At 45.0% G+C, this 57,671-nt stretch carries 55 protein-coding genes and 5 pseudogenes (2 of these 60 only partly in view); 22 read left to right on the top strand and 38 right to left on the bottom strand.

All coding sequences use genetic code 11. The annotated features are described in order from the left end of the window. A protein-coding gene (locus WDV74_RS00425; RefSeq protein WP_338883987.1) for a GNAT family N-acetyltransferase crosses the window boundary here: on the top strand, positions 1-194 show its 3' portion. The gene continues 256 nt to the left of window position 1, outside the view; only the last 194 of its 450 coding nucleotides appear in the window; its start codon lies off the left edge, out of view; its stop codon occupies positions 192-194. Between the two features lie 274 nt (positions 195-468). On the opposite strand, the gene thrS is transcribed toward WDV74_RS00425, so the two are convergent. The 19 genes from thrS to paaA all read right to left on the bottom strand — a co-directional run bounded on the left by thrS (position 469) and on the right by paaA (position 19,006). Beyond that, positions 469-1,653, bottom strand: a complete 1,185-nt coding sequence (thrS, locus tag WDV74_RS00430) for a threonine--tRNA ligase (RefSeq protein WP_338883988.1) — start codon at positions 1,651-1,653, stop codon at positions 469-471. 262 nt (positions 1,654-1,915) lie between these two features. Beyond that, positions 1,916-2,242, bottom strand: coding sequence for a hypothetical protein (locus WDV74_RS00435; protein WP_338883989.1), 327 nt, complete (start codon positions 2,240-2,242; stop codon positions 1,916-1,918). After that, the gene (locus tag WDV74_RS00440; protein WP_338883990.1) at positions 2,243-2,674 is read right to left on the bottom strand and encodes a hypothetical protein; all 432 of its coding nucleotides are present in this window, start codon (positions 2,672-2,674) and stop codon (positions 2,243-2,245) included. A gap of 253 nt (positions 2,675-2,927) precedes the next feature. After that, on the bottom strand, positions 2,928-4,589 hold the full coding sequence (gene treC, locus WDV74_RS00445; protein ID WP_338883992.1) for an alpha,alpha-phosphotrehalase: 1,662 nt from the start codon (positions 4,587-4,589) through the stop codon (positions 2,928-2,930). Positions 4,590-4,607: 18 nt separating this feature from the next. Then, on the bottom strand, positions 4,608-6,041 hold the full coding sequence (gene treB, locus WDV74_RS00450; RefSeq protein ID WP_338883993.1) for a PTS trehalose transporter subunit IIBC: 1,434 nt from the start codon (positions 6,039-6,041) through the stop codon (positions 4,608-4,610). A 390-nt stretch (positions 6,042-6,431) separates the two neighbouring features. After that, positions 6,432-6,992 carry a dihydrofolate reductase family protein gene (locus WDV74_RS00455; RefSeq protein ID WP_338883994.1) on the bottom strand — a complete coding sequence of 187 codons (561 nt, stop codon included), beginning with the start codon at positions 6,990-6,992 and terminating at the stop codon, positions 6,432-6,434. A gap of 232 nt (positions 6,993-7,224) precedes the next feature. Continuing rightward, positions 7,225-7,854, bottom strand: a complete 630-nt coding sequence (gene catB / locus WDV74_RS00460) for a type B chloramphenicol O-acetyltransferase (protein ID WP_338883995.1) — start codon at positions 7,852-7,854, stop codon at positions 7,225-7,227. Further along, positions 7,851-8,792 carry a phenylacetic acid degradation operon negative regulatory protein PaaX gene (gene paaX, locus WDV74_RS00465; protein ID WP_338883996.1) on the bottom strand — a complete coding sequence of 314 codons (942 nt, stop codon included), beginning with the start codon at positions 8,790-8,792 and terminating at the stop codon, positions 7,851-7,853. The genes catB and paaX overlap by 4 nt, the downstream gene beginning before the upstream one ends. Positions 8,793-8,963: 171 nt before the next feature. Then, positions 8,964-10,295, bottom strand: a complete 1,332-nt coding sequence (gene paaK / locus WDV74_RS00470) for a phenylacetate--CoA ligase PaaK (RefSeq protein ID WP_273559333.1) — start codon at positions 10,293-10,295, stop codon at positions 8,964-8,966. Between the two features lie 125 nt (positions 10,296-10,420). After that, positions 10,421-11,635 (bottom strand): 3-oxoadipyl-CoA thiolase, encoded by a 1,215-nt coding sequence (pcaF, locus tag WDV74_RS00475; RefSeq protein ID WP_338883997.1) that lies wholly within the window; start codon positions 11,633-11,635, stop codon positions 10,421-10,423. After that, positions 11,632-12,102 (bottom strand): hydroxyphenylacetyl-CoA thioesterase PaaI, encoded by a 471-nt coding sequence (paaI, locus tag WDV74_RS00480; RefSeq protein WP_273559329.1) that lies wholly within the window; start codon positions 12,100-12,102, stop codon positions 11,632-11,634. Before paaI ends, pcaF begins: the two co-directional genes overlap by 4 nt. After that, on the bottom strand, positions 12,092-13,690 hold the full coding sequence (locus tag WDV74_RS00485; protein WP_338883998.1) for a 3-hydroxyacyl-CoA dehydrogenase: 1,599 nt from the start codon (positions 13,688-13,690) through the stop codon (positions 12,092-12,094). Before WDV74_RS00485 ends, paaI begins: the two co-directional genes overlap by 11 nt. Before the next feature lie 2 nt (positions 13,691-13,692). Further along, positions 13,693-14,490 carry a 2-(1,2-epoxy-1,2-dihydrophenyl)acetyl-CoA isomerase PaaG gene (paaG, locus tag WDV74_RS00490; protein WP_338883999.1) on the bottom strand — a complete coding sequence of 266 codons (798 nt, stop codon included), beginning with the start codon at positions 14,488-14,490 and terminating at the stop codon, positions 13,693-13,695. Positions 14,491-14,493: 3 nt separating this feature from the next. Then, a complete protein-coding gene (gene paaF, locus WDV74_RS00495) occupies positions 14,494-15,267 on the bottom strand; it encodes a 2,3-dehydroadipyl-CoA hydratase PaaF (RefSeq protein ID WP_338884000.1) in 774 nt (257 codons plus the stop codon). A 9-nt stretch (positions 15,268-15,276) separates the two neighbouring features. Further along, positions 15,277-16,365 carry a 1,2-phenylacetyl-CoA epoxidase subunit PaaE gene (gene paaE / locus WDV74_RS00500; protein WP_338884001.1) on the bottom strand — a complete coding sequence of 363 codons (1,089 nt, stop codon included), beginning with the start codon at positions 16,363-16,365 and terminating at the stop codon, positions 15,277-15,279. Positions 16,366-16,378: 13 nt separating this feature from the next. Next, the gene (gene paaD, locus WDV74_RS00505; RefSeq protein WP_338884003.1) at positions 16,379-16,897 is read right to left on the bottom strand and encodes a 1,2-phenylacetyl-CoA epoxidase subunit PaaD; all 519 of its coding nucleotides are present in this window, start codon (positions 16,895-16,897) and stop codon (positions 16,379-16,381) included. Positions 16,898-16,934: 37 nt separating this feature from the next. Continuing rightward, the gene (gene paaC / locus WDV74_RS00510) at positions 16,935-17,726 is read right to left on the bottom strand and encodes a 1,2-phenylacetyl-CoA epoxidase subunit PaaC (RefSeq protein WP_338884004.1); all 792 of its coding nucleotides are present in this window, start codon (positions 17,724-17,726) and stop codon (positions 16,935-16,937) included. Between the two features lie 11 nt (positions 17,727-17,737). Beyond that, a complete protein-coding gene (gene paaB / locus WDV74_RS00515) occupies positions 17,738-18,025 on the bottom strand; it encodes a 1,2-phenylacetyl-CoA epoxidase subunit PaaB (protein ID WP_273559315.1) in 288 nt (95 codons plus the stop codon). A 39-nt stretch (positions 18,026-18,064) separates the two neighbouring features. Then, entirely contained in the window at positions 18,065-19,006 is a 942-nt protein-coding gene (paaA, locus tag WDV74_RS00520) for a 1,2-phenylacetyl-CoA epoxidase subunit PaaA (protein WP_338884005.1), read from the bottom strand. Between the two features lie 328 nt (positions 19,007-19,334). Between paaA and paaZ the strand changes: the two genes are divergently transcribed. Beyond that, positions 19,335-21,401, top strand: a complete 2,067-nt coding sequence (paaZ, locus tag WDV74_RS00525) for a phenylacetic acid degradation bifunctional protein PaaZ (RefSeq protein ID WP_338884007.1) — start codon at positions 19,335-19,337, stop codon at positions 21,399-21,401. 208 nt (positions 21,402-21,609) lie between these two features. Here paaZ and soxR read toward each other — a convergent pair whose 3' ends face one another. Further along, the gene (gene soxR / locus WDV74_RS00530) at positions 21,610-22,071 is read right to left on the bottom strand and encodes a redox-sensitive transcriptional activator SoxR (RefSeq protein WP_338884009.1); all 462 of its coding nucleotides are present in this window, start codon (positions 22,069-22,071) and stop codon (positions 21,610-21,612) included. Between the two features lie 88 nt (positions 22,072-22,159). On the opposite strand from soxR, the pseudogene WDV74_RS00535 reads away from it, so the two are divergent. The 4 genes and pseudogenes from WDV74_RS00535 to WDV74_RS00550 form a co-directional block, all read left to right on the top strand. Continuing rightward, positions 22,160-22,387 (top strand): annotated as a pseudogene (locus WDV74_RS00535) (IS630 family transposase); the annotation flags it as partial. A gap of 4 nt (positions 22,388-22,391) precedes the next feature. Further along, positions 22,392-22,490, top strand: a pseudogene (locus WDV74_RS00540) (transposase); the annotation flags it as partial. A 60-nt stretch (positions 22,491-22,550) separates the two neighbouring features. Next, positions 22,551-22,834 (top strand): annotated as a pseudogene (locus tag WDV74_RS00545) (transposase); the annotation flags it as partial. 307 nt (positions 22,835-23,141) lie between these two features. Beyond that, positions 23,142-24,641: a hypothetical protein gene (locus WDV74_RS00550; protein ID WP_338884011.1), complete on the top strand. Its 1,500-nt coding sequence runs from the start codon at positions 23,142-23,144 to the stop codon at positions 24,639-24,641. A gap of 204 nt (positions 24,642-24,845) precedes the next feature. Here WDV74_RS00550 and glpD read toward each other — a convergent pair whose 3' ends face one another. The 6 genes from glpD to gntX form a co-directional block, all read right to left on the bottom strand. Then, positions 24,846-26,339 carry a glycerol-3-phosphate dehydrogenase gene (gene glpD / locus WDV74_RS00555; protein ID WP_338804203.1) on the bottom strand — a complete coding sequence of 498 codons (1,494 nt, stop codon included), beginning with the start codon at positions 26,337-26,339 and terminating at the stop codon, positions 24,846-24,848. Between the two features lie 257 nt (positions 26,340-26,596). After that, positions 26,597-27,355 (bottom strand): DeoR/GlpR family transcriptional regulator, encoded by a 759-nt coding sequence (locus tag WDV74_RS00560; protein ID WP_338884013.1) that lies wholly within the window; start codon positions 27,353-27,355, stop codon positions 26,597-26,599. A gap of 79 nt (positions 27,356-27,434) precedes the next feature. Then, a complete protein-coding gene (glpG, locus tag WDV74_RS00565; RefSeq protein WP_338884015.1) occupies positions 27,435-28,295 on the bottom strand; it encodes a rhomboid family intramembrane serine protease GlpG in 861 nt (286 codons plus the stop codon). A gap of 61 nt (positions 28,296-28,356) precedes the next feature. Continuing rightward, a complete protein-coding gene (glpE, locus tag WDV74_RS00570; RefSeq protein ID WP_338884016.1) occupies positions 28,357-28,680 on the bottom strand; it encodes a thiosulfate sulfurtransferase GlpE in 324 nt (107 codons plus the stop codon). 175 nt (positions 28,681-28,855) lie between these two features. After that, positions 28,856-29,431 (bottom strand): Fe-S biogenesis protein NfuA, encoded by a 576-nt coding sequence (nfuA, locus tag WDV74_RS00575; RefSeq protein WP_338884017.1) that lies wholly within the window; start codon positions 29,429-29,431, stop codon positions 28,856-28,858. Between the two features lie 59 nt (positions 29,432-29,490). After that, positions 29,491-30,174: a DNA utilization protein GntX gene (gntX, locus tag WDV74_RS00580; protein WP_338884018.1), complete on the bottom strand. Its 684-nt coding sequence runs from the start codon at positions 30,172-30,174 to the stop codon at positions 29,491-29,493. Between the two features lie 38 nt (positions 30,175-30,212). On the opposite strand from gntX, the gene bioH reads away from it, so the two are divergent. The 3 genes from bioH to WDV74_RS00595 all read left to right on the top strand — a co-directional run bounded on the left by bioH (position 30,213) and on the right by WDV74_RS00595 (position 31,579). After that, positions 30,213-30,989, top strand: coding sequence for a pimeloyl-ACP methyl ester esterase BioH (gene bioH, locus WDV74_RS00585; protein ID WP_338884019.1), 777 nt, complete (start codon positions 30,213-30,215; stop codon positions 30,987-30,989). A gap of 152 nt (positions 30,990-31,141) precedes the next feature. Further along, a complete protein-coding gene (locus WDV74_RS00590; protein WP_338884021.1) occupies positions 31,142-31,414 on the top strand; it encodes a CopG family ribbon-helix-helix protein in 273 nt (90 codons plus the stop codon). A gap of 39 nt (positions 31,415-31,453) precedes the next feature. Continuing rightward, complete coding sequence (locus WDV74_RS00595) at positions 31,454-31,579, top strand: hypothetical protein (RefSeq protein WP_338884023.1); 126 nt, start codon at positions 31,454-31,456, stop codon at positions 31,577-31,579. A 225-nt stretch (positions 31,580-31,804) separates the two neighbouring features. On the opposite strand, the gene WDV74_RS00600 is transcribed toward WDV74_RS00595, so the two are convergent. The 10 genes and pseudogenes from WDV74_RS00600 to WDV74_RS00645 form a co-directional block, all read right to left on the bottom strand. Next, a complete protein-coding gene (locus WDV74_RS00600; RefSeq protein ID WP_338884024.1) occupies positions 31,805-32,248 on the bottom strand; it encodes an OsmC family protein in 444 nt (147 codons plus the stop codon). A 170-nt stretch (positions 32,249-32,418) separates the two neighbouring features. Continuing rightward, a complete protein-coding gene (locus tag WDV74_RS00605; protein WP_074020763.1) occupies positions 32,419-32,658 on the bottom strand; it encodes a FeoC-like transcriptional regulator in 240 nt (79 codons plus the stop codon). Between the two features lie 22 nt (positions 32,659-32,680). After that, on the bottom strand, positions 32,681-34,993 hold the full coding sequence (feoB, locus tag WDV74_RS00610) for a Fe(2+) transporter permease subunit FeoB (protein ID WP_338885498.1): 2,313 nt from the start codon (positions 34,991-34,993) through the stop codon (positions 32,681-32,683). A gap of 125 nt (positions 34,994-35,118) precedes the next feature. Continuing rightward, positions 35,119-35,346 (bottom strand): ferrous iron transporter A, encoded by a 228-nt coding sequence (gene feoA / locus WDV74_RS00615; RefSeq protein WP_074020765.1) that lies wholly within the window; start codon positions 35,344-35,346, stop codon positions 35,119-35,121. Positions 35,347-36,076: 730 nt separating this feature from the next. Then, a pseudogene (locus WDV74_RS00620) lies at positions 36,077-36,194 on the bottom strand (type II toxin-antitoxin system RelE/ParE family toxin); the annotation flags it as partial. A gap of 485 nt (positions 36,195-36,679) precedes the next feature. Continuing rightward, complete coding sequence (locus tag WDV74_RS00625) at positions 36,680-37,438, bottom strand: MW1434 family type I TA system toxin (RefSeq protein WP_338884025.1); 759 nt, start codon at positions 37,436-37,438, stop codon at positions 36,680-36,682. A 79-nt stretch (positions 37,439-37,517) separates the two neighbouring features. Continuing rightward, entirely contained in the window at positions 37,518-37,925 is a 408-nt protein-coding gene (locus tag WDV74_RS00630) for a hypothetical protein (RefSeq protein WP_338884026.1), read from the bottom strand. A 635-nt stretch (positions 37,926-38,560) separates the two neighbouring features. After that, positions 38,561-38,965 carry a hypothetical protein gene (locus WDV74_RS00635; RefSeq protein WP_338884028.1) on the bottom strand — a complete coding sequence of 135 codons (405 nt, stop codon included), beginning with the start codon at positions 38,963-38,965 and terminating at the stop codon, positions 38,561-38,563. A 349-nt stretch (positions 38,966-39,314) separates the two neighbouring features. Further along, the gene (locus WDV74_RS00640; RefSeq protein ID WP_338884030.1) at positions 39,315-42,122 is read right to left on the bottom strand and encodes an inverse autotransporter beta domain-containing protein; all 2,808 of its coding nucleotides are present in this window, start codon (positions 42,120-42,122) and stop codon (positions 39,315-39,317) included. 200 nt (positions 42,123-42,322) lie between these two features. Then, complete coding sequence (locus WDV74_RS00645) at positions 42,323-44,659, bottom strand: Tex family protein (RefSeq protein ID WP_338884031.1); 2,337 nt, start codon at positions 44,657-44,659, stop codon at positions 42,323-42,325. 275 nt (positions 44,660-44,934) lie between these two features. On the opposite strand from WDV74_RS00645, the gene greB reads away from it, so the two are divergent. The 4 genes from greB (at position 44,935) to alaE (ending at position 48,081) form a co-directional block, all read left to right on the top strand. Continuing rightward, the gene (greB, locus tag WDV74_RS00650) at positions 44,935-45,417 is read left to right on the top strand and encodes a transcription elongation factor GreB (RefSeq protein WP_338884032.1); all 483 of its coding nucleotides are present in this window, start codon (positions 44,935-44,937) and stop codon (positions 45,415-45,417) included. A 100-nt stretch (positions 45,418-45,517) separates the two neighbouring features. Beyond that, positions 45,518-46,237: a two-component system response regulator OmpR gene (ompR, locus tag WDV74_RS00655; protein WP_338884033.1), complete on the top strand. Its 720-nt coding sequence runs from the start codon at positions 45,518-45,520 to the stop codon at positions 46,235-46,237. Beyond that, positions 46,234-47,247 carry an ATP-binding protein gene (locus WDV74_RS00660; protein ID WP_338884035.1) on the top strand — a complete coding sequence of 338 codons (1,014 nt, stop codon included), beginning with the start codon at positions 46,234-46,236 and terminating at the stop codon, positions 47,245-47,247. The genes ompR and WDV74_RS00660 overlap by 4 nt, the downstream gene beginning before the upstream one ends. 375 nt (positions 47,248-47,622) lie before the next feature. After that, positions 47,623-48,081 (top strand): L-alanine exporter AlaE, encoded by a 459-nt coding sequence (gene alaE / locus WDV74_RS00665; protein ID WP_338884037.1) that lies wholly within the window; start codon positions 47,623-47,625, stop codon positions 48,079-48,081. 56 nt (positions 48,082-48,137) lie between these two features. Here alaE and WDV74_RS00670 read toward each other — a convergent pair. Further along, positions 48,138-48,278 (bottom strand): annotated as a pseudogene (locus WDV74_RS00670) (IS1 family transposase); the annotation flags it as partial. Positions 48,279-48,643: 365 nt separating this feature from the next. Here WDV74_RS00670 and pstS point away from each other — a divergent pair. Genes pstS through phoU form a run of 5 tightly spaced genes read left to right on the top strand, consistent with a single transcriptional unit; the run spans position 48,644 to position 53,147 of the window. Next, positions 48,644-49,666: a phosphate ABC transporter substrate-binding protein PstS gene (pstS, locus tag WDV74_RS00675; RefSeq protein WP_338884040.1), complete on the top strand. Its 1,023-nt coding sequence runs from the start codon at positions 48,644-48,646 to the stop codon at positions 49,664-49,666. Between the two features lie 31 nt (positions 49,667-49,697). Beyond that, complete coding sequence (pstC, locus tag WDV74_RS00680; protein WP_338885499.1) at positions 49,698-50,657, top strand: phosphate ABC transporter permease PstC; 960 nt, start codon at positions 49,698-49,700, stop codon at positions 50,655-50,657. Position 50,658: 1 nt separating this feature from the next. Then, on the top strand, positions 50,659-51,567 hold the full coding sequence (gene pstA / locus WDV74_RS00685; RefSeq protein WP_338884041.1) for a phosphate ABC transporter permease PstA: 909 nt from the start codon (positions 50,659-50,661) through the stop codon (positions 51,565-51,567). Between the two features lie 49 nt (positions 51,568-51,616). Beyond that, positions 51,617-52,411 (top strand): phosphate ABC transporter ATP-binding protein PstB, encoded by a 795-nt coding sequence (gene pstB / locus WDV74_RS00690; RefSeq protein ID WP_338884042.1) that lies wholly within the window; start codon positions 51,617-51,619, stop codon positions 52,409-52,411. A gap of 19 nt (positions 52,412-52,430) precedes the next feature. Continuing rightward, positions 52,431-53,147, top strand: coding sequence for a phosphate signaling complex protein PhoU (gene phoU, locus WDV74_RS00695; protein ID WP_338884043.1), 717 nt, complete (start codon positions 52,431-52,433; stop codon positions 53,145-53,147). A gap of 105 nt (positions 53,148-53,252) precedes the next feature. Here the strand turns inward: phoU and WDV74_RS00700 are convergent, their stop codons facing one another. After that, a complete protein-coding gene (locus tag WDV74_RS00700) occupies positions 53,253-54,152 on the bottom strand; it encodes an IS982 family transposase (protein ID WP_338882223.1) in 900 nt (299 codons plus the stop codon). A 122-nt stretch (positions 54,153-54,274) separates the two neighbouring features. On the opposite strand from WDV74_RS00700, the gene WDV74_RS00705 reads away from it, so the two are divergent. The 4 genes from WDV74_RS00705 to WDV74_RS00720 form a co-directional block, all read left to right on the top strand. After that, positions 54,275-55,123 (top strand): ABC transporter substrate-binding protein, encoded by an 849-nt coding sequence (locus WDV74_RS00705; RefSeq protein WP_273557450.1) that lies wholly within the window; start codon positions 54,275-54,277, stop codon positions 55,121-55,123. A gap of 86 nt (positions 55,124-55,209) precedes the next feature. After that, on the top strand, positions 55,210-55,947 hold the full coding sequence (locus WDV74_RS00710; RefSeq protein ID WP_273557451.1) for an amino acid ABC transporter permease: 738 nt from the start codon (positions 55,210-55,212) through the stop codon (positions 55,945-55,947). A 1-nt stretch (position 55,948) separates the two neighbouring features. Next, positions 55,949-56,656, top strand: a complete 708-nt coding sequence (locus WDV74_RS00715; protein ID WP_338884044.1) for an amino acid ABC transporter permease — start codon at positions 55,949-55,951, stop codon at positions 56,654-56,656. A 493-nt stretch (positions 56,657-57,149) separates the two neighbouring features. Further along, a protein-coding gene (locus tag WDV74_RS00720) for a zinc-binding alcohol dehydrogenase family protein (protein WP_338884045.1) crosses the window boundary here: on the top strand, positions 57,150-57,671 show its 5' portion. The gene runs 483 nt beyond the window's last position; only the first 522 of its 1,005 coding nucleotides appear in the window; its start codon is at positions 57,150-57,152; its stop codon lies off the right edge, out of view.

Genomic DNA, 57,671 nt, shown 5'->3' on the forward strand with positions numbered 1-57,671 from the left:
AATATCAAAAACAACAATTAGGCCGCTGGTTGATAACATGTTGTCAATCTCATCCCGTTATGCAACGGCTACGTAGAATTATGCTTGTGACGTCAACGGCACCTTGGTTATATGAAAAATTTGGCTACTCTCCCGTTAGTTATGAAAATGGTGTTTGGCAAATAGTTCGCCCAAATATTTATAAGAAAAAGTAACACTCATTATTTATTTTTAATAGTATTAAATTTATAGGATTAATATATTTGCTATATTGTAAGATCTATCCCAATATTCTGGGATTGTTTTTAATCAAATGCTATTCATAGAAACATGTATATCTGTTTAAGTTTTAATATGTTTTTATAGTTGTTTTGATATTAGCTAATTTACCGAGAATAGTTAAGTTTATTCACTCAAGGAATTGATTCAGTATTAACTTAAATTTTCGGTCACTGATTGACTCAGTGACCAAACGGGTTCCTCCGGTCATCACAATTTCCTGTAACTGATTAACTGATCAACCAGTTTAGTTTTCTCTATGGGAATGACCACGTTACCTCGACGGAGTGCCACTTGATGCATATTCATTTCTTGTTCTCCAATAATCAAAATATTGGGGATTTTCATCTGATGGAACCGTTTGATTTTACGGGCAACGGAACTATCACCGTCATCTATCAGCACATGTAGTCCTGCATATTTGAGTAATTCCACTAATGTGTTGGCATAGTCGAGAACGTTTTCATTGACCGTTGCAATTGCAACCGGTAATGGATGGATCCACTCCGGTAAAGCTCCTTGAGTGACCTCCAACAACATACCGAGCCACCGCTCTATTGAACCATATATTACTTGATGTAAGATCACCGGACGTTCTTTCTCTTCGGAAGTATTTGTATAAGAAATATTGAAGCGTTCTGGAAGATTAAAATCCAATTGGATTGTACCGCATTGCCATTCGCGTCCCATATTGTCCTGAAGAGTTAGTTCAATTTTAGGTCCATAAAATGCACCTTCTCCGGCCTGTAATTCGAAATCAATCGATTCACTTTGGCAAACTTCAATAAGGATTTGTTCAGCTTTTTGCCATAAAGATTGGTTTCCCAGAGCCGATTCTGGACGTGTAGATATTTTAACTGAAAGCTGCTGATAACCGTATTGGTTGTAAACGAGCCTGGCCCTGTTCAGAAAGTGTCGGATTTCATCCCAAGTTTGTGACCATGCACAAAAAATATGGGCATCATCTTGAGTGAAGTGGCGCAAGCGTAAACAGCCATTCAAAGAACCAGAGGGTTCGTTGCGATGAACAAGACCAAATTCAAATAACTTGACCGGGAGTTCTCTGTAACTATGCACATGTCGTTTGAACAGCAGAATGTGTGCCGGACAAGACATCGGTTTTAGTGCATAAGCGTGCATATTCTCCTGATCACCACCAAAGAACATATCCTCTCCGTACATCATAAGATGGCCGGAAATTTGCCAGAGATCCTTTTTCAAAAACTGAGGGGTACGAACTTCCTGAAAACCGTATTGTTGATAAAGTTGGCGGATATGTTGCTGAATATCCTGAAATAAACGCCATCCGTTTGGATGCCAGAAGATCATACCAGGCCCTTGAGGCTCTGAGTGGAACAAATCGAGTTGTTGTGCGATTTCGCGATGAGTTTTCATCCTATCTCCTTAGTAAAACTCTGGGCGAAACGCATGGAATGGGTATAAAAAAACCCTCTGGCGAATCGCTCAGAGGGTTTTAAAAATTCAGTTGTAACTACCCCCCGAACAACCTGATGGTTTCGGTGGTGGTGGTTTGTTGGACTGGCTTAGCCAGAATATCGATCAATTTATTTTTCATAATGTTAACATTATTAACATCAGTATAAGGAAAAGGCAAGTGAAAGTTATATAACGTTCCTTGCGTCCCAATGACTTATTATCAAATCGGTTTCTCTATTGAATTATACAGCGTATCAAGCTGATTAATGCGTTGGTGGTAACTTTGCAGCAAACAGGTTGTATCACCCTTGCATTTGTGGCGCTGTTTCAGCCATGCAGTTTGGTTATCATACATTTCGCCAGATACGCCCATGGCAAATAACCCACGCAGAAAATGATATTTCACACTTAATTCCACATCCAGCTCATTGAGCTTTGGGTTTGAACAAATTGCTTTCTCATCCGGTGCCTTGGCTTTGGCACAGTCAAAACTGGCCGCAAAACTGAGTGGGGAGAAAATAAGTAACATAAACCAGAGATATTTCATTTACTTCTCCTTTATGGGAAAGAATCTGAATGACCGAGCTTTGCCAGTTGCATCTAATTTGCAGGAGAATCGAATGTCATGCCAACCATCATTCGTCCTATACATACCGATGCCGACTAATTCAGAAGGCTGTTTGAGTCTGATACTCTCTTTTGAATCTACACCGAGGAAAATTTTATCTGCGTCTTTATAATATTTCTTAATGATGGGTAAGGCAAAAGGGCGACAAATAAACTCTGCCACTTTTTTGGCATCTGACCAACTTTCTACCATTGGTAGTGCAGATTTATCTGTAACTTGTTCATTAATTTGCTGTTGTAGGTATTTTGTCTGGTCTGGCGATAATTGTTGAGATGGTACTTGTGCTTGTGCAAAGGCAGATAATAGTAGACTGATGACTCCCAAATAAGTTAAGTATCTTGAGTAAAACATAATGGTATACTCCTTGTTTGAGATTCAAAAAGTATGGCATAGATTTTTTCATCGCGCCAATAATAGACAGCTGTTGCTGAGTCTTGGGTTATTTATCGATAAGAATAATATTAGGATATTCATTTTTTGGGGTACTGGAGCGGTTTGAGTTAGTGTCCACTCTCACTACAACACGATATGAAACCTGATTTCTCCCCACGAAGCGGGGAGAAATCACATGTATCTTGAAATTAGATTGGTATAAATAATATTATCATTTGGATATTAAATATATTGATTCATAAGGTTTAATTTTAATTTCATGATTTACTGTTGCCGGTGATGGGTAATTGCTCATCAATACCTGCCATTCTTTGCTTAAAAGTGCCGGTTCTGGAGACCAATGTTGGGTTTCAGCACTTAGGTTTGCAATGACCAGCAAGGTTTGATCTTGCCAACGACGCAGATAGCACCACAACGAAGGATGTTCTGGCAGCAGATCCAGGTAATCACCGTATGTCAGAATGGGTTGTTGCTTTCTCAATTTAATCAAGTTGTGGTAGCAATAGAAGACGGAATCTTCATCCTGTAATACGGTTTCGGCGTTGATCTCTGGGTAATTACTGCAAGGTGCAATCCACGGTGTTCCGGTGGTAAAACCCGCGTTTGCTGAATCATTCCACTGCATGGGGGTTCGGCTGTTATCACGGGATTTCTGCGCCAAAATTGCCAGTATATCCTCTACTTGCATGCCTTTCTCAATACGCTCTTGATACATATTCAGGCTTTCGATATCCCGATAATCCTCAATACGCGTAAAGTTAGGGTTTGTCATACCCAGTTCTTCGCCCTGATAAATATAAGGCGTACCCTGCATACCATGCAGCACCATTGCCAGCATTTTGGCGGATATTTTGTGGTGCTGATGTTCATCACCAAACCGAGAAACAATGCGCGGCTGATCATGGTTACACCAAAAAAGTGCATTCCAGGCTTTTTGGTGCATACCCTGCTGCCATGTTGAGAAAATCTTTTTCAGTTCAACGTAATCTGGTTTTGCCTGAGTCCATTTTTCTCCATTTGGGTAGTCAACTTTTAGATGGTGAAAATTAAACGTCATGGACAGCGTCGTTCCGTCCAGGGCTGCATAGCGTTGGCAGTTTTCAAGGCTGGTGGATGACATTTCACCAACAGTCATCAATCCTTTCGGCTGGAAAACATCACGGCTCATTTCTTGCAAAAACTCGTGTATCCGCGGGCCATCGGTGTAGAATCGGCGGCCATCGCCGTGATCATCGTTAGGATAATCTTGCTGTTTTGAGACAAGGTTAATGACATCCAGACGCAAGCCATCAACGCCACGATCAGCCCAGAATTTACAGATTTTCTTCAGTTCAGCGCGAACCGGTGCGTGCTCCCAATTTAAATCGGCTTGTTCAACCGCAAACAGGTGGAGGTAATATTGTTGACTCTCTGTATGCCATTGCCACGCATTACCACCGAATTTGGATTTCCAGTTATTGGGTAGGGAACCTTCAGAACCCTCCCGCCAGATATAAAACTGGCGATAGGGGCTATTAATGTCCTGCGCCGCCTGGAACCATGGATGTTGGGTTGAGGTGTGATTGAAAACCATATCCAAAATAATGCGAATGCCACGGCGATGGGCATTTTGCACCAAATTATCAAAGTCTTCCATGCAGCCATAATCTGGATTGATGGCACAGTAATCAGCGACATCATAGCCATTATCAACCTGCGGAGAGGGATAGATTGGGGTGATCCAAATGGCCTCAACACCGAGACGCTGTAGATAATCCAGCCGTTGGGTGATCCCGTTGATATCTCCTGTGCCGCTACCGGTACTATCTTGAAAACTTTTTGGATAAATTTGGTAGATAACGCTATCCATCCACCATGGTTTTTGTTCCGTCATAAATAGATACCTACAAAATTAATTGGCCTGTTCATTGGGTAAAAGCGCTTTGCGTTCATTTCTACGATAAGCCAGAACAGTCAGCAGGAATGGCACAGCAATCGCGATGAGCATGGCAATCAGATAAACCATCCAGAACTGTGGTTTGATAGAAAGAATGCCTGGTATTCCGCCAACGCCGATACCATTGGCAGTGACATGGTTGAGTCCACAAACCAGTCCAGCCAGAGCTGCGCCAATCATCGCGCAGAACATGGGGTAACGGTATTTAAGGTTGATACCATACATGGCAGGTTCGGTGACCCCGAGATAAGCTGAAATTGCCGCAGGAACAGAAATTTCGCGTTCTTTTTGTTTTTTGCTTGCCCAGACAATGCCGACAACGGCAGAACCTTGAGCGATATTAGATAGCGCAATAATCGGCCAGATTGGGGTACCTCCGGTACTTTGGATCATTTGCAGGTCGATAGCCAGTGTTGTTTGGTGTACACCTGTAATGACTAACGGGGCGTAGAAGAAACCAAACAAGGTGGCTCCAATAGGCGCAAAACTACCCGTCATTAGACTTTTAACAACCCAGGCAACACCATCACCGATAGCACGTCCGGCAGGGCCTATCAGGGCGTGGGCGAGGAGGACGGCCAGTACCAGAGAAGTCACAGGGACAATAACAAGATAGAGATAGTCTGGCACCCATTTTTTCAGCCGCGTTTCAATCCATCCCAACGTCAGGCCAGCTAATAGGGAAGGGATAACCTGTGCCTGATAACCGACTTTAGAAATTGTAAACCAGCCGAAATTCCAGACTTCGGGCGTTTGTTGCCCAAGCAGGTAAGCATTCATCAATTGTGGGGAAACCAGGGTAATGCCGAGAATAATCCCCAGAATGGGTGTTCCCCCCATCTTTCTGACGGCAGACCAACAGATACCCACAGGGAGGTAGAAGAAGACTGCTTCACCGATTAGCCAGAGAAAATCATAGATACTCTGCCAGACAGGGTAGAGTTGCACGAGCGATTTGCCATCACTAAACGGGAGATCACCTATCAGGTTACGAAAACCGAGGATTAAACCACCGCTGATTAGGGCTGGCAGTAATGGGAAGAAGATCTCGGCAAAATGTGAAATTGCATTTTCATACCATTTCATATTTTGGCGAGCAGCTTGTTTAACTTCTTCTTTATTAACGGATTGTTTCCCTGTGGTTTCAAGCAGAGCTTTATAATAGACATCCACATTCGTGCCAATCACGACCTGAAATTGTCCGGCATTAGTAAAGCATCCCTTGACCATTGGTAATTCTTCAATGGCTTTAGCATCGGCATTTTCTGGTGTATTAAGAACAAATCTGAGGCGGGTGATACAATGACTGACGGAAGCGATATTCTCTTTACCACCAATCAAGGTAATAAGATTATCAATATCCTTTTGGTTTATTTGTTTTTTTTTCATGCCTTTTCTCCTTGGTGTGGCAGGAGTTATAAATGATGGAATTTTGCGATTAACAGAATGATTACACTCGTGATGAGATAATGAATAGACTGAAATAATAGCAGCTCAATCCTAGACAGATTTTTACATTTTGAATATGAAAAGTTGCTTCGTTTGAGTTTTAGATCACATTTTAGGCCATTGATTTGAAATTAAAGGGTTTTTTATATTCGTGATACTTATTATTATAGAATTTTTAGTTTTTTTGGTAATTAATAGATGTCGGTTATGGGTTCATGCCATCATTAGTCAGCAGGCACGTTAAATAGTCAGGAATTCGCACAGTTTGTTGATAGTGAGGTATATTTTGCAATTGCAATGGAATTATGTGCCTTGTAACAGCGCAGAATATTATGAATTCACTGATAGCTGTTTCATCAATTTAATATCCATAATTGTTTCAATCGCGCCACTTCGCAAGCATCTCTGCTTATTAGGCGTCACATGAATAGCCTGATTAACAGGTAGGACAGGAATACCAGAGCCTAAAAAGACCGGAACAGTGGTAATAAACAGTTGTTGTAACTCTCCGGCATCGGCAAAGCTGGCGGCGGTTTTACCTCCCCCAATTATCCAAACATCTTTTCCTTTGGCTGCGTCTCTTGCCTTAGCGGCGATATTTTTGGGATTGTCTTGGATGACAACAGCATTAATGTCAGAAAAAATCGTTAAGTTTCTTGAGGAGAGAATAAAGGAAGGAATATTTTGATACGGCCATTCACCTGCGGCGTTTTTCATAATCCACTCATAGGTTCCAGCACCCATAATTGTGGCACCGATATTTTGATAAAATTCATCATAAGGAGTGGCATCATCGCCTGGCGGATAATCATATAACCAACCTAATTCATGGTTTTTAGTCGCAATGTAACCATCCATTGTAGCGGCGACATAATAGATGAGTTTTGACATAGTATTTCCTCATTTTTGTATATAACGCTAGAGAATGATGATGCTTAATCAAATACACAATGATTATAATCGGGCGGCTACTTTAACAGGTGAGCAAAAAGGTTATTAGCTTTTTGAGCGATTCGTGTTGTCAATTGCAACTTGAAGTTTAATGCGTATAGATACCAAATAGACTTTGGGTTGCAGCTAACAAAGCTGCAACTTGAAAGACGAAAGGGATATTGTTAGTGGCCTATTTTTGATCTTTCCACCACTGATACAGAGCTTCAATATCTGATGAGGTGATAAGCTTCATTGCTGCCTTAAGTTTTTCCAGTGGCCAGTCCCACCATCGTATTTCCAGCAATAGAGCAATGTGTTCATCAGAAAAGCGTTTTCGGATCACTTTTGCCGGATTGCCGCCAACAATGGAATAAGGTTCGACGTCTTTGGTCACCAGTGCACGTGTGCCAATGACGGCACCATCACCAATTTTTACGCCTGGCATAATGATCGCTTCCGCACCAATCCAGACGTCATTACCGATAATGGTATCCCCCATAGGTTGGTAGGCATCTTGTGCATCAGCAAAGGCTGGTTCTTCCGCCATGTAAAAAAACGGAAATGACGAAACCCAATCCAGACGATGCCCTTGGTTACCCGCCATCATAAAAGCGACACCTGTACCAATGGAACAGAAGCTGCCGACGATGAGCTTATCAACATTAGTTAAATCAGGTGATAAGTAACGGGCGCATTCGTCAAATGAGTGACCGTGATAGTAACCGGAATAGTAACTGAAGCGGCCAACCTGGATATTGGGATTGGAGACTTGTTCCGCTAATGTTTTGCCCTTAAAGGGACTATCGAAATAATTTTTCATAGGGTACTTGTTTTATTGTATAACCCGCCAAAACGTCGATAATACGCGGCGGTGGGTTGAGGTAATTGGCCAATGGTCGTTTCACAGCATTCACTGACATAGTGTGTCGCAGCAGGGCCAATGTGCTGATAAATATTGATACATAAATGACGGGCAATTTGCCCTTCCCATTGCGCGGGCAGCAGGGCATCAGGCAGCAGTGGGTCGCGCAGAACGATACGGCGGTAAAAGTGGATGAGCAGAAGACGCAACTGGAAACAGCGTCTTGGCGTCAGGTCAGCCTCATGACAATCCCGTAGCAGCGTCATCAACGGGCGGAAGGAAACAATAAATTCGTGATAGTGCTGTGATATCTGTTCCAGTGACCAATTGAGAGAGACGAGTTCTTTCAGGCTCTGTTCTGAACGTGGATAAGGATAATCAGCACGGAAATAAATGACAGAATCGCTGGCGTTGAGTTCCCCTAACAGTGAGGGAATATCTCTTTGGGAATGACTTGGAGCGGCCATCAGGGTACGGTTAAATTGTGCGAAACCGAGCCAGCTCAGCTCTTTTTTCAGGCGGATACGCTCGTTTTTGGTGGCGCCTTCCAGTAGCAGCAGATCCCACTTGCCATCCCATTCTGGCTGTTCACTGAGATAGATTTTATCCTCTGCATGACGAAATTGATGCATTCCCCGCTCGGCGATGCGGTAATAACTGCGTCGCCCTAGTTTTTCGACTGTAAGCCACCCCTCTTTTTGCAGCCTAAATACGGCTGTTCTCACAAAACGGTCACTAAACCCCATCGACTCCAGCAAGAAGCTCAAACTACCAAGCCAAACCTCACCGCCACGGTGACTCAGGGCATCCCCATATAAGGAGATGATCAGCGATGTTCCGCTGATAGGCTGTGCATTGAGAGCGTGTTGGATAAAATCGTCAAGTTTATGTGTCATAGTTTCGGTGATCTGCTCAAAAGTGTGTCATAACATTAGCATAACTGTATCAATGGGCTTAATCGATACGCTTAGAAAAATCCCTTTAAGGCGACATACTATTGGGAAAAATACCATTGGAAAAAGGTGCCACCGCTGTTTCATATTGTTTAACTTGCGGTGGCGAAAGGTTTATTCGCGTGGTCGGTTGTCGATTACCCGTACTGCTTTACCTTCTGAACGTGGAATGACACCATAATTGACAATGCTGACATCGGTGTTAAGCCCTACTACCGATTTTATGTGATGGCGCAATTGATGACAGAGATTGCAACGTTGTTCATCGTTCAGTTGATTTGGCTCTTTCAATTCAACTTTGACTGACAAGCAATCATGATTGCCCTCGTGGTTGATTTCTAATTGATAATGCGGTGAGAGTTCCTTGATGTGCATGATCTGTTCTTCTATCTGTGATGGAAAAACATTGATGCCACGAATAATCATCATGTCATCGGAACGGCCGGTGACTCTGCCGATGCGCCGCATATTACATGCCGTACCAGGCAATAAGCGCGTCAGATCGCGGGTGCGATAGCGGATCATAGGCATACCTTCTTTGCTCAGGGTAGTGAGAATGAGTTCTCCGGTTTCACCGTCTGTCAGGTTATTCAGGTTGTCAGGATTAATCACTTCCGGGTAGAAATGATCTTCCCAAATGGTGGCGCCGTCGGCGTATTCCAGTGATTCCATAGCAACGCCTGGCCCCATTACTTCGGACAGGCCGTAGATGTCCAACGCCTTGATGCCCATGCGTGTTTCAATTTCAGTACGCAAGGTGGTTGTCCACGGTTCTGCGCCAAAAATACCAATACGTAAGGAGCATGTGCTGGCATCCCCACCCATCTGGCGCTCCAGCTCATCCAGTAAAGTCAGGCAGTAAGAAGGCGTTATCATAATGATGTCAGGTTTGAAATCCACAATCAGCTGCGCTTGCTTTATGGTGTTACCGCCAGATACCGGAATGACGGTCGCTCCCAGTCGCTCAGCCCCATAATGTGATCCTAATCCTCCTGTGAACAGGCCGTAACCGTAGGCGATGTGAACTTTGTCTTTGGCACTTACTCCGGCAAATCGCAGGCAGCGGGCGATCAGCTCTGACCAATTGTCGATGTCCTGTTGGGTATAACCCACCACGGTTGGGCGTCCTGTTGTGCCGGATGAAGCATGAATGCGAACTATCTGTTCCATTGGGACAGCGAAGGTATCGAAAGGATAATGCTCCCGCAGATCTTGTTTGGTGGTGTAAGGAAATTTGGTGATGTCACTGAGTTGTTTAAAATCACTTGGATGGACACCGGCTGTATCAAATTTGTGGCGGTACATGGGAACGTTGTTGTAGGCGTGGTTTAGGGTCCATTTCATCTGGTTAAATTGCCATGCCTGAATCTCATCACGTGAAGCAAATTCAATGGCATCCAGAGATTGTTTGGCGGGTCTTTTTAGGTGTTGTACGTTGTTGTTCATAGTTTCCTGTCCTTTTGTTGGTTTGTTTGTAACAGGTTGTTTATGTGGTTATGTGTGCGTAGTGATATACAGGTGTTGGTGAAGTCAGGTTACTGTGTATCAGTTTGTTGTTGTAAAAATAGCTGCTATGAAACACGCTCAATAATCATGGCGATGCCTTGTCCTACCCCAATACACAGGGTGCACAAGGCGTAACGTCCGGCACGTCGCTCCAGTTCAAGCGTGGCTGTCAACGCAAGGCGGGCGCCGCTCATACCCAGAGGGTGCCCCAGCGCAATCGCGCCTCCATTCGGGTTCAGGTGTTCTGCATCATCTGGTAACCCCAGTTGGCGCATCACAGCCAGTGCTTGTGCAGCGAAAGCCTCATTTAGTTCAATAACATCCAGTTGGTTTAGGGTTAAGCCGGTGAGTTCCAGCACTTTGCGAGTCGCAGGCAGTGGCCCGATCCCCATGATGCGTGGTTCAACACCACATGTTGCCGTTGCGATGATACGCGCCCGTGGTGTCAGGCCGTGGCGTAAGGCTGCCGTTTCTGAGGCGATGATCAGTGCTGCCGCCCCATCATTGACACCGGAAGCGTTACCCGCGGTGATCGTACCGCCGGCACGGAATGGGGTTTTGAGTCGTTGTAATTGTTCGAGCGTCGTTTCTGGGCGGGGATGTTCATCCTGTGAAATGACAGAAGCTACGCTTTTTTTGTTGGCGGGAGGCAGAGTAACAGGGAGGATTTCCTCGGCCAGTAGGCCACGTTGTTGCGCTCTGGCGGCACGTTGCTGGCTGCGCAGGGCAAAGGCATCTTGGTCATCACGGCTAATTTGAAACTGGGCGGCGACATTTTCTGCCGTTTCTGGCATGGAATCTGTGCCGAATTGCTGTTGCATCAGCGGGTTAATAAAGCGCCAGCCAAGGGTGGTATCAAAGATCTCAGCTTGCCGGCTGAAAGCACTGTTTACTTTGGCCATTACAAAAGGAGCGCGGGTCATCGATTCAACGCCACCCGCCAATATCAGTTGGGCGTCGCCGGATTTAATACTGCGAGCGGCGAAGGCGAGTGCATCGAGGCCTGAGCCACATAACCGGTTGACTGTCGTACCAGAGACTGAATTTGGTAGCCCTGCCAGCAATAGTGCCATACGTGCGACGTTGCGATTATCTTCTCCAGCCTGATTGGCGCAACCGAGGATCACGTCATCAATTTGTTCCCAATCCAACGCTGGATAACGTGTCATCAATGCCCGTAACGGCAGGGCAGCCAGATCATCAGCCCGCAGGTTGGATAGCGCACCACCATAACGGCCGATAGGTGTGCGGATACCATCACAGATAAATGCATGGTTCATGATTGCTCTCCCTGACGGTTTGGCTGGTTCTTTTTCAGCGTATTGTCAGAAATAGGATGACTGAGACGATAGGAGTAACCACGGAAAAAAGCGACAACTTTACCGTTTTGGTTGATGATCTCCACGTCATACAGGCCAGTATTTTTGCCTTGATGCCGAACAGAAGCGGTGGCGATCAGTTGATCACCCACCAATGCCGGACGGATAAAATCAATGCTGCCACTGGAAGCGACGGCGGCTTTCCCGTCGCTGTTACAGGCATAGGCGAAAGCGGTATCCGCCAGGCTGAACAGAATGCCACCGTGACAACTTTGATGACCGTTGAGCATATTGGGTACGATTTTCATACTGAGTCGGGCAAACCCGATATCGATATGTTCAATCTGCATCCCCATATTTTGGGCACAGGCATCCTGGGCATACATAGCTTCAACGTAGTGGCGAGCCGCGTTAGCATTATTTTGCATGATCATCCCCTTTTTGGCGTTTTTGGGGCTGCTGGAGAGGGAGTTGAGTGTGTCCCGCCGCGAGTTGGCGCAGTAAAGGCGTTGGGCGGTAACGGGGTTCCCCATAAAACTTCTGCAAGTTTTCCAGCGTACTGAGAATATGTTTCCAACCCAACTGCTTACCCCATGCCAGCGGGCCGATGGGGTAATTCACACCGTGGCACATCGCCAAATCGATATCTTCAACGTTGGCAATGCCTTTATTAAAGGCATCCAGTGCCTCGTTACACAGCATGGCAACGGTACGCATGGTTAACAAAGCGGGATAGTCTGGCAAGAGAATGACCTGTTTACCGAGGGATTGCAGAAAACCGATCACCTTTGCGGTTTGTTGAGGCGTATTCTGGCAAGCAGCACTGAGTGTAATGATAGAGGCCGATTGGTGATTGACAGAAAGATCAAATTGCACCACGGGTGCCCTGACTTCGTCGGCAATCTGGGCGCAGGTTCTCCCTTTGGTCAGAATCAAGAGAATGTCATCAAGCTGCAAGGTCGGGGAGTGGAATCGGTCATTTTTGTTTTCTTCGAAGATGATTCCATATTGCTGTAACAGGGCAACCAAGTGCGGCAATGCCGCCCAATTTCCTGTCGCTTTGATCCGCATCGGTTGTTTTGGGGTTTTGGTGTGTTTCGGCGCGATCTTAGGTTGTGGCTGGCTCTCTTTTTTTCCACCGTTTCCTTTTATGTCATAGACGTAAAAACCACGACCGCGTTTGCGTCCAAGATGATCGGCATCCACTAACTCTTTTTGCAGCAGCGAAGGTTGGAAGCGAGGATCGCCATGGAAAGCCTGGAACAGGGATTCCGTCACGGTGTAGTTAATATCATGGCCGATCAAATCCATCAGTTGTAATGGCCCCATCGCGAAACCACCAGATTCTTTGAGAATGGCATCCAGTGTAGCGGGAGTGGCAACCTGTTCTTCCAGTGCACGCAGGGCTTCAGCGTAGAATGGACGGGCGATGCGATTGACGATAAATCCCGGCGTAGAACGGCAAATCACAGCTTGTTTTTTCCAGCCAGTCACGAGGGTTTTGAGTGTTGCCACGGTTTGGGGGGAAGTTTCCAGACCTTGAACGATTTCCACGAGTTTCATTAGAGGGGCTGGGTTGAAAAAGTGTAGCCCAGCCATGCGCTGTGGGGCAGACAGGACGCGGGCAATGGCGGTAATCGACAAGGATGAAGTATTGCTGGCAAACAGGGTTTGCTGTGAACAAATGGATTCCAGTTGCTGGAAGAGATCCTGTTTAGCTGTCAGTTGTTCGATAATGGCTTCAATCACCAGCCCACACGGTGCTAACGCATGTAATGAATTCGCCTGAGTGATGCGTTGTAACAGGGTTTCTGTTGCACTGGCTTCGGCTTTGCCTGCTGCTACACGTTGATGCAGGCGGGTGCGTAAATTATCCAGCGCCTGACTGACCGCTTCGCTGTTGCTGTCAAACAGCAGGACGGAATATCCTGCCTGAGCCGCAACCTGGGCAATGCCGATGCCCATTGTTCCCGCACCGATAACGGCTATGGGGCCGTGGAGGTGAGGCGTGTTCATGCTCATTTCCCCTTGAACGTTGGCTGGCGTTTTTCAATGAACGCATTGACGCCTTCACGGAAATCTTCGCTATGCCCGCACAGGCGTTGTAAATCTCGTTCGAGATCAAGTTGTTGCTCCAACGTATTGGTTGCGGCTGCATAGGTGGCTTGCTTGATGCAGCTCAGGGCTAAGGTAGGTTGGGTAGCAAGGTGTCGGGCGAGCTTCTGGGTTTTGTCTTCCAACTCTTCAGGCTCAACAACTTGCCAGATCATGCCCCAATCCAGTGCTTGTTCGGCGCTGATTTTGTCGCCTAATAGTGCCATCCCCATCGCCCGCGCCTGCCCAATCTTATGAGGCAGGAAGTAGCTACCGCCAGAATCGGGTGTCAGTCCAATGCGGCAGAAAGCCTGAATAAAGCTGGCGGTACGGGAAGCGATAACGATGTCACAGGCCAGGGCAAGAGAGACACCGGCACCCGCCGCTACACCGTTGACGGCGCAGACAATGGGCTTAGGCAGGGAAGTCATACGCCGGATTAGCGGGTTGTAGTAGCGTTCAACGGATTTGCCAAGATCAGGGATATCGCCATCAGAAATGATAGCATTGCGATCATTTAAATCTTGTCCGGCACAGAAACCACGTCCGGCTCCGGTGAGCCGGACACAACGTACGGACTCATCTTGTTCAGCAATATCCATTGCCAAACTTAATTGCTGGTGCAGCTCCTCGTTAAAACTATTGAGGCATTCTGGACGGTTGAGAGTAATGTTAAGGACACCTGCTTGTATATCGGTCAGTACCGTTGACATGTTTTCCATCGATCAGAACCCCTTAAAGGTTGGTTTACGTTTTTCCAGAAAGGCGGTGATGCCTTCCTGACGATCGGTTGTGCCTGCCAATGTAACAAAGTGCTGGCGTTCGGCGAGTAGCCCTTGTGACAGGCTGGTTTCTTGTGCGGTCTTGAGAGCTGCCTTGGCCGCCCGCAGGGCTAAGGGTGAAAATTCACTGATGCGTTGTGCAATCTGTACTGCACGTTCTAATGTCAGAGCATCAGTGCAAACTTCGCTGACTAGCCCCGCTTCCAGGGCGCGATGAGCATCGATAGCTTCGCCGGTTAATACCATCTGGTAAGCCAATGCCTTGCCGACGCTGCGGATGAGCCGTTGCGTTCCCCCCGCCCCTGGCATCAGCCCCAAGGTGATTTCTGGCAGGCCAAAGCGGGCGTTTTCTCCACAAATCACCAAATCACAAGCCAATGCCAGCTCGCAGCCAGCACCAAGTGCGTAGCCATTAACGGCAGCGATCAGAGGCTTACTGATATTATTTAAACGTTGCCATAGCTGTGGACGGCGATCAGTCATGGCTGTTGCAACGTTCTGTTGCTGTAGTTCTTTCAGGTCGGCACCTGCGGCAAAACAGCGTTGTGATCCCGTAATAACAATGGCGCCTGTATCGTTATCCGCATCGGCGAGTTCCAATTGCTGTACGAGTTGTTCCAGACAGTCATTACTGAGGGCATTGCGTACTTCTGGCCGATTTAGGGTTAATATGCGTACTCTTTGCTGCTCCTGACATAAAATCCATTCCTGATTCATGGTGGCTCCTCAGACATCAAAATCGACAACGACGCCATCGCCTTTCGGCCATGACTGGCAACTTAAGATATAACCGGCAGCCAATTGATCGGGTTCGAGGCTGTAATTCACCCTCATATCCACGTCACCGGCTTTAAGCTGGCATTTACAGGTAGCGCATACCCCGCCTTTGCAGGCGTAGGGTAAATCTGCGCCTTGGCGTAATGCGGCATCGAGGATGCTGTTATCTTCGGCGTGCATGGCAATGTTGAGGGTACGGCCATCCAGGTGGATCTCAACACGGGTTTCACAGCGTTCTGCAAGATTGGCAGGGCGGGAATTTACTGTGGCTTGCCTGGTATTGAAACGTTCACTATGGATGCGTTCAACTGGTATCCCCGCTTGCTCCAGCGCAGAATGGGCCTCATCCAACATGGCTTCGGGTCCACAGAGAAAAGCATGGTCAAATTGGGTAAAATTGAGCAGGGTTTTGCCAATGTGGTTTAGGTGTTCAGTATCAATACGTCCATTAAATAATGGGCTATCAGTGGATTCCTGACTGAATAAGTACAGCACTTGAAAACGGCTCAGGTAGCAATTTTTGAGATCGGCCAGCGTTTCTTTGAACATGATGGAGCGACTAGTGCGATTGCCATAAATAAGCGTAAAAGTGCTATTAGGTTCTAATGCCAGCGTACTTTTGATGATCGATAAAATGGGCGTAATACCCGAACCGGCGGCGATAGCCAGATAATGTCCCTGCTGGCCTTGATTGGGGTGATGGCCAAAATTGCCTTGTGGCTGCATAACTTCCAGCTCATCCCCGACTTTTAATTGTTGGTTGATGAAGGTCGAAAAGCGGCCTTGGTGTATGGCTTTGACACCAATTTGTAATACATCATCCAATGGTGAGCTACAGATGGAGTAGCAGCGGCGTAGTTCTTCGTTATTCACTTTTGCCTTGAGTGTCAGGTGTTGGCCGGGGTGATAACAGAACTGTTTTTTCAGCTCATCGGGAATATGCAAGGTAACGACTACAGCATCTGGCGTTTCTCTTTCAATGGCGGCAATGCTTAAGCGGTGAAAGCCATGTGAGCGTGTTTGATGCAAAGTGGACATCTTACGTTCCTCGTTAAATGCATTTGAAATAATCAAATGGTTCCCAACAATCCCGACAGCGGTAGAGCGCTTTGCAGGCAGTGGAACCGAATTCGCTGATTTTTTCTGTTGCATGGCTGCCACAGTACGGGCAGGTGATGGGTTTCATATCTGCCGTTTTTTCGCAAACTAATCCTTGAGGCGGAGCAATACCGGATGCTCGCAAACGTTGTTTGGCATTTGCATTTATCCAATCGGTGGTCCACGCAGGGTGCAGGCTCACTTCGATATGTATGGGAGAGAAGCCGGCTTGTGCCAGTATTTTCTGAATGGTTTCGATCAGGTATTCCGTCGCAGGACAGCCGGAATAGGTTGGGGTAAATGTCACCCGCCAGCCGTTTTGTAATGGGGTGACGGCTCGTATCATGCCGAGATCAGTAATAGAGAGAGCAGGAAGTTCTGGATCGGCAATTTGGTGCAGGCATTGCCAGATTTGATGAACTTCCGGCGGCTGTATCTCTGAGTAAAAGCGAGTATTGTATTGCTGTTCCATGATCACCTCCCATTACCCTCTGTTTTCTATCCGTTTGTTACCAGTTGCAGTTGGGGTAGGTACGTTGCAGGTATTGCATTTCTGCCAACAGGAATCCCAAATGCTCCGTATGTAGTCCTTGTTTTCCACCTTGCCGGTAAGGGGCTTCCTGTGGCATTTCTAGCGTGGCTTCGGTGAACGTTTCGTTGATGATGTGCAGCCACGGTTCATGCAGGGTGCGCGGATCAATGGCAATGCCTTCTTCTGCCAGTTGCTGTTCTATTTCGTCGCAATAGAACAGTTCGCCAGTAAAGCGCCACAGTTGATTGATCGATTGCTGGATTTTTTCGTGACTCAGTGCCGTTCCATCCCCCAATCTGATCATCCAGCCTCGGCTAAAGCGCAGGTGATATTCCACCTCCTTCAACGATTTGGCACTAATGGCCGCCAACTGGGGATCGCGGCTTTGTCTCAGCGCCTGATGCAGCAAGACATGATAGGCATCAATAAAAAATTGGCGTACCAAGGTGTCGTTAAAGCCGCCATTAGGTTGTTCCACCAGCAGCAGATTGCAGAACTCGCGCTCATGACGCCAAAACGCCAGATGATCTTCATCCTGCCCTGTTCCTGAAAGGGTGGCGGCATAACTGAGGAAATGGCGTGCTTGGCCCAATAGGTCGAGGCCGATATTGGACAGGGCAAGGTCAATCTCCAGTTCTGGTGCATGTCCACACCATTCGCACAAGCGCTGTGCCAGAATCAGTGGGGTATCTCCCTGACGAAGTACATATTTGAACAGGGCGTGGTTTAACCGGGAATGATTGGGGGATGAAATGCTGGGTATATTCATATTCCGGTTCCCTACATATTCTTGATGCCATCAGGAATGGTGTAGAAAGTCGGATGACGGTAAATCTTGTCCTCCGATGGCTCGAAAAAAGCGCCGCGATCTTCCGGTTGTGAAGCCACCAGATAGATGGATTGCACCACCCAGATGGAGCAACCTTCATTGCGCCGAGTGTAGGCATCGCGTGCGTTTTCCAGCGCCATTTGATCGTCTGCTGCGTGGAGGCTGCCGACGTGACGGTGCGCTAGCCCCTGTTTACTGCGGACAAAGACTTCATACAGTGGCCAATCGGTATCGTTCATTGAGTCCTCCTTCCGATGTTGTTCAGGTCGTGCACAGCATTAAGCAGCGCGCTTTTTGGCCGCCATTTTTCTGGCGTGAACAGAAGCTGCTTCCCGTACCCAACTTCCGTTTTCCCAAGCCCGGCGTTTGGCTTCCAGACGTTCGTGGTTGCATATCCCTTGCCCTTTCAGTACTTGATAGAATTCATCCCAGTCGATTGCACCAAAACGGTAATGTCCTGTTGTTTCATCCCAAGCCAACTCAGGATCGGGCGCTGTCATACCCAGGGCTTCCAACTGGGGGACGGTGTTGTCGATGAATTTTTGCCGCAGTTCATCATTGCTGAATCGCTTGATTTTCCATGCCATGCTTTGGGCGCTGTTGGGAGAGTCACTGTCATTGGGACCAAACATCATCAATGTCGGCCACCAGAAGCGGTTAATGGCATCTTGTAACATGGTACGTTGGGCTTCGTTGCCATTCGCCAGCACTGTGACTGCTTCATAACCTTGCCGCTGGTGGAAGCTTTCTTCCTTGCAGATTTTGACCATCGCGCGGGCGTAGGGACCGTAAGAGGCACGGCATAAGGCAACCTGGTTGACAATCGCTGCGCCATCCACCAGCCAGCCAATCACGCCAACATCGGCCCAACTGAGGGTGGGATAGTTAAAAATCGAGGAATATTTCATCTTGCCATCTAACAACTTTTGGTAGATGTCGTGACGGGAACAGCCCAATGTTTCAGCGGCGCTGTAGAGATACAGTCCATGCCCGGCTTCATCCTGGACTTTCGCCAGCAATATGGCCTTGCGACGCAGTGTAGGGGCACGGGTGATCCAATTGGCTTCCGGTAACATGCCGACGACTTCTGAATGTGCGTGTTGGCCAATCTGGCGTATCAGGGTTTGGCGATAGGCTTCGGGCATCCAATCTTTAGCCTCAATAGAGAGATCTGCGACTATTTTTGCTTCAAAGCTCGCCTGAAGTGGATCAGTTGTCATATGCGACTCCATTATGATTCTTATTTTCTAATATAAGACATAAAAATGAATCACTTTTTATAACTGCAAATCTACAAACTGGTAACAAAAATAGCAAACACAAAAATTGTGCATTTGTTGTTCATGTCACAATATTAATTTTAACTCTTTATAAAACAATTAATTAATCATTTTTATTTGGCGGTGGGATAAATATTAACAAGTGATTAGGTGCAAATGTTTGTATTTTGTTAATTTTATGAGTGGTTTTGTCAATCATATATGTGATACATAAATGGCATTACATTACTTAATAATTGTTTCATTGGTTAAATCGGTGGAGAAAAAAATGCAACAGTTAACGAGTTACATTTGTGGTGCCTGGATGTATGGGCAAGGTAATCCCAGAACCATTCATCATGCAGTAAGCGGCGAAGCTTTGTATCAGGTATCTTCAGAAGGTTTGCCATTGGCAGAAAGTGTAGTCTACGCCCGTGAAAAAGGGGGAAAGGCACTGGCTGCGATGACGTTCCAACAGCGTGCGCAGATGATGAAAGCAGTTGCAAAACACCTGCTCGCCAACAAAGAAGCACTGTATGCCATTTCCACGGAAACAGGTGCGACCCGTGCGGATAGTTGGGTGGATATTGAGGGGGGTGTAGCAACACTGTTCTCGTATGCAGGATTAGCAGGGCGAGAATTGCCGGATGATACCTTGTGGCCGGAAGATGAGATGATCCCACTGTCTAAACAATCCCAGTTTGTGGCACGCCATGTGCTGACTTCCCGCCCCGGTGTTGCACTGCATATCAATGCGTTTAACTTTCCGTGTTGGGGAATGCTGGAAAAATTAGCACCAACGTGGATGGCAGGTATGCCAGCGATTATCAAGCCTGCCACCGCATCTGCCCAACTGACACAGGCGATGGTGCGAATGATCATCGATAGCGGCCTGGTGCCGGAAGGGGCACTGCAATTGATCTGTGGTGGCATTGGTGATCTGTTTGATCATCTTGATTATCAGGATGCCGTGACGTTTACCGGTTCGGCACAAACGGGACGGAAGTTGCGTGTCCATCCTCGGCTGATAGAAAAATCCATTCCTTTTACGATGGAAGCGGATTCGCTTAACTGCTGCATTTTAGGTGAGGATGTGACACCAGATATGCCGGAGTTTGGCGTTTTCATCAAAGAAGTGGTACGCGAAATGACGGTGAAGGCCGGCCAGAAATGTACGGCTATCCGACGCGTTATTGTGCCTGCCAGCCAAGTGGAAACGGTTAAACAAGCGCTACTTAAGCGGCTGTCTGGTGTGGCTGTTGGTGATCCTACGTTGCCCGAAGTGCGCATGGGGGCGTTGATTAATCGGGAACAGCGTGACGAGGTGCAGGCGAAAGTCAACGAATTGCGCACGAGTGGTTGCGAGGTTTTATGTGGTGGTTCACTGGATAAATTGGTGCTGACAGGCAATAGCAACCGTAATGGCGCCTTCTACCCGCCGACGTTGCTCTACTGTGCAGATCCAATGACCAATCAGGTGGTACACAGCACAGAAGCCTTTGGGCCGGTTGCCACGTTAATGACGTATCAGGATACCGAACAGGCGATTGCATTGGCGATGATGGGGCAGGGGAGTTTGGCTGGCTCATTGGTGACGGCAGATGAGCAGATTGCCGTACAGGTGATCCGGGCGACAGCCTGTGCGCATGGCCGTATGTTAGTGCTAGATGAAGCGGCGTCTGCGGAATCCACGGGACACGGTTCCCCGTTGCCTATGTTGGCACATGGTGGCCCAGGGCGTGCCGGTGGCGGCGAAGAGTTGGGGGGCTTGCGTGCTGTGAAACACTATATGCAGCGCACAGCGATTCAAAGCAGCCCAAGTATGCTGGCAGCGATTGGTCGTGAGTGGGTTCGTGGCGCGAAAGTGAAAGAAGAACCGATTCATCCATTCCGCAAATATTTTGAACAAATTGAAATGGGTGAAAGTTTACTGACTGCTCGCCGGACGGTGACGGAAGCGGATATCGTGAATTTCGCTTGTCTGAGTGGCGATCATTTTTACGCTCATGTGGATAAGATCGGTGCAGCTGAATCCCTGTTTGGCGAACGGGTAGCCCATGGTTATTTTGTCGTATCGGCTGCTGCGGGTTTGTTCGTTGATGGTGCAGTGGGGCCGGTACTTGCCAACTACGGTATGGAAAACCTGCGTTTTATTGAACCGGTCAAGATTGGTGATACCATCCAAGTGCGTTTGACCTGCAAGAAGAAGATTAAGAAAGTCCAGAAGACACCAGAAGATAAACCACATGGTGTGGTGGTATGGGATGTGCAGGTGTTGAATCAGGAACAACAGCCGGTGGCACTTTATAGCATCCTGACGTTAGTGGAGCGGCAGCAAGGGGATTTTATGGCTTAGGATAAGCAAAGAGCCTGGGGGTATTTGTCAAAGGCAAGGGGCAGCGGTAATCCTCAGGCTGAATTTTATCGGTTGCATATGTGAGTTGTAACGTTCGGAATAATTCTTCTAAGTGCGTGTTTCTGCCAACTCGTTTTAGATCGCGATAAGCGGCCAACCGACAAAATGGGGAGAGCTTTCTCAAGAGAGATACGAGTGAACAGCGTGTTTAATCTTTTTCTAAAATTCTTGGGCCGGCTCCATCTTGTCCAAGAACATCATTCGGATTACGTAAAGGACACTCTGTTAACGAAAGGCATCCACACCCAATACAATTACCTAAATTATCTCGTAATCGGATGAGTTTTTTGATGCGTTTATCCAGAATATCCTGCAATTGTAAAGAAAATGTTAGCCATTGTTCGGCTGTCAATTGACTATCAGGTGGAAACTGGTCTAGTGCTTGTTTTATTTCTTTCAGAGAGATACCTGTGTTTTGTGCGACTTTGATGATCGCAATATAGCGCAATACAATCGAAGGAAAACGGCGCTGGTTACCTTGATTGCGTGAACTTTTGATTAATCCTTTCGATTCATAAAAATGGAGGGCAGATATAGCAACTCCGCTACGTTTTGATACCTCTCCGATAGTTAACGCTCGATTAAAATCAATGGATTTATCTTTTTTCATATTGATGAACCCTAATTTAACTTTAGTGTATACCCATCGTAATTGAAGCTGCTTGATTTTTCATCCATATCAGATCAAGACTGTGCTCATGAAAATTACCCCGACAGATGCCCAAAAAGAAGCTCTCGAATTGATGCCCGATACGACTCGTGATGGGCGCGTACATGACCGCATTAAGGCCGTGCTGGCATCAGAAGGTTGGATTGCCCAGGCTTTGCGTATTCATGAAAGTACGGTGAGCCGTCATCTGAAAGACTACTGTTCTGAGGAAAAACTCGCTCCTGAAAATGGCGGCTCTGAAAGCCGGTTACCATCATTCTGAAATAGTTCAATTTTTCGCGGAAGTCCTGAATATTGAGTTGCATTATTTGCCGCCTTACAGCCCTAATCTCAACCCGATTGAGCGATTATGGAAGTACGCGAATGAACAGGTACGAAACAATACGGATAACATTCAATATTTTCTGGAACGTGTGCGTTGGGATACCGAGGTCGTTTGCGATATCTTACGTGACTATGTCATCGAACATCTGGGCGATGAGCAAGGTATTCTTGTCGTTGATGAAACCGGATTTATCAAAAAGGGCAGCCATTCTGCTGGTGTTCAACGCCAATATAGCGGCACGGCCGGGCGGGTAGAAAACAGTCAGATAGGAGTTTTCCTATGTTACGCCGACAAGGGAGCAATGCCTTTATTGACCGGGCGTTATATCTGCCCAAACAGTGGACGGAAGATCGTCTTCGTTGTTTAGCTGCCGGCATATGCTGGTATCGGCATATCACGCTGTCATTATTAGCCCATGCAGTACTGGCGGTTTTGCAGCTACAGGAGAAAAAAACACCGGAGGATCGGGTCGAACTGAGTAATTTATTGTCAAAATTAATGAAAAAAGCAGAGGAAACCGTAGAACAAATTTTATATTGGCCAGATTGGCGGCGGCGACATCAATATAAAGCCCGGCAATATCATTATCATCGACGAGAGGGATCCTTGATCACGGAAAAGTTACGACTGTAGTATTAGTACCATTTATAGAGCTTAACAAATATCGAGACCAGGAAAAAGGGTTATGAATACTTTATCCATTGTAATCATTTTATCGATGTTATTTCCTTGCCTGGTCAATGCTGGTGAAGTAAAGACAGCTTTAGCCAAAGAAAATGAAACAGCGACAGCACGTTTTTTCAGTAAGCTGATTGAAGCCAACGATCCAAATGTTGCAGAGCTAACTATGGCATTAAAAATGATGCCTAAAGGTGCAGATATCCATATTCACTATTCTGGTGCAATATATGCAGAAACCTATCTTGATTGGGTTGGTGATAAGGGCTATTGCATTTATGATCGAACCGATCCAAAACTTAAGATCGAAATTTTTCGAATAGAAACACGTCAGAAAAACCAACTCCCAAGCGAGAATCAGCAATTTTGTCTCGAAAAGAGTGCAGTCATGGCAAACAATGCCTTCTACCGAGAATTATTGAAGGTATGGTCAGACAAAGATTTTCATAACCATTATCACGAGCAGAAGGCATCGGACCAGCAATTTTTTGATACTTTTAGTTATTTCAGCCCATTATCACATCAAATTTTAATGGATGGGATGACGAAATTAAAAAATCGAGCCAAAAATGAAAATGTTCAGTATCTGGAAATAATGTTAAACAGGGCACCTTCTTTTGAGTACCCAGAGCTGGCTAAAGCACTTGATGCGTTAGGCCCAGATGCTGATGAAAATACTGTTTTCGCAGCATTGGCGCCCTATGCGGATTTTATGGCTAAGGATCCACTTGTCAGGAAAGGCATATCTGATTATATCCAAACCGAAGAAGCGGCGGTTTCCGGGATCGACGATGATAAATTTCGGATTCGGCTCCAATCTTATGTTGTTCGTAATGCGTCACGCGCGACTGTATTCTCAAGTTTGTATTCGGCATTTTCGGCGGCACATATGAGCAAAAAGATTGTCGGTGTGAATATTGTTGGGCCGGAAAATGGTTATATAGCCATTCGTGACTATAAGTTGCACATGCTGATGTTCCGGTATCTGAAAAGGCTTTTCCCCGATGTTCGTTTATCGCTACATGCGGGGGAATTAGTAAGTGGAATGGTTCCGCCAGAAGATTTGGCAAACCACATTCGATATGCCGTAGATATCGCAGGGGCAAATCGGATCGGCCACGGTGTTGATATTGCCAGGGAAGAGAAGGCGTTTGCATTACTCCAGGTACTGAGAGAAAAGGCAATTCCTGTCGAAATTAACCTGACGAGTAATGACTTTATTCTTGGTGTTAGAGGAAATGAGCATCCGATAAAACTTTATCAACGTTATGGAGTACCTTTTGTGATATCAAGTGATGACCCAGGCGTTTCTCGTGGTGACCTGACTCATGAATTTGTCATTTTTGCCACAAACTACAAGCCATCTTATGCAGAGATCAAAAAGACCGTATTTAATAGCATCCAATATTCTTTTCTATCCCCAGAGGAAAAATCGGCGGAGTTGCAGGATCTGCGATCCAGGTTTTTGATTTACGAATCAGAGATTGCGGGAATAGAAAAAAAGTAAAGCGGTGAATGATCGAGATATAAACGCTGTGTTAAATAACCAGTTGAATTAAATAAAAAATAAGGGAATTGCGATAGAAAATAGGGATGATTGATTTCGAAAGTTTATGAGTTCGATGAGCGAAAAAAAACTTATATGACACGAATAAATCAAAATGAAAAATGGCGATAATTTCTATCGCCATTTTCAAAATCAATCTTGCAATCAAGCGGCTTTGGCGTTTTGTGCCAGCCAGTCAGCTACACGCTGTTTTTGTTCATCAGTGAGCCACATACCCAGTTTGGTTCGGCGCCAGATAGCATCATCTAGCTCAATTACCCATTCGTGTTTAACTAAGTAACGCAATTCAGCTTCATACAAATTATGGCCGAAACATTCGCCGAGGTCGGCCAACGTTTCTGCATCTTGCAGGATGAATTGGCTGTTGCTGCCGTAAGTACGGGCATAACGCAGTGCCACACCTTCAGGCAGCCAGTTATGACGCTGGCGTAGCAGGCGCGCATAACCATCGCGATCACAGCCTTCCAGTTCACCGCCTGGTAACTTGCCATTTTTGGTCCATGCATTGCCCGCGTTAGGGTAGTACTGAGCCAGCTTATCCATAGCGTGTTCAGCCAGTTTGCGATAAGTTGTTAGCTTACCGCCAAATACGGACAGCAATGGCATTTGTCCTTGCTCATCTTGCACATCCAGCGTGTAATCTCGGGTGATCGCTTGTGGTGAATCGGATTCATCATCACACAGGGGGCGAACGCCAGAGTAAGTCCAAACAATATCATCGCGACCAAGCTGTTTCTTAAAGTGGTCGTTATAGACTTTCAGCAAATAGTCGATCTCTTTATCGTCAATTTTGACTTCTTTTGGATCACCTTTGTATTCAACATCCGTTGTGCCGATAATCGAAAATTCGTCATTCCATGGAATAACGAATACGATGCGGTGATCTTCATTTTGCAGAATATAAGCCTGCGGCTCATCGTGAACGCGAGGCACAACGATATGACTGCCTTTGATAAGGCGAATGCCATAAGGTGATTTTAGTTGCAGCCCGTTATCGAAGAAATTTTTCACCCACGGGCCAGTTGCGTTAACCAAACCTTTCGCGCGCCATGTATTGGTTTCGCCAGTTTTGAGGTTTGTGGCTTCAACCATCCAATAGCCATTTTCACGCCATGCACGAGTTACCTGGGTGCGGGTACGTACTTCACCACCGTGTTTTTGGACTTCTTGTGCGTTTAGAACCACCAGACGCGCATCGTCAACCCAACAGTCGGAATATTCAAATCCACGAGTGATGGATGGCTTCAATACCGAGTTTGTGCCAAATTTCAGCCCCTTACTGCCTGGTAAGCTAACGCGTTTGCCCAAGTTATCGTACAGGAACAGACCAATGCGGATCATCCACGCTGGACGCAGGTGTGGTTGATGTGGCAGGCGAAAGCGCATCGGGAATGCAATATGGGGAGCCAGTTTTAAAAGCACTTCACGTTCTGCCAGTGCTTCACTGACCAAACGAAACTCATAATGTTCCAGATAGCGTAACCCACCGTGGATCAGTTTGGAGCTGGCAGACGAAGTTGCACTGGCCAAATCTTGACCTTCCAACAGTAGGACTGAAAGCCCCCGGCCAGCAGCATCTGCCGCAATACCAGCGCCGTTAATTCCGCCGCCTATTACAATCAAGTCTTTGGTTTCCATTGCATCCCCTATGAAATGTTCGAAACAGTTCTTTAATGTTCGTTTTCGCTCAAAGATTGTAATTAAAAATTCATCAATCGCCAACTATTAACTCAGAAAAAACATATTCACGTGACACAGGTAACAAAACCTTGTCTTATACATAAGATTAATAAGGATTTTGTGGGATACAAATTGAGGAAAGGAATATTAGTGGGAGCTAACCCCACCAGAATATCGGGTGGGGCATTGTTATGGCACTTTTGGCTAAAAAGTGACTAGCACAATTCTAATTTAACGCTGTGCTGTTCGATAATTTTCTGGATGCCGAGAGGAGGAGCTTTATCCGTGAACAAAAAGTCAATCAGGTTCATGTTACCGAGATTAACCATGGCATTGCGGCCGAATTTTGAATGATCGGCAACCAGCATGACACAGCGGGAGTTTTCGATAATGGCACGTTTGGTACGAACTTCGTGGTAATCGAATTCCAGCAGTGAACCATCACTATCGATGCCGCTGATCCCAAGAATGCCGAAATCAAGGCGGAACTGGGAAATAAAGTCTAGCGTTGCTTCACCAATGATGCCGCCATCGCGGGAGCGTACTTCACCACCCGCCAAAATCAGGCGGAAATCTTCTTTGCCCATAAACAGAGTTGCGACATTGAGATTGTTGGTGACAATCCGTAAATCGCGATGGTTGAGCAGGGCATGTGCTACGGCCTCTGGCGTTGTTCCAATATCGATGAACAGGGTTGCTCCGTTTGGAATTTGGGTGGCAACTTGTTGTGCAATTCGAGCTTTTTCATCCGACCACATGATCTTGCGGTCATGGTAGGCCGTGTTGACCGAGCTGGATGGTAATGCGGCACCGCCATGATGACGCTGGATCTTATTTTTATCTGCGAGATCATTTAAATCACGTCGAATAGTTTGTGGGCTAACATCAAAATGTGTAACCAGCTCTTCAGTGCTGACATAACCCTGGAGGCGCACGAGCTCAATTATTGCATCATGTCGCTGAGTTTGCTTCACAAAATTCCCCTAATATATGCATAGATGGATTATCGTTGACCAAAATTATCTCTCTTCTATTTCAAGCCGAGGCTGAAATTTATTGAGGTTTATTTGGCATTTTTTGGTTTTTTTGTTTACGCAAATTATCCCATAACCCCATTAATAAACCGATGATTAATCCTGCAACATGGGCGGCATTGGCGATGTTTAACGAAAATAGATCGAAATAACCCACCAACAACCAAATGACAGAGATAGCGATTAACCCCCTGGGAGCACTGATCCCTCGTTTTGGAGAGATTTCACCGGTTAGCCAAACATACCCAATCAGTGCGTAGACGACCCCGGATAATCCCCCGAAATGAGATCCACTGAATAATGATTGCGCCCAGCTACTGAAAATGGCTGACACTATCGTGATTTCAAACAACTTACCGCTCCCAATCTTTTGCTCTACCTGGCTGCCGAAATACCACCATAAAGCAAGATTAAAGAGCAAGTGTGTCAGAGAGAAATGCAATAGCGTTGGGCTTATCCAGCGCCATAACTCCAGATACTGATCACTGTTGGCTGGCCATGCTAATCCATTCATAACATCCGGTATGCCGGCTATTGCCACCCAGAGGTAAACGAGGATACAGAGCAGAGTTATGGCAATAGTCAGGGAGCCAGACTGGTTTTTGAGCGTACTCAAATTCAGGTTGTGGTGATAGTTGGAGAAGCTGACAGATTTGCCTGTTTGCCAACTGGCAGCTTGGTAGCGTTCATTGAGTGGATCGCGAGCAAAGTGGCGAAGTTCCTCTTCAACCCGACTGAGTTGGCTATCATCCTCTAACCAGAGTTCAACTAATGACGGCTCATTGGTGGCCTGCATGGTCAAATGAATGCCCTGCGTCGCCATATAATCAATAAAGGCCTGAGCCAGCCGAGGGTTAGATATTGAGGTTATATGGATCATTGCTCGTCTTATCTCTGCCTTAAGTTGAAGTTAATTGCATTATAATCAGTGCATTAAAGATTTATTGAGTATGGACAGCGTGAGGATAGTCTCTTTGCCAGACTTCAAAACCGCCATTGACACTATAAACGGTCTCAAAACCCATATTGATCAGGTACTGTGCTGCTCCTTGGCTGCTATGGCCGTGGTAGCACATTACCATGACCGGTTGGTCAAAATCCGCTTCTTGTAGAAAGCTATTGAGTGTTTCATTTGTTAGGTGGAACGCATCGGTTACGTGTCCAGCATGGAAACTTTGTGGATCGCGGATATCAACCATGACTGCGGTTTTATCGAGCCAATGTTGGTAAGCCTGTTCAGGAGTTATCGTTTGAAAATGGTCCATAAATACTCAACGTAGTTTCTAAAATTTTCATTTTCAATATATTCATTTCTTAATAGTCGTCAGGTCATACCTGACTGCCTTCCCAATATAACGATTGGGAAGGCGTAGAAATATAGAGATAGAAAATGTTAGAAACAGAAAAATGGTTAAAAATTGTCAAAATAAGAATGAAAAATCAGTAATATGAATGTTCACCGCGCTGATGCTCAGTCAGATCTTTCACACCTTTTAATTCAGGGAAGGTCTGTAATAACTGTTTTTCGATCCCCTCTTTCAGAGTGACATCGACCATCGAACAGCCGTTACATCCACCGCCGAATTGCAAAATAGCATAACCTTCATCGGTGATTTCCATCAGGCTGACACGGCCACCATGTCCTGCGAGCTGTGGGTTGATCTGCGATTGCAGGACATATTCAACACGATCAATCAGTGGGGCACCATCCGCCACTTTGCGCATTTTAGCGTTCGGGGCTTTCAGGGTCAGTTGGGAACCCAATTGATCGGTCACAAAATCAATGACAGCTTCTTCCAGAAAAGGTGCACTAATTTCATCAACATAAGCTGAGAGTTGATCGAACTTCAATTCGGTGTCAGTGGCTTCAACAGCATCCGGTGGGCAATAGGAAACACCGCATTCGGCGGTTGGTGTTCCTGGATTAATAACAAAGACGCGGATCTGTGTGCCCGGTTCTTGATTTGCCAGTAGCTTGGCAAAATGTGCTTGCGCTGCTTCAGTAATATTAATCATGTCATTTGCTCAATAGTTGACTGTTCTAGTTGGTTATAATACGCCCATTTATAAAGGAACTACAAGGTTCGGCATATTGCCCAAGCCTGTACAGAACGAGCACCAGCACGAATTATCAACTGTGAAGCCTCATGCAGTGTCGTGCCCGTGGTGATCACATCGTCGAAAATTGCGACATGTTGATCGGTAAAATCGCCCTGTAATTGAAAGGATTGCCTAAGATTGGTTCTTCTTTGGGCGGCAGATAAGCCCCGCTGCGTGAGTGTAGCACGTGAGCGGCGTAAAAAATCCGGTTGATATGGACATTGCAGCCAACGCGATAGGGATCGGGTAATGAGTTCAATGTGATCGAAACCACGTTGCCAGCGTTTTCTGCGGTGCAGAGGTATGCCCAATATGCGATCTGGCTTATGCCAGCGGCCTTCACGATAGCCTTGTAACCAATGCAGCAGGAACAAACGTGCCAGCACGGAGGCGAGTTGTGGGGTGTTGTTATATTTATAGCGTTGAATAAGCTGACTTAATGGTGGGGTGTAATCCGTAATGGCGATCAAATATTGCCACGCTGGGGGACTCTTTATGCATCGCCCACAGGGAAAGTTGCCGGATTCAGAAGGCAGTGCACAGCGTGGACAGACATGTTGCAACCGCCTTAAGTGACGGTGGCAGAGATAACAAATCCCATGATGGGCAAAATACAAATTTTGCTGGCATAGCCAACAGTATCCAACCATTGTTAGCATAGTTTCCTTCCTTGGTGATAAATAAAGTGAGAATAACAATGAATCAGTTGTTTTGGCAGAGAATTGGCGATGCACCACGTGATCTTGTGATGCTGCACGGATGGGGTTTAAACGCTGAGGCTTGGCGCTCAGTGGAAACGCGATTGGCTTCGCATTTTCGTTTGCATCTGGTGGATTTGCCGGGTTATGGGCGTAGCCAAGCGTATTCGGCGATGTCATTGGCGGACATGGCAGAGATTGTATGGCAGCAAGCGCCAGCAAATGCCTTATGGCTAGGTTGGTCTTTAGGTGGATTAGTGGCTAGCCGGATTGCTTTGGATCACCCAGCACACGTTGCGGGTTTGATAACCGTGGCTTCTTCGCCAAGATTTAGCGCTGATGGCGACTGGCCGGGGATTAAGCCAGAGGTTTTGAGTGCCTTTGAGCATCAATTAAGTGCTGATTTTCAAAAGACAGTCGAACGGTTTCTGGCATTGCAGACGTTAGGAACAGACAGTGCACGTCAGGATGCCCGTGTACTGAAATCAGTGATCCTGAACCAGCCGATGCCGACAGTCGAGGTACTTAATGCCGGTTTGGAAATCCTGCGCACTGATGATTTAAGAGAGGAATTATCCCAACTTCAATTACCTTTCCTACGTCTATATGGTTATCTTGATGGTTTAGTACCGCGTAAGATTGCTTCACAGCTTGACAAGGCATGGCCACATACGCACTCCGTTATGATGCGCAACGCTGCCCATGCCCCTTTTATTTCCCATCCAGAGGAGTTTGTTGACGTGTTGACGAATTTTGCTTCTGATATTGGATGGTAATTATCGATAACTACTCTCTCTGGTGTTACATATAAACTATGGGTAATTTGAGCAATAGCAGGGAGGGATCTTAAACGATAAATCCGGTCATAAAGAAACATTGTAATGACAAACTTAAAAGGTATTACCTTTTAATACTAAGGTGGAAGAAAATGGCAACCTCAGTAAAACTTGACGATAACTTGAAAAGCCGGATCCAGTATTTGGCAAAAGTGCGGCATCGTTCAGCGCATTGGATAATGCGTGAAGCTATACGTGACTATGTAGAGCGTGAAGAAAAACGAGAATCTTTCAAACAGGATGCCTTGCGTGCTTGGGAAGCGTATCAAGAGAATGGACTACACCTGACGTTTGAAGAAGCAGACGACTGGTTAGCTAAACTTGAAGCCGGAGAAGATGCGGAGTTACCTGAATGTCACGTTTGATTTGATCTCCGCCTGCTCTCGCTGATATACAGCGGCTCTATGGTAAAAGACAAAGACACTGCTCGTCGAGCGATTAAAACAATACGCGCTGGCGTGAAAACACTGGCACACCAGCCTAAAGCAGGACGCCCTGCTGACGACATGGATCCAGCATTCCGAGAATAGCTTATTGATTTTGGAAGTAGTGGCTATATCGCCTTGTACCGCATTGAGGGTGAAACAGCAACAATTCTTGCTGTACGGCATCAAAGAGAGGTTGGATATTAACAAAAAGAAAGTCAATCTCTTATCTGACCAATAAATGGAATAAACGGCACAACGTATATGTTTATTCCATTCTTGATGCAATTCAACCGGTAATAAAAATATTCACCACCTTGTTATCACCCTTTATTTATTCGGATAAACCTCAGTCACAATTTCTGGCGCATTAACGATAGTATCGAGAACAGGGCAATTACTTTCGACAAAAGTAATAAAATCGCGGATCTCTTGTTCAGTATTATCTGCTTTAATATAAAATTTGGAGGTGATTTTTGAAAATCCCATTTTGGCGTTTTTATTTCTACCTGTGAAGCCATCGGTATCCAGTTCTCCTTCCATTTTGACCTGAATATCGATCAAATTGATTTTATGCTTGCGGGCAAAGCTTTTTGCCACAATACACTGACATGCACCAAATGCAGAAAGTAACGCTTCCACTGGATTCATCGCCTCATCGGTTCCGCCGAGGCTTTTGGGTTCATCTACATGAAAAGTAAAATCTCGCGATGAGCATTTCATTTTGAGCTTGCCAACCGACTCAACTGTTGCAGTGAATAACTCTTTAGGCATATTACTATCCTCAGGTTATTAATATAGGGATACCGCATATCAGATAATAGAGAGAGAGCTATAATTAATCTATTTATTATTTTATGGAATCCTTAATAAGGAATTTTCCTACAGAGCAATCACAGCGACAGGCTATTTTTAATCGCCTATTCCATAAGGCAAGCAATGCCTTATTTTTTTACCGCAAGCTGATACGCTTTCGTGTCACATTTTTGTGTTTCCGGGCATTGCTTGCAGCCCCCGCTGAGGCAGGAGGAAGCATCCACTTCCTCCAGTTTACCCATGATGACAAGCTGCTTGAGCATGGCTTCCACCATTGGCAGCGGTGCTGAAAACTGATGGCTTAATGATCTGGCATCCGTGCGCCCGTTGAGGGCAACAGCATCTCTGATTTTCAGCAGGTTAATCATTTATGGCTCCTCATGGCTCCAGCTAGTGACAGCTATTGTTTGAGCATTCGCAACTGCGGTTAGCGGTGTTGTTGAATGTCACAGTGACTCGGCTGCGTGCGCGGCGTAAGCCAATAACGATCAGAATGTTAAACAGGATCACGGCCAGAATTGTGATCAGGCTACTTTGTGGATGGGCTGAAAAGGTTGTGATTTGATAAAACAGCGCTGACAGAGAATAAGCGACGTTTAATCCCCACAGAATCGAGAATGTCATCCAGCCACGGCTGGTTTCACGGGCAATGGCTCCCATCACGGAAACGCAAGGCACGTACAGCAGCACGAAAATCAGGTAACTGTAAGCGGAAATGGCAGAGCCAAATTTAGCGCTCATGGTTCCCATAGAGCTACGATCCATGTTGCCATCGCCTTTGCTGGCTTCAATCGGGTTAGACAGTGCGCTCAAGGTGAAGGTTTCTTTCAGGCTATCCCACGTTTCTGCGACAGCATCTTTTAGTTGAGCCAGTAAATTAAATTCATCTGGGTTGAATGACTCTTGGGTAATATTTTCGGCGGTATAGAGGGTATTTAGGGTTCCCACAACCACTTCTTTTGCCATCGCTCCAGTGATAAGCCCGACGGTGGCTTGCCAGTTATCGGAATGCACACCGATAGGTTGCAAGACAGGAGTGAGTACTTTACTGACGGAGGCCAGCGCCGATTCGTTGATATTGTCCACGGTCTTACCGGAGAAGGAGAAACTGTTCAGGGCACCAATCAACATGCTCGCGGCGACAATCACTTTACCAGCACGTATGACAAAACCTTTCAGCCTCTGCCATGTCTGGCGCAGCAGGGTTTTGGCATGGGGAACGTGATAGACCGGCAGCTCCATGACAAATGGCGATGCTTCACCCCGCATTAGCGTGAATTTGAGCAGCAGCCCTGTCAGGATGGCGATAACAATCCCCAGGATATACAGGGAGAAAACAATGCTTGCTCCATCTTTGCCGAAGAACGCCGCCGCGAAGACGGCAAAGATCGCCAACCTTGCCCCGCAGGACATAAACGGTGCCATCATGATGGTAATCAAGCGTTCACGAGGGGCATCCAGTGTTCTTGAACCCATCACGGCAGGCACATTACAGCCAAAGCCAACAATCAGGGGCACAAAGGATTTACCCGGCAATCCTATGGCTTGCATCAACCTGTCCATGACAAATGCCGCCCGTGCCATGTAGCCGGAATCTTCCAGAAAGGAGAGGAACAAATACATCATGCCAATTTGGGGAACCAGCGGCAGTACTGTGTTGATACCCCCACCAATTCCCTGAGCAAGAAACACTGTTAACCAATGCGGGAAATGGAGAGTATGGCCGAGCCACTGCATTCCATCAATGAAAATGGCAGCGGAAGCGCCGTCGAAGATAGGCTGTAAGGCGCCACCAATATTGATAGCCAGCACAAACATCAGGTACATGACAAACAGGAAGATAGGCAAACCCAACCAGCGGTTCAGAATAACGGTATCTAACACTTGGGTTAGTTTGTTGGGTGTGGCTGTGCGGGTATCAATGACCACCCGACAAATTTCACTGATGGTTTGATAACGTGAGCCGGCAATGATGAGATCGGGTTCGTCAATTTGTTGTTTTTGCAAGCGCTCTTTGCTTTCAGCCAGTTGTGCGTGAGTCAGGTCTGATACCTCGCGGCTGTAAATATCCCCTTCCAGGACTTGCAAAGTCAGCCAGCGGCGCTGTTGTAGTGTGAATTTTTCTGTGATCTGGCTGGAAAGGCGGGAAATTTCCTGCAATAACTCATCAGGATAATTAACCTGTACAGGATCAGATTTCTGTGGGTAATTATCGATGGTTTTTTTGAGTACATCTATCCCTGTGGCACGGGTTGAAACCAGCGGGATGACCGGACAGCCAAGGTGTTTCTCCAGTGCAGTAATATCAATATTGATGCGTTGATTTTGGGCGATATCCAGCATGTTCAGTGCAATGATGCAGGGAACACCCAGTTCAATCAATTGCAGTGAGAGATAAAGGTTACGCTCCAGATTAGATGCATCAACAACATTAATCAGCATATCCGCTTCACCACTGAGGATATAGTGGCAGGCAATTTGCTCATCAATGGAAGTTTGCTCAGAAATGGTAGTAAGCGAATAAGTGCCAGGGAGGTCGACAAGTTCAACCTGATGGTTATCGGTAGTAAAGTGGCCGGTTTTGCGTTCTACGGTAACGCCAGCCCAGTTTCCCACTCGTTGATGGGAGCCAGTAAGCTGGTTAAAAAGCGTTGTTTTGCCAGCATTGGGATTACCAATCAGGCCTATCGTTAATTGTTTCATCATACTTTCTGCCAATCAGGAAAGCGAATTCGTACCTTAGCTATACATTCAGTACTCTGGTTATATCGGGTTACAAAAAGTGTATGGACGATGGTTATTCTGAACCGAATCGTCTTAGGGCTTTGTTAATTCAGATCTTCATGCAGCATAAGAAATGCCAGGTCTTGCTTACGAAGGGTAAGGCTAACTCTGCGTGTTTCGATTTGTATTGGATCGCCCAATGGCGCGAAGCGAATGACCTGGAATGTGGAGCCAGGTAACATGCCGAGTGACAATAATTTTTGTCGGTAAGCTGGGGTAATCTCTGGAGAAAATCCCAGAATTTTATACCTACGTTCTGGAATAAGAACCATATAAATCTCCACTCTAACTGAAAAAATAAGTGATTATAAGAATTATTATCCTCAATAACGGGAGAACCACAAGGAAAAAGTATGGTAATTTCTCTGAATTATAGTTGTTAATGATAATAATACGCAACTGCGATGTCAGCTATTCATATTGGATAATATGGAAATGAATTGATATTAATCAAATTAATGGTGGTTTTATTGAAAATAAGTCATTATCAAGAATATTTAATATTCGGAAAAAATGCCTTATTTATCAGCTCTGTTAATGAACAGGGCTGATTGATTTTTATTTTATTATTAATTTAACAAATGATTGGCTTGAATTAGATTACCGGACGTTTTGGTATTCATAACTGAATGATTTTTCAATTAATGACAGCCCATTTATTGATTGTGGGCTGTGCTGAATTAATAATAATCTGTGAATAAAATGATTTAAACAGGAGCCGGCCGTCCCGAATTAATGCCTCTAGACATGACCAATGTGTCGTGGTTGAACGAGGAAATTTGCGAAAAAATTTTGGTCGGTTTTTCATGTGATTTTAACTATATGCATTAATCTCAACCAGATTGCCACATGAGTTACATCTGCAACTATCGTAGTGGTGTTCAGTATAATTGTTTGAATCTTTAAATAGAAAAATTTATTGATTTATCGTCAGGTAGTTTGACTCCCAATGTCATTTCACCACCAACCGATGATTGCGCAATCCCCAATTTGGTTTTTTCCGGTCTTATTACCAGCGCAAAGCACGATTGCGTTTCGATGGGTCAAATGCGAAAAATGCTCTAATTGGCTCACCACTATGCTGTATTCGAAGTTCTTTCATATTTGGATACCGCGAGCCATCTTTTTCTCCAAAGGGGACTCCCGCCGGCATAAGGCGAGAGGGGAATTTGGATGGGCTTGAAAAGCCCCAATATCCCTCAACCACGCTGATGTTGAATGTATTGCTTAATGACGTCCAGTGGGGCACCTCCACATGATCTGAATCACCGTTACTTTCTTTTAATGTAGCGCCAAAATCACGGTAGACCTCACTTGCATATTGATGAAACCACATGGCCACAAATACGCATTAATATCTGGCTTAACATTATAAAATCTGTTGACTCTCAGAGTGAATAATCTGCTGGGTTGTAAATTTAAAATCTACTGCTGATATTTTCCTGAATGCACAATACAGTGATAATAACCTCCATTGATCGTAAATATTATTTTCAATGGTAATATAATTATTTAATATGTGATCCATTTTATTTTGTCTGAACAAAAAGTTCAGAAAAACAAAAAGGCCATGCCGGAAGCATAGCCTTGAATTTAGGTTATAAGTTAATTATCATTCCACACCAAGCGAAGACGAAGTGTTTTACCTACGTTTTGTTGCAACAGGAAGTATCCTAAATTTTTACTCGAATCGCTTTGGGGGAAATTGTAGAAGAGTTTGTCATCCATATCACTAGTGATTCCATCTCCAAGAAAATAATGTACATCATCAACTATTACAGTGAGATTTTTACTAAACAATTCTATCAGTTTTTGACGACTCTCTTGGTTGTTATCATAGGAAACTAGAATAAATAACTGTCCATCAACCGACCAGAAGAACGCTGTTATGTTTATGTTCTTAATATCTGAATTATTCTTAATTAGCTTTAAGATACCAATGTGAGAAGATAATCCAGTTAGATAAGTTTGATTTGTATCAACATATCCCCAGGGGTGGTCAGTTTCAAATATTCCTACTCCCACGTTAAGATCAAATTCCAGACTGGGGGCCTGTAATTCCCAGTCACAAGCTGTTAAATCTTCTGGCGTTGGCTGCCAAGTGGTAATATTGTCTTGATTACGCTTCTCAATTAAAGGCGAGCTATCAGATACAAGATGTATGTATTCAACAGGATAGCTCCAATTACGCCTACACACTTTCTTGCCTAGATACACCTGAATGAGTGCCCACGGAGAAGAGCCAATAGGTGCAGTGATATCATTATCAATTTTAGTTGTAACTGTGACGTTAACCTTGAATTGGTCAGGGGTAAATGAACATTGTTGAGCAATATTACTGTCTGATTTATTTATTACTGACATAATTTCCTCACTTATTGATCATTAAAGTAAAAGGTCATTTCATTTACGTGATAATAATCAGTTTGAACAGTAACGTTCTTTAGCTATTCATGAATTCCGCCTGCTTCTGCTCAGGTTTTATTCCAGAGCCTTCCACATGGGCATCTATTGTGTATATTCCAGTTTGGGTTTGGTAGTTGTTAAGCGCAAGAGACGGTGTAAAGTAAATCACACCATCATCATCGGTTAATGTATCATTACTCCCATCAGCATTGGTGTATACTTGAGGTTTGCCATCCTCGCCCAATACGGGGTTCCCCTGTGGATCGGTTACGCTCAATTTAACTCTCTGGTTAGCTACCCCTTTATAATCTTCATCCGTAACTCTGACACCCATAGCATAATTCCCGGTCGCCGGAAGAGGGCCATCTGGGTACACGCCTATTATCACATTGTGTACCCGTGTGGAATCTAGTACCTGTTTTTCTTGCTGATTAACGTTAGACATAAACACCTCGCTTATATTCATTAAAGTAAAAGGTCATTTCATTCTACTGCTAAACCGCCAGTTGATATTACTTAAGTCAAATTTTTATCTCAATGGGATGCAATCACATGGCCACAAATACGCATTAATATCTGGCTTAACATTATAAAATCTGTTGACTCTCAGAGTGAATAATCTGCTGGGTTGTAAATTTAAAATTTACTGCTGATATTTTCCTGAATGCACAATACAGTGATAATAACCTCCATTGATCGTAAATATTATTTTCAATGGTAATATAATTATTTAATATGTGATCCATTTTATTTTGTCTGAGCGAAAAGTTCAGGCAAATAAAATAATTAAGACAAAAATCCACATATTGAAATTAAATTATTATTTGAATGCAAGCAAGTCAATTAAAATATGCAGATGTTATCACTTATTCAAGTTTATAACGTTATTAATAAATATTAATGCGATGTATAAACACAAACAGGGCATATTGGCATGAAAAAAGATACTCAATAACTTAAACCAGTGATAAAACAATATACTTTGTGATATAAACTATAGTAGAACCGGCTTTTTAATAAAAACCGAGTCTACACTTACGTGATAATAATCAGTTTGAACCGTAACTTTCTTTAACTATTTTAAGAATTGAATTCCACCTTCTTCTGCACAGGTTTTATTCCTGAACCTTCCACATAGGCCTCTATTGTGTATTTTCCAGTTTGGGTTTGGTATTTGTTAAGTTTAAGATACGGTGTAAAGTAAATCCAACCATTAGGATCGGTTAATGTATCATTACTCCCATCAGCATTGGTGTATACTTGAGGTTTGCCATCCTCGCCCAATACGGGGTTCCCCTGTGGATCGGTTACGCTCAATTTAACTCTCTGGTTAGCTACCCCTTTATTATCTTCACCCGTAACTTTGACACCCATAGTATAAAGCCCGGTCGCCGGTACAGGGCCACCTGGGAGCACTCTTATTTTCACATGGTGTACCTGTGCGGAATCTAGCACCTGTTTTTCTGGCTGATTAACGTTAGACATAAACACCTCGCTTATATTCATTAAAGTTCAAGGTTATTTCATTCTACGACTAAATAGCCAAATCATATTACTTAAGTTAAATTTTTATCTCAATAAGCGGTAATCACACAGTAATAAATACACACTAAAATCGGGTTTAGCATGATAAAACCTATCTATTCGTCGAGTGAGTGATGCGCTGGCGCGTAAATTCAAAGTTTACTGCTAATTAATCGGGGTTTTATTTAAGAGGAGAAATCACTTTGTGATAGAAAGTGAAAAAGCCCCGGCTTTTTACTGAACCTAAAAAGCCGGGTCTACATTTACGTGATGATAAAATAGCTATCCTTAATCTTAAGCAAAGTTAAAATTAAGGTGCATCAAAGCTCCTTGAATTGAAATCATTTGCACAGGGGTCTGATCCTGTTGGGGCATCCTGACCTAGATCTACGCCAACACATGGTATAAGTTTAGTTTGGTGGTTAGATGTAACTACAACTAACAACTTTCCTTCAGGCGATTGGCCGTCCTCTTTTGAGTTAAATGTTATCAAGCTTAGACCAGCACCAGTAAGTGACATCCATTTAATAGGAATATGCTCCTTCGAGTCTTTGGGCGCATTTTGAAAAGGCTTACCGTCAAACAGCATCTGCGCAGCATAGGTATAAGAATCCGTCTTATTCCCCAGAACTTTACCCGTTGGCGGGTCTTGTTCTACAAAAATGGGAGCAGTGAACGTTGGAAATGCGAATGTCACCGTCATTGGCTGAGTTGTTCCAATGCCATCCACTGAAGCCGTTACGGTAACGTCTTGAGCCGTACTACTGGTCAATGTTGCGGTAGCTTTACCGTCCTGTGGATTGGTCATACTACTGGAGGAAATTGTTACTTTGCTATGATCAGTCTCACTCTGCTCCGTTACATACCAGTTAACTTTCTTATTAGGCAGAGGGTTACCATTGCCATCCGTAACGGTAACTGTCAGGTTATGAGCTTTCTTTATCACTAAAGGGCCTTTATCCGATGTTATTGGCGATATCCCTACTCCTACTCGTTTGAAATCTACCGGATATGATGGTGATTGAACGGGCTTATGTTTCCCCACCTTGAGTGAAACAACTACATCCCCCTTGAATGCCTTAGTACTGGTTATGATTGCCTTTAAGTTTCCTTTGTCATCTGTTTTAGTATCTGGGGTTAGTGTTATGCCATATTTAGCGGCGTCTGATGGTTGATCGATATTCCAATGTGCATCACTAATGACTGTACCCTCTTTAACGGGGTTGCCATCAGCACCCAGGATAGTCGCCATAAATTGATATTGTGGGTAACCACCAGCCGATGCAGACGTTAATTTTTCGGACTTAATACCATCCTTACTAATACTATATAAACTGTCCATGTTTACATCAAAGCTGACCTCTCCCACTAATTGTGGAGCCTGGTTATCCAGTTTCAGGTACACTTTGACATTTTTATGTTGCTGTTGACTCACTAAGATCGGTTTGTGTTTGAAATGCCCGTTTTCATCAAGCACCCCAGAATTTGAGGCGTCCAAATTCTTCCATTGCAACTTCGTATCTGGGCCGATTTTAGGATCGGTTGTCCATTGAACATGGTTAATGGTGGCATTTTTTATCGGTGCATTATTGACCGTATCAAAGGTAATCACAGGGTCAAACGTATATCCGTCCTTTTTATCTCCCGTCGCAGGCAATGGTCCTGCTGGGGTAAAGTTAGCTGCTTCCTGTTTTTTCAGCATAAAGGGCCTGACAATGACACGCATTTCAGCAGGCGCTGATTTTTGGTTATTTTCCCATTCAGCCACAGCATAAATGGGGTAATTGTTATTTTGGTCACTGCCGGATAGATAGGTTGGCAGGGTAACTTTGATTGTGTTGCCGATCTGGGAAGAGAGCTTCCCACCATTCTGTTCAAACTCTTTGTTGGTTGCCCAACGAATCTGCTTAAGCGGAGACTCAGAAGAAAACTTGACTGTAACTTCCTGCTGACCCCCACTGTACCCGATGATATTATCCGGCAGCGACAATTGAGTGGCTGGCTTTGCCTGATGCTCAAGGACGATATGATTATTTCTTTCTACCAGATCATAACGGCTGCCCGCTAATGTCCTCGCCGTCGCCACGTTTTCTGGCGATAATTGCACACTCAAGGGAACACCCAATCGATAGCTTAAATTTGCCAAAAACTGAGTTTCGTTGTGCCCGTTTCCTTGTTTATAATCCACACCCAGAGTAAATAGCGGAACTGGGGTGTAAGACAGCCCCAGGGTAGCCAGGATGGGGTTTTTCTGTTTGGTGTCACGATCGAATAAAGTGACCTCATCGCCAAAATACTGCTCATAAGTCAGTTTGGCACCCAGATTAGGGTAAGCGGGTAAGAAAAACTCCCCACTAATGTCATAACCGTTGGCTGGGCGTTCGTAATAACCGACAAAATCCCGTGAGTCTTTCCAGTTACTTGCACGATAATAGGTATTAGCGGCCAGTTTAATGTAGTCTCCCCATATTTCTCCGCCCAGCCCAAGGCGCTGATTTCTACCGGTCAGGTCGTAGTCATAAAACGTATTCAGGCCATACATCCAGTCCTGATAAAAATAACGGCCACCTAACCCCAGGTTTATGGTATCTCGGCTATCTTTGTTGCGATAACCCAATTGGGAAAAGAACAGCCAATCCGCTTTATTATCATAGAGCGGCAGTAAAAGATCGAGTGAGCCGTTTTTTCGCTTTCCTTTTTTATCCAGTCCAAAATTAATTCTGGCAGTACCAAACTGTGATAGCCATTTTTGTGCCTCAGACGTTACCAGGCCGTTAACTTGCCCTAACGCATAGGATTTGGCTTGTTCGGCCAACTCTGAAGGTGAAGATGACAGGAAATTACCGGCCATTTGGAGGTTTCTAGCAATAACATTTTGTGTCTCAGCATCTGAGGTGTGATGATTTTCTACACCACTTTTTTTATGCGTATCCGAATTCAGATATTTTTTATCTAATCCATTCACTCGCCCGCCGATATTATCGTTCTCATCTGCTTTTCTCGTATCTCTTTCAGTTTTAAGCCACCCCTCTGCAAAGGAATTCGTTATTGTATAAGGTACTAATAACGTATAAAGAAAAAAGAGTAAAAATATGACCTTGCCAATATATGATAACATATTTACACACCTCGTATTAAATAATCGGATCCAGTCCTATTGTGATAATAATGGCGTATTTTATTTTTGCGTTATTAAAAATAGTTATCACGTGATAATGGTTTTTAATGAGTTAAGAGGTTGGTGATTTTAAATATTCTGAACTGGCTCAATGGAGCCAGTTCAGAAAATCATTTAAGTCATCTGACGTTTTTTATTAATTAACGTTTTCTATTAAAGGCAGCGGCCAATGCATCACTCATCGCGCTATTAGCTAAAGGCGCAGAGCCTGAACGTGAAATAGGGCGATTTCTGCCATTGCCGTTACGATTATTGCGATCCTGACGGTTACCTTCTTGGGCGCTACGGCGTGCTTGTATTTCACCGGGTTGCTCATCAAGACGCATGGTCAATGCAATACGCTTTCGGTTGAGGTCAACATCCATCACCTTCACTTTCACGATATCACCTGTTTTAACGACGGTGTGTGGATTTTCCACATAACGGTCGGATAGCGAGGAGATATGAACCAGGCCATCCTGATGGACACCGATGTCCACGAATGCACCAAAATTGGTCACGTTAGTGACAGTACCTTCCAAAATCATGCCCGCTTGCAGGTCGTTCATGGTTTCAACGCCATCGGCAAATGTGGCTGTCTTGAATTCAGGACGTGGATCGCGACCCGGTTTTTCCAGCTCTTTCAGGATATCGGTGACGGTCGGAATCCCAAATTTTTCAGTCGTGAACTCCTGGGCGCTCAGGTTACGCAAATTAGCCGGATTACCCATCAGTTCAGGCAGAGTTTGCTGAGTTGTTGCCAGGATCTTCTCAACTATTGGATAGGCTTCTGGGTGAACGGTTGAAGCGTCCAGCGGGTTATCACCCTGATTGATACGCAGGAAGCCTGCGCATTGCAGGAAGGCTTTTGGTCCCAGACGGGTCACTTTCAATAGCTGATTACGGTTGTCGAAACGACCGTTTTCATCGCGCCAGTTAACAATATTTTGAGCAACAGTGCGCGTCAGGCCAGCAACGCGAGTCAGCAACGCGACAGAGGCGGTATTCAGGTCAACACCGACGCTGTTTACACAGTCTTCAACCACGTTATCCAGTTTTTTCGCCAGCAAAGTTTGGCTGACATCATGCTGGTATTGACCAACACCGATGGATTTAGGTTCGATTTTCACCAGCTCAGCCAGAGGATCTTGCAAGCGGCGAGCGATGGAGACAGCACCACGCAGGGAAACATCCAGATCAGGGAATTCTTGCGCAGCTAATTCAGATGCGGAATAGACAGAGGCTCCCGCTTCGCTGACGACCACTTTCTGTGCCGTAACGTCAGGATACTGTTTCTGAACGTTGGCAAAGAAACGCTCTGTTTCACGGGATGCGGTGCCGTTGCCAATCGCAACCAGTTCCACTTGGTGTTTGGTGCACAGTGCTGCGACGGTAGCAGCCGCTTTGTTTTCCTGTCCGGTGTGCGGATAAATGGTATCGGTGGCAATCAGTTTGCCTGTCGCGTCAACCACGGCGACTTTTACCCCGGTACGCAAACCTGGGTCCAGACCCATTGTTGCACGCATACCCGCAGGCGCAGCCATCAGCAGGTCATTCAGGTTACGGGCGAATACGTTAATAGCCTCGTTTTCGGCTTTCTCACGCAGTGTGCCCATGAGTTCGGTTTCCAGATGCAGCAGTACCTTGATACGCCATGTCCAGCTCACCACTGTTTTGCGCCAATTGTCAGCCGGTGCATTGTTCAGGCGCAGATTCAGGTGATCGGTAATAATTTGTTCGCAGTGACTCTCTTTCGGTGCTTCTTCAAATTGTGGATCCGCATTCAAAGAGAGTTGCAGGATACCTTCGTTCCGTCCACGGAACATAGCAAGGGCACGGTGGGAAGGAACAACAGCAATGGCTTCGTGGTGGTCGAAGTAATCGCTGAATTTCGCGCCTTCTTCCTCTTTACCTTCGATAACCTTAGAAACCAGGTGAGCATTTTTCCATAAATAGTCACGTACCTTCGCCAGCAAGGTTGCATCTTCGGCAAAACGTTCCATCAGGATATAACGTGCGCCATCCAATGCTGCCTTGGTATCAGCAACGCCCTTGTCAGCATTGACATAGGCAGCCGCCGCCAGTTCTGGCTCTTGCTGTGGATCTTGCCATAGCAGGTCGGCCAGAGGCTCCAATCCGGCTTCGATGGCAGCTTGTCCACGGGTACGGCGTTTAGGTTTATAAGGCAGGTACAGATCTTCCAACTCAGTCTTGCTTTGCGTTGCGTTAATCGCTTCTGCCAGCTCAACGGTTAGTTTTCCCTGTTCCTCAATCGATTTCAGGATAGTCTGACGGCGGTTGGACAGTTCACGCAGATAACCGAGACGGTTTTCGAGTTGGCGGAGCTGTGTGTCATCCAGACCACCGGTGGCCTCTTTACGGTAACGGGCGATAAAGGGAACCGTATTTCCCTCATCAAGCAAGGAGATGGCAGCTAGGATTTGCTGTGGTTGAGCTTGTAGCTCACCGGCAATGATTCGACTTAAAGATTCATTCATGGTCTGTTTTCTTCAACTTCTTTAGGGTCTGTAGATATTCTGAAACATCGTCAGACAGAGCCGGATAAGATCAGATTTCATCTGAAACAGTATCGGCATGGTTCAAACTGGCTCCATTTATACGTGTTGAGCGCAATAATTTCCAGTTTAGCGCGATATTTCGATCATGTTGCGACAGAATTCATCAAATATCTTCTAGGTTGGGATTGGGTTGATGAGAGTTGATGAGATATAGTACTCCGCCATTAATCATCTTTTCTCAAGTGAGTTTTTTCATGGCCAAGAGTAATTATATTACCCGCGAGGGTTGGCATGCGCTTGATCAGGAATTGAAATATCTCTGGAAAGTTGAACGCCCCAAAGTCACCCAGGCTGTTTCAGATGCTGCTGCATTGGGGGATCGTTCAGAGAATGCCGAGTACATTTATGGTAAAAAAAGGTTAAGGGAAATTGACCGCCGAGTACGTTTTTTGTCCAAGCGTCTGGATGTACTGCAAATTGTCGATCCTGACCCGCGGCAAGAAGGAAAAGTCTTTTTTGGGGCATGGGTAAAAGTTGAAAACGAGTATGAGGAAGAACACCTATTTCGTTTGGTGGGAGCGGATGAATTCGATCCGGCTAAAAAATGGATCTCCATTGATTCTCCGGTGGCGAGGGCGTTACTGGGTAAGCAGGTTGATGATGAAGTCACGGTGATGACACCGAATGGCGCGGTGACTTACTGGATACTGGAAATTAGCTATCAGCCTTTGGCATAAGTTGCCTTAAAATACATGTGGTTAAGTCTCTATTGGAGTTATGGGTTTTCTTGTGAGAGTGATGGATGTTGCGGGCATGGAGCATCTTAGGAGCTGAAACATGCAAGAGAGTTATAAGATCCTTGTTGTTGATGATGATATGCGCTTGCGGGCGTTACTGGAACGTTATTTATCCGAACAAGGGTTTCAGGTGCGTAGTGCCGCAAATGCAGAGCAGATGGATCGTTTATTGACCAGAGAATCCATCCAATTGATTGTCCTGGATTTAATGTTACCGGGTGAAGATGGGTTGTCTATCTGTCGCAGGCTGAGAAGTCAGCATAACGCGATCCCGATCATCATGATATCCGCGAAAGGGGAAGAGGTTGATAGGATTGTTGGGCTTGAAATTGGCGCTGATGATTATCTTGCCAAGCCTTTTAACCCGCGTGAATTGTTAGCACGTATACGTGCTGTTCTGCGGCGGCAAGCGAAGGAATTGCCGGGGGCGCCGACGCCGGATAATGCGGTGATCAAGTTTGGGAAATTTAAACTTGATCTTGGAACGCGTGAAATGTTCAATCGAGATGAATTATTACCTTTGACGAGTGGGGAATTTTCCGTGTTGAAGGTGTTGGTTTCTTATCCACGAGAGCCATTATCACGGGATAAGTTGATGAATTTGGCTCGGGGGCGAGAGTATGGTGCGATGGAGCGTTCCATTGATGTCCAGATTTCCCGTTTGCGTCGCCTGATTGAAGAAGATCCTGCCCATCCACGTTATATCCAGACGGTCTGGGGGCTGGGATACGTTTTTGTTCCTGATGGAAACAAGGTATGAAAAAGCCCAGTGTGAAAAAGTTTTGGCTTTCTCTGCGTACTTTGTTTTTCCGTGTCCTGTACTTAGTGCTGGGCAGCTTGCTGTTCAGTACTCTGATCACCTTACTGCTGGTGGTATTAGAAGCACTCCCTTTTAACGCGGTATTTCCCTATCTCTTTATCAGTGTTTTTGCGATGGCATTGTCTGTGTTTATGGTGTTTTGGCGATATTCCGCTATCCAGAAACACTCATTAAAGGCGATGCAAAAAGCCGTTATCGACATAAGAAAAGGAAGAAGAGGCTCATCAGTGCCTGAAATGGGGATGCCCGCTATTCGTGCCGTAATTAGGGCGCTTAACCAGTTGTCGATAGAACTGAAATCACAGGAAAGTGATCAGGCGGTATTAATAGCTGGCGTGAGCCATGACTTGCGTACTCCGCTTACCCGTATCCGTCTGGCGATGGAAATGATGGAGGGAAAAGATGATTTTCTGACAGAATCTATCCATCAGGACATTGAAGAATGCAATGCCATGATTGATCAATTCATTGATTATCAGCGAGCAGGGCAGGAGATGCCGATGACATGCTGTGAATTGAATGGGTTGCTTGAAGAGGTGATGACAGCAGAGCAGCGTTGTGCGGTAGATACCGATATTGAAAATCGTTTAGCTACCAGTTCAATTTTCATTTCAGCCCACCCCTTTTCCATCAAACGTGTACTGGTCAATTTGTTTACTAATGCCCGTCGTTACGGCAATGGGTGGATCCGCATCAGTAGTGGCTCAACAGAAAAATTTGGCTGGTTTCAAGTTGAGGACAACGGCACTGGAATGACGAAAGAAGAAGCCGCTGTTTTATTCCAACCTTTTATGCAAGGAAATAATAGACGTGAAATAAATAGTGGCGTGGGGCTGGGGCTGGCGATCATCCGCCGTATCATTGATAGCCACGGGGGAGATATTCAAGTGGGGAGCAGTGAAAAACAAGGGTTATCAATTCGTATCTCTATTCCGTTGAGTACAATATGATGAAAATCGCGTTGAACGCAAAATAAGGCACGGCTGCAACTTTAATACCGCTTGTTTAAGTGAAAGCGGCCTCTCTTTTGCCATGTGTGCTATCTCCAGTTGTACCCGATAAAGATCTCCCATCATTTCTGATAAATTCCTTACCGCTTTTGGCTTCTCAGAACAGGGTATATTAATAAATTATATATTTTTGCATAATTCAGAACAAAATTTCGCTCCATCAAGATTATTGGTTTTTATAAGTCAATTCAGCAAGAGTGATATTCAATAATTCCCTGTATAAATAGATAAAATCAGCAATTAAAACTAAAGAGCTTGCTTGTCAAACAAAACTTAGCCTGTTAACTTCGCGTTGGATAATAGAGGAATAAAGACATGTCTGTAGAAGCATCTCAATTTGATAATAAAAGAAAGATCAATTTTTTTGCTGATATATTTGCATTAAATACTTTTTGCTATCTTATTTCATTACCCATTGAACTTGGGTTTGCACAGATGAGTTTTTCAACCCATTTGCAAGCCCGTTTTATCGGTCTTTTTATTATTACAACAACAGCCAGACCCTTTGGTATTTGGCGAGATTGGATCTTTAAAAAATTTAAATTATCTAATGAAGATAAAGGCATAAAACCTTACCTTGTTGATACTTTAGCTTACCTTTCCTTCGAGATGCCATTATATATTACTAATCTTACTATTAGCGGAGCATCTTTAGAACAGATGATTAAAAGCATTCTTTTTTTCGCTTTTATTGCTGGTATGGTAGGACGTCCATATGGTATTTATAGAAACTTCATTAGAAGTAAGCTATTTAAGCTCGACTCAAGCTTGTAAAAGACAGGGAGATATAATAAATGGAAGAAGGGCGTGTATTAATCCGTTGATGAGTGTCAAATACAGTTATTACTGAATGTACCAATGATCTTATCGTGTAGTTTGGGGGTAGAATAATTCAGTGTCTTACGATTGAGTTGCTTAATTCGGATGCGTAAAGTTAAATTCTCCCGTTCAATGCCTTGAGTAAAAATCTTCCTGACAAAAATCGACATTTCACTTCAACCGTCGCTATTTAATTTTTCTGAAAAATGGCGGTTATATACAACCGCCAACGGGTTGGATACCTATACCAATCTAACTTCAAGATGCATGTGATTTCTCCCCGCGAGGCGGGGAGAAATCAGGTTTCATAGCGTGTTGTCAATGGCAACTTGAAGTTTAATGCGTATAAAACGTTCTGTCATAAAAATGTCATAATTCATACATCTTATTGTCATTGAATTCGTCTATTTTCATTATTGAATCATTTTGTTACCTAAAAATCAGACTGTCAGTGATACCTGACATTTGTGTTTCATTAATGATGCGTATCCCAGTAGGAAATCCAACAGGAGATAGTATGAAATTAATGCGTACCACCGTGGCGAGTATCATGGTTGCTGTATTTGCCATGACATCCCTGTCTTCATTCGCGGCCACCAGCCTGACGGGGGCGGGTGCGACGTTCCCTGCACCGATATATACCAAGTGGGCGGATTCTTATCAGAAAGAAACGGGCAACAAAATCAATTATCAAGGCATTGGCTCTTCTGGTGGTGTAAAACAGATTGTTGCCAATACGGTCGATTTTGGTGCCTCTGATGCCCCGCTTTCTGATGAAAAATTGGCGACTGATGGCTTGTTCCAGTTTCCAACGGTTATCGGTGGGATTGTGCTGGCGGTGAACATTACCGGTGTTAAAGCCGGTCAGTTGGTTCTGGATGGTAAAACACTGGGTGATATTTATCTGGGTAATATCAAAAAATGGAATGATTCAGCGATTACCAAGCTGAATCCCGATCTCAAATTGCCAGAGCAAAATATTGCCGTGGTTCGTCGCGCTGACGGCTCAGGGACCTCCTATGTTTTCACGAGTTACCTGTCCAAAGTTAACGGCGATTGGAAACAAAAAGTTGGGACGGGTTCGACCGTCAAATGGCCAACAGGATTGGGTGGTAAAGGTAATGACGGGATTGCTGCATTTGTTCAGCGTCTGCCGGGCTCGATTGGTTATGTCGAGTATGCCTATGCGAAGCAGAATCACCTGGCTTATACCAAACTGGTTTCAGCGGATGGTGCCGTGCTAGCGCCGACCGAAGAGAACTTTAGTGCAGCGGCCAAAGGTGCGGATTGGAATCGCAGTTTTGCGCAGGATCTGACAAACCAGAAAGGCGATCATGCGTGGCCAATTACCTCGACTACATACATTCTCATCCACAAAAAGCAGGCAAATGCTGCCAACGGTGCCGAAGTGCTGAAATTCTTCGATTGGGCTTATAACAATGGCAAACAACAGGCGAAAGATCTGGATTATGCCACCCTGCCGGAAGAAGTGGTCAGCCAGGTGCGTGCAGCATGGAAGAGTAATCTCTCCTTTTATTAAGGGGAAATAACCTAAAATGAGAATGAAGCGTATGGCCGAACGTAAAACGGCACTGAAAGCACCGAGCAGAAAGGGTGACATTATTTTCAGCGCCTTGGTGAAGTTAGCGGCGCTGTTAACTTTATTTCTGCTGGGAGGCATTATCATTTCACTGATCATTGCTTCCTGGCCGAGTATACAAGCATTTGGTTTTGCTTTCTTATGGCGTAAAGAGTGGGATGCGCCGGCAGGGGTGTTTGGCGCATTGGTGCCGATTTATGGCACATTGATGACTTCGTTAGTTGCCCTGATTATTGCGGTTCCCGTGAGTTTTGGTATTGCCCTTTTTCTGACGGAATTGTCACCAAACTGGTTAAAACGTCCATTGGGTGTGGCGATTGAGTTATTGGCCGCGATCCCCAGTATTGTTTATGGCATGTGGGGGTTGTTTGTTTTCGCTCCGCTGTTTGCCACCTATTTCCAGCAACCCGTTGGTGATGTGCTCTCCAGCATTCCCATCGTAGGGGCGCTATTCTCCGGTCCTGCTTTTGGCATCGGCATTCTGGCGGCGGGTGTCATTCTTGCCATCATGATTATCCCCTATATCGCTTCTGTCATGCGCGATGTGTTTGAACAAACCCCTGTGATGATGAAAGAGTCGGCTTATGGCATCGGTTGTACAACATGGGAAGTGATTTGGCATATCGTCTTGCCTTATACCAGGAATGGTGTGATTGGCGGTGTGATGTTGGGACTTGGCCGGGCATTGGGAGAAACAATGGCAGTCACCTTTATTATCGGTAATACCTACCAACTTGATAGTTTGTCGCTGTATATGCCGGGGAACAGTATCACTTCTGCATTGGCAAATGAATTTGCTGAGGCTGAATCTGGCCTGCATACCGCCGCATTAATGGAGCTGGGACTGATTTTGTTTGTCATCACTTTTATCGTATTGGCGTTGTCAAAATTAATGATGCTGCGTCTGGCAAAAAATGAGGGGCAGCGCTGAGATGACAACCATCAATAAGCCACCTCCACATTTAGTCGATACAGTAAACGAAGCGGACATGAAAAGCCGTCGCCGTATGCAATCATGGCGTCGCCAGAAAAACCGGCTGGCGCTGATGCTATCCATGATGACGATGGCATTCGGTTTATTCTGGCTGGGCTGGATTTTAATCTCTACCGTCACTAAAGGTATCGATGGTATGTCGCTGGCGTTGTTTACTGAAATGACGCCACCTCCCAATACCGAGGGCGGCGGGCTGGCAAACGCCATCGTTGGCAGTGGTTTGCTGATCTTCTGGGCGACGGTGTTTGGCACGCCATTGGGGATTATGGCGGGAATTTATCTGGCGGAATATGGTCGCCGTTCATGGCTGGCAGAAATTATCCGCTTTATTAATGACATCCTGCTTTCAGCACCTTCGATTGTTGTCGGATTATTTGTCTATATGGTTGTGGTGGCCAAGGTGCAACACTTTTCTGGTTGGGCTGGGGTAATGGCGTTAGCACTGTTGCAGATCCCCATCGTTATTCGCACGACAGAAAATATGCTGAAATTAGTGCCGGATAACTTGCGTGAAGCTGCTTATGCCTTGGGAACACCGAAATGGAAAATGATCTCTGCCATTACGTTGAAAGCCTCGATATCAGGCATTATGACCGGTGTGTTACTGGCTATTGCTCGTATCGCTGGTGAAACGGCTCCATTGTTGTTCACCTCGCTTTCCAACCAGTTCTGGAGTACCGATCTTAACCAGCCGATGGCAAACTTGCCTGTCACTATTTTCAAGTTTGCCATGAGTCCATTCTCTGACTGGCAGCAGTTGGCATGGGCGGGAGTATTGCTGATCACCCTGTGTGTATTGCTCATTAATATTGTGGCGCGTGCGCTGTTTACGAAGAAAAAACACTAATATTTTTTCAGCAGAATAAAAGCAGAAGGTATTCAAGAGATAAATATTGATGAATAAGGCTAATGACGTTATTTCAGTAAATAAAATCGCAGAAAGTAAAATCCAGGTGCGTGCTCTGAATTTCTATTACAGCAAGTTCCATGCGTTGAAAAATATTACGCTGGATATTGCACAAAACAAGGTAACGGCATTCATCGGGCCATCGGGCTGTGGCAAGTCCACATTACTGCGTACTTTCAACAAAATGTATGAATTGTACGGGGATCAGCGCGCTGAAGGTGAAATTATTCTGGATGGCACCAATATCCTGACAGACACACAAGATATTGCCTTGCTTCGTGCCAAGGTTGGGATGGTCTTCCAGAAACCAACACCATTTCCGATGTCCGTTTACGACAATATTGCTTTCGGGGTGCGCCTGTTTGAAAAACTACCCAGAACAGAGATGGATGAACGAGTCCAATGGGCATTGACCAAAGCGGCATTGTGGAATGAAACTAAAGATAAATTACACCAGAGTGGGCATAGCCTTTCTGGTGGCCAGCAACAGCGTCTGTGCATTGCCCGTGGTATTGCCATTCGTCCAGAGATCTTGTTGTTGGATGAACCTTGTTCGGCACTTGATCCCATCTCGACAGGACGCATTGAAGAGTTAATCAGTGAACTGAAATCGGAATATACCGTCGTGATCGTCACCCACAATATGCAGCAAGCGGCTCGCTGTTCGGATTACACCGCATTTATGTACCTGGGTGAACTGATTGAATTTAGCGATACTGATAGATTATTCACCACACCGAAGATGAAACAGACCGAAGATTACATTACTGGCCGTTACGGTTAATACGGGGGGATAGAAAAATATGGACAATCTGAATCTCAGCAAACATATCTCCGGTCAGTTCACTGCTGAACTGGAACATATTCGTACCGAATTGATGACAATGGGTGGTTTGGTGGAAGAACAGCTTAGTAAGGCGATTCTGGCGATGCACAACCAAGATGAAGTATTGGCACGGCAAGTGATTGAGGATGACCAGAAAGTCAATATGATGGAAGTGGCGATTGATGAAGCGTGTGTCCGCATCATTGCAAAACGCCAACCGACGGCCAGTGACCTGCGCCTGATCATGGTTATTTCAAAGACCATTGCTGAACTGGAGCGCATTGGCGATGTTGCCAATAAGATCTGTAAGACTGCGCTTGACAGATTTTCACATCAACAACAATCTTTGCTGGTTAGCCTGGAATCATTGGGGCGCCATACGATCCAAATGTTGCATGATGTGTTGGATGCCTTTGCCCGTATGGATCTGCAAGAAGCCATCCGTATCTACCGTGAAGACAAAAAAGTCGATCAGGAGTACGAAAGTATCATCCGCCAGCTTATGACTTATATGATGGAAGATCCCAGAACCATTCCGAATGTCATGACGGCTCTCTTCTGTGCCCGCTCTATTGAGCGCATTGGTGACCGTTGCCAGAATATTTGTGAATTTATTTTCTATTACGTCAAAGGACAGGACTTACGCCATATCGGTGGTGATAATTTGGAAAAATTACTGACCCAAAAAGAATAGTTATTATTCTAAAATTGAATAAATATATTATTTTATATTATTTCAGGTGCTATATCTAAATTGATAGCTTTTGTTGATATATAAAAATTAACGCGATGCTCAACTTTAGCTCCCTATAACATGGGCTTGTTGAAGCCAGTCGCGTTGACTTTTACCTTGTTTAAAATTGGCAAAAATACCCAGTGTATGAGAAAGCAGTTTTCTGGCTATTCGATTACTCAAATGCCACAAATCCCGTGCCCAGCACTTCTCGATAGCAAATTGCCCAGCGAGTTGACCAATGACGGTTTCAATTAAGCGCCGTTTGGCATTAATGCGCTTTCTTGTTTCTCTGGGGACTGGGTCATCCATATTGGCACGCACCGGGGCTATCATTTCAATACCCGACTGCTTCATTTCCTCTTGAAATTCAAAACCTAAATAACCTTTATCGCCGAGCAAACAGCCTTTTATTGGGCTAGTCAAGTCCCAGACCGCTTCACGCTCACTGACATTGGCGGGCGTCAATGTGAATCCCGTTACTACGCCAATTTCATCTATCATGAGATGCCCTTTAAAGCCGTAGTAAGTTTCGTTTTTGGCGGCGCAGTACCCATAATCAGCTTGTCCTTTAAAGCTGGCACTGCCTTTCGCTCTTTTGAATCCACAGATGGGCAACGGAAATCCGTCGACAATATGTACCGGCCTATCGAACGCACCCAATAACCTCGCCAGCTTTTCTTGCAGCTTTTGTTTAACAGCCCAAAGATTCGCAACCTGTTTAGCAAAATTGGCGCGTGAACCCAGTCCCGGAAACCACTCGCACCAGTGATCACGAAAGTACGTCCAAATTCCTTTATCCGTTGAAAAGCCTAAGAATTCACCCACCACTTCCATCGTGATGGCTTCCGCATCGCTCAGCTTAGGTGGGTATCCCCGGCTTCTGAATCGAGAGCTTTGCTGTAACGCCGTTAAATTATCGTCTACCCAACAAAACACCCAAATGATAAAATCTTGCTGTGACATAGCCTTTGTTCCTTTATTTCTCTCAGTTTGGCGACTTAAAGTTATAAAGGAGCGGCTATGTCATTTCAACTCACCATAAAAGTCGAGCATCGCGTAAAATTAATAACCAACAGGGGTGTACAATGAAGATTGGCAACAAATCTCGCGTAGCGGTTACTGCTTTGCTGACCAGTTTGGCATTGGTTTCAGGAGTGGCAAAAGCAGATAAACTTGATGACATTAAAAAAGCTGGCACGGTACGTATTGCAGTATTTGACAGTAACCCACCATTTGGTTTTATCGATCCTCAAACGAAAAAATTGGCAGGCTATGATGTTGATATCGCCAATGCGATTGCCAAAGATTTAGGCGTGAAGCTGGAGCTGCGACCAACGAATCCAGCAAATCGCATTCCTCTGCTTTCTTCCAAAAAAATTGACTTAATTGCTGCTAATTTCACGATCACTGATGAACGTGCAAAACAAGTTGATTTTTCCATCCCTTATTTTGCAACAGGTCAGAAATTCATTGCCCGCAAAGGTGTTTTGACCAAGCCGGACGATATTGCCAAACTGCGCATTGGTGCAGACAAGGGGACGGTGCAGGAAATCACCTTACGTGAGCGTTATCCAACAGCCAAAGTGATCTCATATGACGATACACCATTGGCATTTGCGGCTCTGAGAAATGGCAATGTCCAGGCGATCACGCAGGATGATGCGAAACTGGTTGGCTTGCTGGCAAACGTACCGGAAGCACAGAAAGCCGATTTTGAAATTTCGCCTTTTAGCATTACTCGTGAATATCAAGCAGTTGCGGCTTCCAAAGGGGAAACGCGATTAGTTGATTCGGTTAACCAAACCTTACTGAAATTGGAAAAAGAGGGTGAAGCAGAGAAAATCTATAACCGCTGGTTTGGCCCGGAAACGAAATCCGCTCAACCGCGGGGTGATTTTAAATTTGCTCCGTTAGCAGATCAGGCAAAACAGTAATGTTTGTTTAGTGCTTCCATTTAAGAACACCAATTGATTAGCCCCGTTATTGCGGGGCTTTGCTGTTTGTTTATGCGGTGAATGATATGTTTGAGCAATTTATTACTGAGCATTTACTGGCTCCTGAATATCTTCTATGGCTTTGGCAGGGATTTCTGATCACCTTGTGGCTTTCTGCCTGTGTCATTATCTCCTCCACTTTACTGGGTTTTGTGATTGCTGCGATACGGGATAGCCAAATCAAGCCACTGCGCTGGCTGGCTACGGCTTACACTACGGTATTTCGTAACACCCCTTTGTTGGTACAGCTGTTTTTCTGGTATTTCGCATCCGGGCAAATTTTGCCACAAGAGGCGATGATATGGCTGAACACGCCTCACGACACAATAATTTTCGGTCTGACACTGGAATGGCCATCCTTTGAATTTCTGGCGGGATTCATCGGACTCACTCTCTATTCAGCTCCGTTTGTTGCAGAAGAGTTGCGTGCGGGCATTCAGGGCGTTGGACGCGGACAAAAATATGCAGCCCATGCATTGGGTTTAACAGGCTGGCAGGCCATGCGTCACGTTGTATTGCCACAGGCATTGAAAATAGCTATGCCACCCTTATTGGGGCAATACATGAATATTGTCAAAAATTCATCATTAACCATGGCGATTGGTGTGGCAGAACTCTCCTATGCTTCTCGTCAGGTGGAAACCCAATCTTTACAAACCTTTGAGGCATTTGGTGTGGCGACAGTGCTCTACATTGCCATTATTGCTGTGATGGAAGGCTGGGGACAATGGCGCCAACAGAGAACCTTGGCGAGAGGGTATTGATATGGACTTTACTGTTATTGCAGAAAACTGGCGTTACTTGTTATTAGGAACCTTTCCCGATGGACCGTTGGAAGGGGCGGCATTGACGCTAGTAATCAGCATTATAGCGGGGACTATCTCCATCGTATTGGGTATTTTGGGTGGCGTTGCTCTGGCAATGTTGCGCGGTTTTTGGGCCAATTTATTGGCAGCAATACTGGGTTTCTTTCGCGCTATTCCGGTCATTATGCTGATTTTCTGGACATATTTCTTGTTGCCTGTCGTATTGGGGATGGAGATCCCTGAAATTACGACCGTTGTCTGTGCGCTGGCATTGATTACTTCGGCTTATTTAGCACATGGCGTCAAAGCGGGAATTTTAGCGATTGGTGATGGTCAATGGCGGGCAGGGTTATCACTGGGTTTCAATCGTTGGGAAGTCCTGTGGCATATCGTTTTGCCGCAGGCATTGCGCATGATGGTGCCTTCATTTATCAATCAGTGGATTGCGTTAATCAAGGATACTTCATTGGCTTATATCGTTGGTGTGGCGGAATTGTCATTTTTGGCGACTCAAGTAAATAACCGCAGCATGGTTTATCCGATGGAAGTCTTTTTATTCGTTGCGTTGGTTTATTTTGTGATGTGTTTATCACTGGAATTGATTGCCAATTATGTTGCCCGCCGTTTCTCGGTGAGGCGTAAAAAAACATTGGCCGAGGTTTCTTAGCATTAATATTGGGTATCTGGCAGATATTTTCGTTGTTGTATTATGGGATTCTGTCAGTGCCGCCAGGTTATCAGTCTGAGAGAAACTTCTTTCTGTGCTACCGTCTCCCTTACGTCAGTGATATAGGTAGCTTCCGATACTCCTTTCAACTTTGTACTGACAGTCACTGTCATATATCTGGGCGCAGTACAGTAGCCTCGTCAGTGCGACTGATTTCTCCCCGCCTCGAGGGGTGAAATCAAACACATATTGAAGTTAGATTGGTATATTTTCTGTATAAAAAATATAATAATTTTTAATATACATTACGGAATATAAACTTCTTTGTAGAAGGGATTGTAAAGATAAAAATAATATAAAAATGGCATTTTTAAGAGATTCACTGTATCTGGATAACTTTTTTTATTGGGTATCAAATTTGTTACTTATTAATATCTGGAAATTTCTATGATAATTATAAATCAAAGAAAACCAAACTGATGTGGAGAAAATAATGAAAGCTGTTGTATATAAAAAACCATTACCCATAGATCACCAAGAAAGTTTATTGGATATGGAAATTCCAGAACCTAAGATAGAAACAAATGATCTATTAATAGATATTAAAGCTATATCTGTAAATCCAGCCGATGTAAAAATAAGGGCATCTTCTACACCAAAAGATAAATATCGTATACTTGGCTGGGATGTGTCAGGCGTTGTTATTGATAAAGGTGAGAATGTTAAAAATTTTAATATAGGCGATGAAGTCTACTATGCTGGGGCAATTAATAGAGATGGTTGCTATTCAGAAAGACAAGTTGTTGACTATCGGATAGTTGCTAAAAAACCTAAAAATATCAGTTTTTCAGATGCTGCTGCTGTCCCATTAACAGCTCTTACTGCGTGGGAAGCATTATTTGACAGACTGAACATAGATAGAAATGAGGAATCTTGCATTTTAATCATTGGTGGAGCAGGTGGTGTTGGTTCGATAGCTATTCAAATGATAAAAGCTATGACAAAATTGACAGTA

Source organism: Xenorhabdus sp. TH1, assembly GCF_037260955.1.
Taxonomy (GTDB): Bacteria; Pseudomonadota; Gammaproteobacteria; order Enterobacterales; family Enterobacteriaceae; genus Xenorhabdus; species Xenorhabdus griffiniae.

Coding starts and splice junctions, on each gene's coding strand:
- thrS (WP_338883988.1), bottom strand. CDS start 1,653: ATGAAAACTCATCGCGAAATCGCACAACAACTCGATTTGTTCCACTCA.
- WDV74_RS00435 (WP_338883989.1), bottom strand. CDS start 2,242: ATGAAATATCTCTGGTTTATGTTACTTATTTTCTCCCCACTCAGTTTT.
- WDV74_RS00440 (WP_338883990.1), bottom strand. CDS start 2,674: ATGTTTTACTCAAGATACTTAACTTATTTGGGAGTCATCAGTCTACTA.
- treC (WP_338883992.1), bottom strand. CDS start 4,589: ATGACGGAACAAAAACCATGGTGGATGGATAGCGTTATCTACCAAATT.
- treB (WP_338883993.1), bottom strand. CDS start 6,041: ATGAAAAAAAAACAAATAAACCAAAAGGATATTGATAATCTTATTACC.
- WDV74_RS00455 (WP_338883994.1), bottom strand. CDS start 6,992: ATGTCAAAACTCATCTATTATGTCGCCGCTACAATGGATGGTTACATT.
- catB (WP_338883995.1), bottom strand. CDS start 7,854: ATGAAAAATTATTTCGATAGTCCCTTTAAGGGCAAAACATTAGCGGAA.
- paaX (WP_338883996.1), bottom strand. CDS start 8,792: ATGACACATAAACTTGACGATTTTATCCAACACGCTCTCAATGCACAG.
- paaK (WP_273559333.1), bottom strand. CDS start 10,295: ATGAACAACAACGTACAACACCTAAAAAGACCCGCCAAACAATCTCTG.
- pcaF (WP_338883997.1), bottom strand. CDS start 11,635: ATGAACCATGCATTTATCTGTGATGGTATCCGCACACCTATCGGCCGT.
- paaI (WP_273559329.1), bottom strand. CDS start 12,102: ATGCAAAATAATGCTAACGCGGCTCGCCACTACGTTGAAGCTATGTAT.
- WDV74_RS00485 (WP_338883998.1), bottom strand. CDS start 13,690: ATGAACACGCCTCACCTCCACGGCCCCATAGCCGTTATCGGTGCGGGA.
- paaG (WP_338883999.1), bottom strand. CDS start 14,490: ATGGAAAACATGTCAACGGTACTGACCGATATACAAGCAGGTGTCCTT.
- paaF (WP_338884000.1), bottom strand. CDS start 15,267: ATGAATCAGGAATGGATTTTATGTCAGGAGCAGCAAAGAGTACGCATA.
- paaE (WP_338884001.1), bottom strand. CDS start 16,365: ATGTCCACTTTGCATCAAACACGCTCACATGGCTTTCACCGCTTAAGC.
- paaD (WP_338884003.1), bottom strand. CDS start 16,897: ATGGAACAGCAATACAATACTCGCTTTTACTCAGAGATACAGCCGCCG.
- paaC (WP_338884004.1), bottom strand. CDS start 17,726: ATGAATATACCCAGCATTTCATCCCCCAATCATTCCCGGTTAAACCAC.
- paaB (WP_273559315.1), bottom strand. CDS start 18,025: ATGAACGATACCGATTGGCCACTGTATGAAGTCTTTGTCCGCAGTAAA.
- paaA (WP_338884005.1), bottom strand. CDS start 19,006: ATGACAACTGATCCACTTCAGGCGAGCTTTGAAGCAAAAATAGTCGCA.
- paaZ (WP_338884007.1), top strand. CDS start 19,335: ATGCAACAGTTAACGAGTTACATTTGTGGTGCCTGGATGTATGGGCAA.
- soxR (WP_338884009.1), bottom strand. CDS start 22,071: ATGAAAAAAGATAAATCCATTGATTTTAATCGAGCGTTAACTATCGGA.
- WDV74_RS00550 (WP_338884011.1), top strand. CDS start 23,142: ATGAATACTTTATCCATTGTAATCATTTTATCGATGTTATTTCCTTGC.
- glpD (WP_338804203.1), bottom strand. CDS start 26,339: ATGGAAACCAAAGACTTGATTGTAATAGGCGGCGGAATTAACGGCGCT.
- glpG (WP_338884015.1), bottom strand. CDS start 28,295: ATGATCCATATAACCTCAATATCTAACCCTCGGCTGGCTCAGGCCTTT.
- glpE (WP_338884016.1), bottom strand. CDS start 28,680: ATGGACCATTTTCAAACGATAACTCCTGAACAGGCTTACCAACATTGG.
- nfuA (WP_338884017.1), bottom strand. CDS start 29,431: ATGATTAATATTACTGAAGCAGCGCAAGCACATTTTGCCAAGCTACTG.
- gntX (WP_338884018.1), bottom strand. CDS start 30,174: ATGCTAACAATGGTTGGATACTGTTGGCTATGCCAGCAAAATTTGTAT.
- bioH (WP_338884019.1), top strand. CDS start 30,213: ATGAATCAGTTGTTTTGGCAGAGAATTGGCGATGCACCACGTGATCTT.
- WDV74_RS00590 (WP_338884021.1), top strand. CDS start 31,142: ATGGCAACCTCAGTAAAACTTGACGATAACTTGAAAAGCCGGATCCAG.
- WDV74_RS00595 (WP_338884023.1), top strand. CDS start 31,454: ATGGTAAAAGACAAAGACACTGCTCGTCGAGCGATTAAAACAATACGC.
- WDV74_RS00600 (WP_338884024.1), bottom strand. CDS start 32,248: ATGCCTAAAGAGTTATTCACTGCAACAGTTGAGTCGGTTGGCAAGCTC.
- WDV74_RS00605 (WP_074020763.1), bottom strand. CDS start 32,658: ATGATTAACCTGCTGAAAATCAGAGATGCTGTTGCCCTCAACGGGCGC.
- feoB (WP_338885498.1), bottom strand. CDS start 34,993: ATGAAACAATTAACGATAGGCCTGATTGGTAATCCCAATGCTGGCAAA.
- feoA (WP_074020765.1), bottom strand. CDS start 35,346: ATGGTTCTTATTCCAGAACGTAGGTATAAAATTCTGGGATTTTCTCCA.
- WDV74_RS00625 (WP_338884025.1), bottom strand. CDS start 37,438: ATGTCAGTAATAAATAAATCAGACAGTAATATTGCTCAACAATGTTCA.
- WDV74_RS00630 (WP_338884026.1), bottom strand. CDS start 37,925: ATGTCTAACGTTAATCAGCAAGAAAAACAGGTACTAGATTCCACACGG.
- WDV74_RS00635 (WP_338884028.1), bottom strand. CDS start 38,965: ATGTCTAACGTTAATCAGCCAGAAAAACAGGTGCTAGATTCCGCACAG.
- WDV74_RS00640 (WP_338884030.1), bottom strand. CDS start 42,122: ATGTTATCATATATTGGCAAGGTCATATTTTTACTCTTTTTTCTTTAT.
- WDV74_RS00645 (WP_338884031.1), bottom strand. CDS start 44,659: ATGAATGAATCTTTAAGTCGAATCATTGCCGGTGAGCTACAAGCTCAA.
- greB (WP_338884032.1), top strand. CDS start 44,935: ATGGCCAAGAGTAATTATATTACCCGCGAGGGTTGGCATGCGCTTGAT.
- ompR (WP_338884033.1), top strand. CDS start 45,518: ATGCAAGAGAGTTATAAGATCCTTGTTGTTGATGATGATATGCGCTTG.
- WDV74_RS00660 (WP_338884035.1), top strand. CDS start 46,234: ATGAAAAAGCCCAGTGTGAAAAAGTTTTGGCTTTCTCTGCGTACTTTG.
- alaE (WP_338884037.1), top strand. CDS start 47,623: ATGTCTGTAGAAGCATCTCAATTTGATAATAAAAGAAAGATCAATTTT.
- pstS (WP_338884040.1), top strand. CDS start 48,644: ATGAAATTAATGCGTACCACCGTGGCGAGTATCATGGTTGCTGTATTT.
- pstC (WP_338885499.1), top strand. CDS start 49,698: ATGGCCGAACGTAAAACGGCACTGAAAGCACCGAGCAGAAAGGGTGAC.
- pstA (WP_338884041.1), top strand. CDS start 50,659: ATGACAACCATCAATAAGCCACCTCCACATTTAGTCGATACAGTAAAC.
- pstB (WP_338884042.1), top strand. CDS start 51,617: ATGAATAAGGCTAATGACGTTATTTCAGTAAATAAAATCGCAGAAAGT.
- phoU (WP_338884043.1), top strand. CDS start 52,431: ATGGACAATCTGAATCTCAGCAAACATATCTCCGGTCAGTTCACTGCT.
- WDV74_RS00700 (WP_338882223.1), bottom strand. CDS start 54,152: ATGTCACAGCAAGATTTTATCATTTGGGTGTTTTGTTGGGTAGACGAT.
- WDV74_RS00705 (WP_273557450.1), top strand. CDS start 54,275: ATGAAGATTGGCAACAAATCTCGCGTAGCGGTTACTGCTTTGCTGACC.
- WDV74_RS00710 (WP_273557451.1), top strand. CDS start 55,210: ATGTTTGAGCAATTTATTACTGAGCATTTACTGGCTCCTGAATATCTT.
- WDV74_RS00715 (WP_338884044.1), top strand. CDS start 55,949: ATGGACTTTACTGTTATTGCAGAAAACTGGCGTTACTTGTTATTAGGA.